At 44.4% G+C, this 57,290-nt stretch carries 58 protein-coding genes, 1 tRNA gene and 1 other RNA gene (2 of these 60 only partly in view); 46 read left to right on the top strand and 14 right to left on the bottom strand.

The window, feature by feature from the left end; genetic code table 11:
- Together AZI86_RS07555 and ssrS are read right to left on the bottom strand one after the other, a co-directional pair.
- Positions 1-259: the 5' portion of a hypothetical protein gene (locus tag AZI86_RS07555; protein WP_061834457.1), read on the bottom strand. Its footprint begins 1,727 nt before the window's first position; 259 of the gene's 1,986 nt are visible here — the first part of the coding sequence; it begins with the start codon at positions 257-259; the stop codon falls past the left edge of the window.
- A gap of 214 nt (positions 260-473) precedes the next feature.
- Positions 474-589, bottom strand: a non-coding RNA gene (gene ssrS, locus AZI86_RS07560) — 6S RNA.
- A gap of 394 nt (positions 590-983) precedes the next feature.
- Here ssrS and xseA point away from each other — a divergent pair.
- From xseA to AZI86_RS07595, 6 genes are read left to right on the top strand one after another with little or no spacing between them, the layout of a single operon-like run.
- Entirely contained in the window at positions 984-2,378 is a 1,395-nt protein-coding gene (xseA, locus tag AZI86_RS07570) for an exodeoxyribonuclease VII large subunit (protein WP_061834459.1), read from the top strand.
- 2 nt (positions 2,379-2,380) lie between these two features.
- Entirely contained in the window at positions 2,381-2,605 is a 225-nt protein-coding gene (locus AZI86_RS07575) for an exodeoxyribonuclease VII small subunit (RefSeq protein WP_061834460.1), read from the top strand.
- A 2-nt stretch (positions 2,606-2,607) separates the two neighbouring features.
- On the top strand, positions 2,608-3,477 hold the full coding sequence (locus tag AZI86_RS07580) for a polyprenyl synthetase family protein (protein WP_061834461.1): 870 nt from the start codon (positions 2,608-2,610) through the stop codon (positions 3,475-3,477).
- 3 nt (positions 3,478-3,480) lie between these two features.
- Positions 3,481-4,269, top strand: a complete 789-nt coding sequence (locus tag AZI86_RS07585; protein ID WP_061834462.1) for a TlyA family RNA methyltransferase — start codon at positions 3,481-3,483, stop codon at positions 4,267-4,269.
- Entirely contained in the window at positions 4,238-5,263 is a 1,026-nt protein-coding gene (locus AZI86_RS07590; protein ID WP_253715818.1) for a patatin-like phospholipase family protein, read from the top strand. The genes AZI86_RS07585 and AZI86_RS07590 overlap by 32 nt, the downstream gene beginning before the upstream one ends.
- Positions 5,264-5,273: 10 nt before the next feature.
- Positions 5,274-6,593, top strand: coding sequence for an aminopeptidase P family protein (locus AZI86_RS07595; RefSeq protein ID WP_061834463.1), 1,320 nt, complete (start codon positions 5,274-5,276; stop codon positions 6,591-6,593).
- 372 nt (positions 6,594-6,965) lie between these two features.
- Here AZI86_RS07595 and AZI86_RS07600 read toward each other — a convergent pair whose 3' ends face one another.
- The gene (locus tag AZI86_RS07600; protein ID WP_061834464.1) at positions 6,966-7,751 is read right to left on the bottom strand and encodes an APH(3') family aminoglycoside O-phosphotransferase; all 786 of its coding nucleotides are present in this window, start codon (positions 7,749-7,751) and stop codon (positions 6,966-6,968) included.
- 20 nt (positions 7,752-7,771) lie between these two features.
- Positions 7,772-8,515 (bottom strand): HAD family hydrolase, encoded by a 744-nt coding sequence (locus AZI86_RS07605; RefSeq protein WP_061834465.1) that lies wholly within the window; start codon positions 8,513-8,515, stop codon positions 7,772-7,774.
- 54 nt (positions 8,516-8,569) lie between these two features.
- Between AZI86_RS07605 and AZI86_RS07610 the strand changes: the two genes are divergently transcribed.
- The 10 genes from AZI86_RS07610 to AZI86_RS07655 all read left to right on the top strand — a co-directional run bounded on the left by AZI86_RS07610 (position 8,570) and on the right by AZI86_RS07655 (position 19,665).
- Positions 8,570-9,025 carry a hypothetical protein gene (locus tag AZI86_RS07610; RefSeq protein WP_061834466.1) on the top strand — a complete coding sequence of 152 codons (456 nt, stop codon included), beginning with the start codon at positions 8,570-8,572 and terminating at the stop codon, positions 9,023-9,025.
- Between the two features lie 5 nt (positions 9,026-9,030).
- A complete protein-coding gene (locus tag AZI86_RS07615) occupies positions 9,031-10,677 on the top strand; it encodes a glycerol-3-phosphate dehydrogenase/oxidase (RefSeq protein WP_061834467.1) in 1,647 nt (548 codons plus the stop codon).
- A gap of 171 nt (positions 10,678-10,848) precedes the next feature.
- Positions 10,849-11,892 carry a rod shape-determining protein gene (locus tag AZI86_RS07620; RefSeq protein WP_061834468.1) on the top strand — a complete coding sequence of 348 codons (1,044 nt, stop codon included), beginning with the start codon at positions 10,849-10,851 and terminating at the stop codon, positions 11,890-11,892.
- Positions 11,893-11,905: 13 nt separating this feature from the next.
- Complete coding sequence (locus tag AZI86_RS07625) at positions 11,906-12,376, top strand: hypothetical protein (RefSeq protein WP_061834469.1); 471 nt, start codon at positions 11,906-11,908, stop codon at positions 12,374-12,376.
- Entirely contained in the window at positions 12,357-13,331 is a 975-nt protein-coding gene (locus tag AZI86_RS07630) for a hypothetical protein (RefSeq protein ID WP_061834470.1), read from the top strand. Before AZI86_RS07625 ends, AZI86_RS07630 begins: the two co-directional genes overlap by 20 nt.
- The gene (locus AZI86_RS07635; protein WP_061834471.1) at positions 13,328-15,295 is read left to right on the top strand and encodes a HAMP domain-containing sensor histidine kinase; all 1,968 of its coding nucleotides are present in this window, start codon (positions 13,328-13,330) and stop codon (positions 15,293-15,295) included. The genes AZI86_RS07630 and AZI86_RS07635 overlap by 4 nt, the downstream gene beginning before the upstream one ends.
- Positions 15,296-15,327: 32 nt before the next feature.
- The gene (locus tag AZI86_RS07640) at positions 15,328-15,534 is read left to right on the top strand and encodes a hypothetical protein (protein WP_157684654.1); all 207 of its coding nucleotides are present in this window, start codon (positions 15,328-15,330) and stop codon (positions 15,532-15,534) included.
- A 65-nt stretch (positions 15,535-15,599) separates the two neighbouring features.
- Complete coding sequence (locus AZI86_RS07645; protein ID WP_061834473.1) at positions 15,600-16,331, top strand: fimbrial biogenesis chaperone; 732 nt, start codon at positions 15,600-15,602, stop codon at positions 16,329-16,331.
- Entirely contained in the window at positions 16,328-18,739 is a 2,412-nt protein-coding gene (locus tag AZI86_RS07650) for a fimbria/pilus outer membrane usher protein (protein ID WP_061834474.1), read from the top strand. Before AZI86_RS07645 ends, AZI86_RS07650 begins: the two co-directional genes overlap by 4 nt.
- Complete coding sequence (locus AZI86_RS07655; RefSeq protein ID WP_061834475.1) at positions 18,736-19,665, top strand: spore coat protein U domain-containing protein; 930 nt, start codon at positions 18,736-18,738, stop codon at positions 19,663-19,665. Before AZI86_RS07650 ends, AZI86_RS07655 begins: the two co-directional genes overlap by 4 nt.
- Before the next feature lie 48 nt (positions 19,666-19,713).
- Here AZI86_RS07655 and AZI86_RS07660 read toward each other — a convergent pair whose 3' ends face one another.
- Positions 19,714-20,202 (bottom strand): hypothetical protein, encoded by a 489-nt coding sequence (locus AZI86_RS07660; protein ID WP_061834476.1) that lies wholly within the window; start codon positions 20,200-20,202, stop codon positions 19,714-19,716.
- A 245-nt stretch (positions 20,203-20,447) separates the two neighbouring features.
- Between AZI86_RS07660 and AZI86_RS07665 the strand changes: the two genes are divergently transcribed.
- A complete protein-coding gene (locus tag AZI86_RS07665) occupies positions 20,448-21,053 on the top strand; it encodes a hypothetical protein (protein ID WP_253715819.1) in 606 nt (201 codons plus the stop codon).
- Here the strand turns inward: AZI86_RS07665 and AZI86_RS07670 are convergent.
- Positions 21,047-21,457 (bottom strand): JAB domain-containing protein, encoded by a 411-nt coding sequence (locus AZI86_RS07670; protein ID WP_253715820.1) that lies wholly within the window; start codon positions 21,455-21,457, stop codon positions 21,047-21,049. The two genes, AZI86_RS07665 and AZI86_RS07670, sit on opposite strands and share 7 nt — an antisense overlap.
- Before the next feature lie 143 nt (positions 21,458-21,600).
- Here AZI86_RS07670 and lpoB point away from each other — a divergent pair, with 143 nt between their 5' ends.
- Together lpoB and AZI86_RS07680 are read left to right on the top strand one after the other, a co-directional pair.
- Complete coding sequence (lpoB, locus tag AZI86_RS07675) at positions 21,601-22,200, top strand: penicillin-binding protein activator LpoB (RefSeq protein WP_061834477.1); 600 nt, start codon at positions 21,601-21,603, stop codon at positions 22,198-22,200.
- Positions 22,201-22,203: 3 nt separating this feature from the next.
- Complete coding sequence (locus tag AZI86_RS07680) at positions 22,204-23,451, top strand: COG3014 family protein (RefSeq protein ID WP_061834478.1); 1,248 nt, start codon at positions 22,204-22,206, stop codon at positions 23,449-23,451.
- Between the two features lie 66 nt (positions 23,452-23,517).
- Here the strand turns inward: AZI86_RS07680 and AZI86_RS07685 are convergent, their stop codons facing one another.
- Positions 23,518-24,066 (bottom strand): polyhydroxyalkanoate synthesis regulator DNA-binding domain-containing protein, encoded by a 549-nt coding sequence (locus AZI86_RS07685; protein ID WP_061834479.1) that lies wholly within the window; start codon positions 24,064-24,066, stop codon positions 23,518-23,520.
- A gap of 260 nt (positions 24,067-24,326) precedes the next feature.
- On the opposite strand from AZI86_RS07685, the gene AZI86_RS07690 reads away from it, so the two are divergent.
- Both AZI86_RS07690 and AZI86_RS07695 read left to right on the top strand, forming a co-directional pair.
- Positions 24,327-24,818, top strand: coding sequence for a type II secretion system protein (locus tag AZI86_RS07690; RefSeq protein WP_061834480.1), 492 nt, complete (start codon positions 24,327-24,329; stop codon positions 24,816-24,818).
- 84 nt (positions 24,819-24,902) lie between these two features.
- Positions 24,903-26,786 carry a tetratricopeptide repeat protein gene (locus tag AZI86_RS07695; protein WP_061834481.1) on the top strand — a complete coding sequence of 628 codons (1,884 nt, stop codon included), beginning with the start codon at positions 24,903-24,905 and terminating at the stop codon, positions 26,784-26,786.
- Here the strand turns inward: AZI86_RS07695 and AZI86_RS07700 are convergent.
- Positions 26,764-27,387: a hypothetical protein gene (locus AZI86_RS07700; RefSeq protein WP_157684655.1), complete on the bottom strand. Its 624-nt coding sequence runs from the start codon at positions 27,385-27,387 to the stop codon at positions 26,764-26,766. The genes AZI86_RS07695 and AZI86_RS07700 overlap by 23 nt on opposite strands.
- Before the next feature lie 17 nt (positions 27,388-27,404).
- Here AZI86_RS07700 and AZI86_RS07705 point away from each other — a divergent pair, with 17 nt between their 5' ends.
- The 7 genes from AZI86_RS07705 to AZI86_RS07735 all read left to right on the top strand — a co-directional run bounded on the left by AZI86_RS07705 (position 27,405) and on the right by AZI86_RS07735 (position 34,891).
- On the top strand, positions 27,405-28,040 hold the full coding sequence (locus tag AZI86_RS07705; RefSeq protein ID WP_061834483.1) for a hypothetical protein: 636 nt from the start codon (positions 27,405-27,407) through the stop codon (positions 28,038-28,040).
- Positions 28,041-28,117: 77 nt separating this feature from the next.
- Positions 28,118-30,193 carry a PrkA family serine protein kinase gene (locus AZI86_RS07710; protein ID WP_061834484.1) on the top strand — a complete coding sequence of 692 codons (2,076 nt, stop codon included), beginning with the start codon at positions 28,118-28,120 and terminating at the stop codon, positions 30,191-30,193.
- A gap of 9 nt (positions 30,194-30,202) precedes the next feature.
- Positions 30,203-31,300: a DUF444 family protein gene (locus AZI86_RS07715; RefSeq protein ID WP_081111809.1), complete on the top strand. Its 1,098-nt coding sequence runs from the start codon at positions 30,203-30,205 to the stop codon at positions 31,298-31,300.
- A 21-nt stretch (positions 31,301-31,321) separates the two neighbouring features.
- Positions 31,322-32,848, top strand: coding sequence for a SpoVR family protein (locus AZI86_RS07720; protein ID WP_061834486.1), 1,527 nt, complete (start codon positions 31,322-31,324; stop codon positions 32,846-32,848).
- On the top strand, positions 32,845-33,189 hold the full coding sequence (locus AZI86_RS07725) for a translation initiation factor (protein WP_061834487.1): 345 nt from the start codon (positions 32,845-32,847) through the stop codon (positions 33,187-33,189). Before AZI86_RS07720 ends, AZI86_RS07725 begins: the two co-directional genes overlap by 4 nt.
- Before the next feature lie 54 nt (positions 33,190-33,243).
- Positions 33,244-33,966: a response regulator transcription factor gene (locus AZI86_RS07730; protein WP_061835101.1), complete on the top strand. Its 723-nt coding sequence runs from the start codon at positions 33,244-33,246 to the stop codon at positions 33,964-33,966.
- Between the two features lie 106 nt (positions 33,967-34,072).
- Positions 34,073-34,891, top strand: a complete 819-nt coding sequence (locus AZI86_RS07735; protein WP_061834488.1) for a gamma-glutamyl-gamma-aminobutyrate hydrolase family protein — start codon at positions 34,073-34,075, stop codon at positions 34,889-34,891.
- A gap of 14 nt (positions 34,892-34,905) precedes the next feature.
- Here the strand turns inward: AZI86_RS07735 and AZI86_RS07740 are convergent, their stop codons facing one another.
- The 3 genes from AZI86_RS07740 to AZI86_RS07750 are packed head-to-tail and all read right to left on the bottom strand — an operon-like array spanning position 34,906 to position 38,000.
- Positions 34,906-36,294: a DEAD/DEAH box helicase gene (locus AZI86_RS07740; RefSeq protein ID WP_081111810.1), complete on the bottom strand. Its 1,389-nt coding sequence runs from the start codon at positions 36,292-36,294 to the stop codon at positions 34,906-34,908.
- Between the two features lie 30 nt (positions 36,295-36,324).
- Positions 36,325-37,254: a tRNA adenosine(34) deaminase TadA gene (gene tadA, locus AZI86_RS07745; protein ID WP_061834489.1), complete on the bottom strand. Its 930-nt coding sequence runs from the start codon at positions 37,252-37,254 to the stop codon at positions 36,325-36,327.
- Entirely contained in the window at positions 37,254-38,000 is a 747-nt protein-coding gene (locus AZI86_RS07750) for a TerC family protein (RefSeq protein WP_061835102.1), read from the bottom strand. Before AZI86_RS07750 ends, tadA begins: the two co-directional genes overlap by 1 nt.
- Before the next feature lie 197 nt (positions 38,001-38,197).
- Here AZI86_RS07750 and rpsU point away from each other — a divergent pair, with 197 nt between their 5' ends.
- The 10 genes from rpsU to AZI86_RS07805 all read left to right on the top strand — a co-directional run bounded on the left by rpsU (position 38,198) and on the right by AZI86_RS07805 (position 46,523).
- Positions 38,198-38,398 carry a 30S ribosomal protein S21 gene (rpsU, locus tag AZI86_RS07755; protein WP_096000879.1) on the top strand — a complete coding sequence of 67 codons (201 nt, stop codon included), beginning with the start codon at positions 38,198-38,200 and terminating at the stop codon, positions 38,396-38,398.
- Between the two features lie 84 nt (positions 38,399-38,482).
- Positions 38,483-38,929, top strand: a complete 447-nt coding sequence (locus AZI86_RS07760; protein ID WP_061834490.1) for a GatB/YqeY domain-containing protein — start codon at positions 38,483-38,485, stop codon at positions 38,927-38,929.
- An 84-nt stretch (positions 38,930-39,013) separates the two neighbouring features.
- The gene (dnaG, locus tag AZI86_RS07765; RefSeq protein ID WP_061834491.1) at positions 39,014-40,885 is read left to right on the top strand and encodes a DNA primase; all 1,872 of its coding nucleotides are present in this window, start codon (positions 39,014-39,016) and stop codon (positions 40,883-40,885) included.
- 13 nt (positions 40,886-40,898) lie between these two features.
- Positions 40,899-42,728, top strand: a complete 1,830-nt coding sequence (gene rpoD / locus AZI86_RS07770) for an RNA polymerase sigma factor RpoD (RefSeq protein WP_061834492.1) — start codon at positions 40,899-40,901, stop codon at positions 42,726-42,728.
- 312 nt (positions 42,729-43,040) lie between these two features.
- Positions 43,041-43,361, top strand: a complete 321-nt coding sequence (locus AZI86_RS07780) for an RNA recognition motif domain-containing protein (RefSeq protein WP_061834494.1) — start codon at positions 43,041-43,043, stop codon at positions 43,359-43,361.
- 100 nt (positions 43,362-43,461) lie between these two features.
- Complete coding sequence (locus tag AZI86_RS07785; protein ID WP_061834495.1) at positions 43,462-43,965, top strand: hypothetical protein; 504 nt, start codon at positions 43,462-43,464, stop codon at positions 43,963-43,965.
- 5 nt (positions 43,966-43,970) lie between these two features.
- The gene (locus tag AZI86_RS07790; protein WP_061834496.1) at positions 43,971-44,771 is read left to right on the top strand and encodes an alpha/beta hydrolase; all 801 of its coding nucleotides are present in this window, start codon (positions 43,971-43,973) and stop codon (positions 44,769-44,771) included.
- A 249-nt stretch (positions 44,772-45,020) separates the two neighbouring features.
- Positions 45,021-45,242 (top strand): translation initiation factor IF-1, encoded by a 222-nt coding sequence (infA, locus tag AZI86_RS07795; RefSeq protein ID WP_061834497.1) that lies wholly within the window; start codon positions 45,021-45,023, stop codon positions 45,240-45,242.
- Between the two features lie 250 nt (positions 45,243-45,492).
- Positions 45,493-45,569 (top strand) — tRNA-Met (locus tag AZI86_RS07800).
- Positions 45,570-45,626: 57 nt separating this feature from the next.
- The gene (locus tag AZI86_RS07805; protein ID WP_253715821.1) at positions 45,627-46,523 is read left to right on the top strand and encodes a polysaccharide deacetylase family protein; all 897 of its coding nucleotides are present in this window, start codon (positions 45,627-45,629) and stop codon (positions 46,521-46,523) included.
- Positions 46,524-46,531: 8 nt separating this feature from the next.
- Here AZI86_RS07805 and AZI86_RS07810 read toward each other — a convergent pair whose 3' ends face one another.
- On the bottom strand, positions 46,532-47,065 hold the full coding sequence (locus AZI86_RS07810) for a lipocalin family protein (protein ID WP_157684656.1): 534 nt from the start codon (positions 47,063-47,065) through the stop codon (positions 46,532-46,534).
- Between the two features lie 112 nt (positions 47,066-47,177).
- Between AZI86_RS07810 and AZI86_RS07815 the strand changes: the two genes are divergently transcribed.
- The 8 genes from AZI86_RS07815 to AZI86_RS07850 all read left to right on the top strand — a co-directional run bounded on the left by AZI86_RS07815 (position 47,178) and on the right by AZI86_RS07850 (position 55,854).
- Positions 47,178-47,972: a hypothetical protein gene (locus AZI86_RS07815; protein ID WP_061834500.1), complete on the top strand. Its 795-nt coding sequence runs from the start codon at positions 47,178-47,180 to the stop codon at positions 47,970-47,972.
- Positions 47,973-48,467: 495 nt separating this feature from the next.
- A complete protein-coding gene (locus AZI86_RS07820) occupies positions 48,468-49,322 on the top strand; it encodes a hypothetical protein (protein WP_157684657.1) in 855 nt (284 codons plus the stop codon).
- 13 nt (positions 49,323-49,335) lie between these two features.
- Positions 49,336-50,349 carry a hypothetical protein gene (locus tag AZI86_RS07825; RefSeq protein WP_061834502.1) on the top strand — a complete coding sequence of 338 codons (1,014 nt, stop codon included), beginning with the start codon at positions 49,336-49,338 and terminating at the stop codon, positions 50,347-50,349.
- A 58-nt stretch (positions 50,350-50,407) separates the two neighbouring features.
- Positions 50,408-51,853: a hypothetical protein gene (locus AZI86_RS07830; RefSeq protein WP_061834503.1), complete on the top strand. Its 1,446-nt coding sequence runs from the start codon at positions 50,408-50,410 to the stop codon at positions 51,851-51,853.
- Positions 51,850-53,238, top strand: coding sequence for a TAXI family TRAP transporter solute-binding subunit (locus tag AZI86_RS07835; RefSeq protein ID WP_061834504.1), 1,389 nt, complete (start codon positions 51,850-51,852; stop codon positions 53,236-53,238). Before AZI86_RS07830 ends, AZI86_RS07835 begins: the two co-directional genes overlap by 4 nt.
- A gap of 58 nt (positions 53,239-53,296) precedes the next feature.
- The gene (locus AZI86_RS07840; RefSeq protein ID WP_061834505.1) at positions 53,297-53,692 is read left to right on the top strand and encodes a DoxX family membrane protein; all 396 of its coding nucleotides are present in this window, start codon (positions 53,297-53,299) and stop codon (positions 53,690-53,692) included.
- Positions 53,692-53,877: a DUF5522 domain-containing protein gene (locus AZI86_RS07845; RefSeq protein WP_061834506.1), complete on the top strand. Its 186-nt coding sequence runs from the start codon at positions 53,692-53,694 to the stop codon at positions 53,875-53,877. The genes AZI86_RS07840 and AZI86_RS07845 overlap by 1 nt, the downstream gene beginning before the upstream one ends.
- A 177-nt stretch (positions 53,878-54,054) precedes the next feature.
- Entirely contained in the window at positions 54,055-55,854 is a 1,800-nt protein-coding gene (locus AZI86_RS07850) for a hypothetical protein (protein ID WP_061834507.1), read from the top strand.
- 40 nt (positions 55,855-55,894) lie between these two features.
- Here the strand turns inward: AZI86_RS07850 and AZI86_RS07855 are convergent, their stop codons facing one another.
- Together AZI86_RS07855 and AZI86_RS07860 are read right to left on the bottom strand one after the other, a co-directional pair.
- Complete coding sequence (locus AZI86_RS07855) at positions 55,895-56,509, bottom strand: ATP-dependent Clp protease proteolytic subunit (protein WP_061835104.1); 615 nt, start codon at positions 56,507-56,509, stop codon at positions 55,895-55,897.
- 301 nt (positions 56,510-56,810) lie between these two features.
- On the bottom strand, positions 56,811-57,290 hold the 3' portion of the coding sequence (locus tag AZI86_RS07860; protein WP_061834508.1) for an outer membrane beta-barrel protein. It continues 42 nt past the right edge of the window; the window shows 480 of its 522 coding nt (coding positions 43-522); the start codon falls outside the window, past its right edge — the gene reads right to left on this strand; its stop codon occupies positions 56,811-56,813.

Genomic DNA, 57,290 nt, shown 5'->3' on the forward strand with positions numbered 1-57,290 from the left:
CCGCGCTAACCACGGCGCCAAGACCGTTAGTGCTTGAGCCCGGTGTGAAGTCGAGCTGGCGGTAAAGGAATTTTGCTGACGCCGTTACTCTTACGGCAGAGGCATCCGCGATGTCCGTCGGTTTGCCATAGTAGGCTGGTTCAGGAGTTGCGGGTGTCGTGGATCCGTAGTCATTTCCCTGAAAGGAATTGCCACAGCCAACAGTAAATAAGAGTGTCAGGGAGCTAAAAGCACCCACCAGGATCTGGTTCAACGTCATGTTAAACTTATCGGGATCAAGGACTTACGACTGAACGAATGATCGGGAAGATTTTGACTCTATTTTCATTGAGAACTGGCGAAGTTTTAGTCAGCGTGTTTCATGCTGGGAATAGTGGATTGTCAGAGGAGAATTAAGTGCAGTTGAGGGGTCTCAAGAAGAGATTTTTTTAATGGTAGCACAATAAAAAAAGGCTCGATCAGCAACTCTGAACTAAACCTGTTTTAGCTAAGGTGGGTGACCATGGTAACGACTTTAGGCTTCTCAATACGAGTTGAGCTTGCACACCATCATCAGGGACAGTCCCCAAAAATATGCTTGTAAGGTTTAATTTCGATGAGCTTTACGCCGTCGAACCTCTGATTTCAATAATACCATGGATCCGAAATCCGTCAATCGAACCGGACTTTAACAAATCCCTATAACGCCGATAAATTCAATATGACGCCAGAAAAGCTAGATTTTATTTTTCCTTTCTTTGTTTTTTCCTATGGACTCATGATGGTTCTTGTGTTGGAGACCCCTGCCCTGGTGCGGCTTGGGGAGCAACGCTTAGGCGAGATCTATCACAATATGGCCAAACACAAATCCCTGGGTTGGATTTGTTTCTTTGTGGGGGGATTATGGTCGGCCCAGAATGTTTGGTACTCCTCTCTATAATTCTCCTGCTGAATGACTCTGGATGTATTGACTAGAATAGGCCTGGGGGCTAGCCTTCCCAGCCATGTCAGACATCCCAAATCAACCTTTTCGTAAGACTGCCTTAAGTGCTGAAACCGGCATGGAGCTCGCTCCGAAATCGAATGAGCCGTCGGTTCTTTCCGTGGAAGGATTGAATGTCTACATCAAGCAATTGCTTGAAGGCCAAGTGGGTATGGTGTGGGTGCGTGGGGAACTTTCTAATTTCAAAGCGCACACGTCGGGACATTTTTATTTCAGCCTTAAAGATTCAAAGTCTCAAATCACGGCGGTGATGTTCCGCGGGCATAATGCGCGTTTAAAATTTAAACCTACTGACGGTATGGAGGTTATCATCCGTGGTCGCATCACGGTGTATGAACCTCGTGGCAATTACCAGCTGATGTGCGAGATGATGGAGCCGGTTGGCGCCGGGGCTTTGCAAAAAGCTTTTGAGCAACTAAAAATGAAACTGAAAGGCGAAGGCCTTTTTGATTCAGCTCGGAAAAAACCGATTCCTACTTTGCCAAGACATATCGCGATTGTGACCTCCCCAACCGGGGCGGCGATCCGTGATATTTTAAATGTTCTTTCTCGTCGTGCAAAATCTGTCGAGGTCACAGTTGTTCCGACCATCGTACAAGGTGAAGCGGCGGCTCCCCAAATCCGTGAGGCTTTCAAAAAAGCCATGAAACTTCCAGGTGTGGATGTCATCATCATTGGTCGTGGTGGTGGATCGATTGAAGACATGTGGTGCTTTAATGATGAAGCCTTAGCGCGTCTTATTGCTTCAAGTCCTATCCCTGTGATTTCAGCTGTCGGCCATGAAATTGATTTTACTATTGCTGACTTTGTTGCGGATTTAAGAGCGCCAACGCCCTCCGCCGCGGCCGAGCTTGTCGCTAAAAGTTCGGCCGAACTTGCCAGCAAAGTAAAAGCGGCCGAGCGCATGTTGTATGTGAGCTTTGAAAAAAGAATGAAGCTTTTAATGGAACGTGTACGCAACCTTTCAAAACTTTTAGTAGATCCTCAGCGGCGCTTGCAAGATTTGGAATTGCGTAATGACGACCTTTTAAATCGTTTGGAATTTGCGATTCATCGCCGCTTAACAGAAAAACGTCATCGCGTAGAGCTTTTCACTCATAAACTTGGATCGCCTCAAGATCTTATCGATGAAAAGCGTAAAGAGATTGAGTTTTTAGAAACCCAAATCTCTAAGGGTATGGTGTTTTCCATGGAGCGAAGACTTGCGCGTCTTTCGCGTTTCATGGGCGTGCTTGATAGTTTGAGTCCGCTGAAAGTTGTGGAGCGCGGCTATTCCATCGTGAAAAAAAATGAAGAAGTTATTAAATCATCCCATCAAGTCTCTCAAGGAGATATGCTGGATATACGCTTGGCTCAAGGTTCGTTGACGGCAAAAGTAGAAAGCGTAAAGGAGTAAACATGGATTTCGAGAAAAAACTAAGCCGCTTAGAAGAGATCGTACAAAAAATGGAAAAAGGCGATCTGGCTTTAGAAGATTCTTTAAAACTTTTTGAAGAAGGTGTGAAGCTTTCTCGCGAGTGCCATTCGCGACTGAACGAGGCTGAATCAAAAGTAAAACTTTTGATGTCTGTCGGCGCTGACGGTAAACCGGTTGTTTCTGATTTCGCTTCAGAGGAAAACTAATTTTGGATTTAGCTCTGCAATTAGAAAAGGAAATGTCTTTGCGTGTGCAGACGGTGAATGAGGCCGTTGAAGCCTACCTGTCGGAAATATCTCTTCCGCAAGTCGAATCCATGCTTGAATTGCGCAAGTCCATGCTTTATTCCGCAACAAACGGGGGCAAGCGCTTCCGTCCGGTGCTTTCTCTTTTGGTAGCAGATCTATTTGGTGCTTCAGCAGAACGTGTTCTGCCTTTTGCTATTGCGGTGGAAATGATTCACACCTATTCCCTGATTCATGATGATCTTCCGTGCATGGATAATGATGATATCCGCCGTGGCAAGCCCACCAATCACAAAGTGTATGGGGAAGACTTTGCATTGTTAGCAGGCGATGCGCTTTTAACTGAAGCTTTTTTCTTACTCGCTGATAAATACGGCGATACTAGTCACTTGTCTGCGACTTTGATCAAACTTCTCTCGGAGGCCGCAGGCCTTCGCGGCATGGTCGGTGGTCAAGCCATTGACTTACGTGCGGGGAAAAAACGTTTTACTTTAGAAGAACTTACTCAGCTGCATTTGCTTAAAACCGGCGCTTTGATTCGAGTGGCGGCTGAAGGGGCGGCGATCATCGCAGGCGCAAGGCCCACCCAGATTGAAAGCTTAAGAAAATTTGGTGAAGGCCTGGGCTTAGCATTCCAAGTGGCCGATGATATTTTGGATCACGGTGAAAAAGATCAAGATGCGCGCAGCTTTACGGGTATCTTGGGCATGGAGCCGACGAAAGATTATTTGCGAAATCTAAGTTCGGAAATTCGGGCAGAGCTTCACAAGGTTTCTGGACAGGCTCCTCTTTTGGAATACCTGATTGATTTTAATCAAAACCGCAGTCACTAAAATATGAGCGACAAGGCAAGTTCAAAAACCCGATTAGATGTTTGGTTGATGGAAAAAGGCTTAGCCTCTTCGCGCACGCAGGCCCAAGACTTGATTGCTGCGGGTCAGGTTTTTTTACATTCAAAAAACGGCAAAAAAACTTTAAACAAATCTAGCTTTGCGGTTGAGCCTGAAATGGCAGATCTGATTTCGGTAGAATCGGGTGCGGCCAATCGTTTTGTTTCTCGCGGGGGATTAAAACTTGAAGGTGCGTTAGAACATGTGAAGTTAAACCTCCAAGGTCTTAACGCTTTAGATGTTGGGATTTCAACGGGCGGATTTACCGACTGTCTTTTGCAAAAAGGCGTTTCTTCGGTGGTTGGCGTGGACGTCGGCCATGGGCAAGTTCATAAATCTCTTTTGGGACATGCAAGGCTGCGGGTTTTTGAAGGCATCAATGCCCGAAGTCTCAGCCAAGAGCCGGGCGTTTTAGCCGCCAAACCGGAAGGTGGGTTTGATTTAGCCGTCATGGATGTCTCTTTCATCTCGATCACGCTGATCATTCCAGAAATTTACTCACTGCTTAAAAAAGAGGGTGTGCTTTTAAGTCTGGTTAAGCCCCAATTTGAAGTCGGGATTGACGGCCTCTCTAAGGGGGGTATAGTCAAAGATGTTTCTAAATACGCAGAGGTTGAAGCCAAAATCAAAGACCTATGTGCCTCTTGCGGTTTTAAAGTAATGGACTATTTTTCTTCATCGATTTTGGGAAAGGACGGGAACAATGAGTTCTTCATCTATGCTAAAAAGATCTAGCTTGGTTGTGATGTTATTATTCTTGGCAAGTTGCCAATCTATCCGGACACGCGAAGACATTCGCAAAGGCACTCACCCAGGAAAAACTTCTACACAGGGTACGATGTCACCGACCACTCCCACAGCGCCCTCAAGTCCTAACTTTGGTACACCACCTCCACCAGATGGTGACGGGGATGACGAAGACATGGCGGCAGCTCCGCCACCACCTCCTGCGCCGGTCATTCCGTCTATGCCGAAGATTGCATTTATCTTAGGTGGCGGGGGCGCAAAAACATATGCGCACGTGGGATTTTTACATGAACTTGTGCGTGCGAAAGTTCCAGTGCAAGCCATTGCCGGTGTCGAATTTGCGGCTCCTATGGCGGCTCTGTTTGCGACTCGTGAACAAGCCAACGACGTTGAATGGCAAATGTTTAAGTTAAAAGACGAAGAGGTTATTAAAAAATCTCTTTTAGGTTCGGTAAATAAAAACGGTGAAGTCACAGTTTTAAAAGAATTTTTGGGCACGGCTTTTAATCGCACGAAAGTCGAAGACTTCCGTATTCCTTTTGCCTGTCCGTCTTACAATTTAAAGAAAAACCAAGTATTCATGATGAATCGTGGTGGTTTAGACCAAATCATGTACACGTGCATGGCTTATCCGCCATTCTTTAAGCCTTACCAAAATAATATCGCCGGCATCCGTGATATTTCGGCTTTGGCGGCTTACTTACGTACCAAGGGTGCGAATTTCGTGGTCCTGGTGAACGTATTGCAAGCGCCGGGCGGCACGAAACCTTACACGATGGACGTAGCGGCAACTGACAACGTCTTATGGAGTGAGATCGGGGGCTTATATAATAAGCCTTTCACAGGAGTTGACACTGTGATCTCCCTAGATACGTCGGCTTATGGTATTATGGATTTTGAGAAACGTCGTGAGATCATGAGCAAGGGCGCAGACTCTGCCGCTAAACAGCTTAAAGTTCTAACGCGTAAATGGGGACTGTAGGAGATTCCAAATGAGAAAGCCCACTATTGATATGAATGTGTTTGCTCAACGTCGGGCAAACTTAGCCTCTAAACTTCAAGGCGCAGCTCTTGTGGTGGCTTCTCACCCGGAATACATTCGTAATGACGATGTTCACTATCCGTATCGCCAAGATTCAAACCTTTTTTATCTTACGGGCTGGGAAGAGCCAGAATCTGTTTTCATTTTCCGTCCGGGCTTAAAGCCAGAAACGGTGATGTTTGTCCGTCGTCGTGATCCAGAAAGAGAAACCTGGGATGGTTTCCGTTATGGGCCAGAAGGTTGTGAGCGCGAATTTAAAATTGAAAAATGTTATCCGATTGATGAGTTCGCTAAAGAAGCGCCAAAACTTTTAAAAGAAGTGGATAGCGTTTACTACCGCCAATTCAAAAATCAGGCGATGGACACAAAACTCAGCGAAGCGATGCAAGAAGTTGAGCGCATGAAGTCTCGTTCGGGTTACGGAATGATGCCAATGCATGATGCAGACATTCTTTTGGGTGAAGCACGTTTAGTAAAATCTGAATACGAACTTATCCAACTGCGCGAAGCTTGTGAAATCAGCGCGCAAGCTCACCTAGCAGCCATGCGTTTTACTCGTCCGGGTGTGAATGAAAGACACATTCAAGGTGTGTTGGCGCATCAGTTCTATATGCGCGGATCGGCGCGTGAAGGTTATAACTTTATTGTGGCGTCCGGGAATTCGGCGACGACTTTGCATTACAACTTTAACGATCAAGTCTGCAAAGATGGTGATCTGTTATTGATTGATGCCGGGGCGGAATACAATTACTACACCGGCGACATCACTCGCACCTTCCCGGTGAATGGAAAATTCACGGACGAACAAGGCCGGGTGTATGAAGCCGTTTTAAACGTTCAGAAACGTATTATTGATTTCATCAAGCCAGGTATTTTCTTTAAAGATTTGCATGAAATGGGAACATCCCTTTTAACCGACGCAATGTTAGAACTTGGTTTATTATCTGGTCGCAAAGATGATTTGATCCAAGCGCTTGCACAGAAAAAATACTATCCGCATGGCATTGGCCACTGGTTAGGTATGGATGTGCACGACGCGGGAATGTACGCGATCAAGGGTGAACCGCGTCCGATCGAAGCCAATATGTGCTTTACAATTGAGCCCGGGCTTTATATCCCCGCGGATGATTCCTCGGCGCCTCAAAAATATCGCGGTATTGGAATTCGTATCGAAGACAATATCCGTGTGACTTCTAATGGGTCAGAAAATATGACGTCTTCCGTGCCTAAAGAAATTACGGATATCGAGCAAGTCGTCGGTAAATCCTAAGCGTCCGAAAGTCGATCGCCGAAGTTCTTCGGCGATATCTTCAAAGCATTTAAAGATTGATACATTCTTTGCAAAAAAAGAAAGCGGCTCCAAGGCCGCTTTCTTAGGACTAGAGCATCCTTCTGAACAAGGAGAACTCTATGAAAAGTTGTCATACCACCAAGTATGAAGCTATTCGGTTTTTTAAAGAATTTCTTAAGTGGGCAGTGTTAGCGATATTTTTATTGCTAACCTCCTGCGGATAGATTGATTTGAACCTCTTAAGGGCTTAACTGTATCATTCTAACACAATCAAGCGAGTGGGCGCGCTCGGCTTAAAACCGAGGATAGAACTCATGGAAGAGGTGGCTTTGGGGTCACTACCATTTGGCGTCAGAAGAATTCATCGAGCAATTTGTAGAATTCCAACTTTTCTTCGTCTAATTTGGTGATCAATCCGTAAGATTCTAAAAACTCGGTTTGAAAGCTATCTCCTAAATTTCTTTCAAGACTATTAAAACATATAGCCAAGTCCTGATGCCTGTCGGCGACACCTGCGCGGCCCAGATCAATAAAGCCGCTGAAACTTGATCGTTCGGCAATAAGATTTGGCAGGCTGAAATCCCCATGAGTCACAACCAGGTCTTCGCTTTTAGGAATGTTTTTGTCTAACTCGACAAGCAGTCGTTCTAAACTCCAGCCTTTTCGGGAATCGTCAAAGTCTTCGAGGTCCACAAGTCCGTCGTGCAAGCGTTGCTTTGCCCAGGGTATTTTTACTTGCAGTTTTTGATCTAAGGGGCAGTTTGCATAAGGAATCATATGAAGCTGGCGCATCGCTATTGCACAAATGTTTACAATTTCCAGGTTTGAAAGCTCCGAGACCCAGGCGGAAAGGTCTTTCCCCTGCAGCGCACTAGTTAATAGATAACTAAAAGGTCCTTGAGAGCCATCAGCCAAAACTTCAGCCGCTGAAATATGTTGATTTAGCCACAAAGCTGCAGCGATTTCGTGAGTAAAATAATTATCGCTATTGTTGGCATGTGTTTTAAGAAAAGCTTTGTTTCCATTTTTAAGTGTGACCTTAAAACAAGAATCTCCGGACTCCCCGACGTTGACCTGCTCCCAAGGCATGTCGGCTTGGATTAGCTGGGTTATTTCTTCAGGAAGATGGCTTTTCATACAGTCGATAAATTCTTAACTTAAATAAACCTATGCGACTGCCAACCATGCTTAACGGCGTTGTCTTGCAGTTCCTGCTCCGTCTTAAACAACTTATCATCCCGCGAAGCCGCACTGACCGCCAGGCTTAAATGCGTGGCTGATTGCAAAAGCTGGTAATCACCCATCGTATTGCCCGAAGCAAAGAAAGGCTTTTTACCGCCGGTGTGTTCAAGGAGTGCTGAAACTTTTCCTTCACGGTAAGTGATCAGGCCTTTTTGACGATCGGTGACGATACCACCATCGACATGGGTTTCAATCCCGATCACGTTTTCCTTTTTAAGGCCTAACATTTCCGCACCGGGTTCCACCGCCCATTTTACCGATGCGGTGACCACGAAAACACGAACGCCTTTTGACAAGAAAAGATCGATCAGTCTTTTTTGTTCAATAAAAATGGGAACGGGTGCCGCTTTAGAGACGCCCTCCCGGGCCCAAGAGTGCACTTGCTCTAGTGTTTGGCCTTTGCAAATTTGTGCTAACCAAAGATAAGCTTTCTTTGGATCTACGGCTTTCATACTTTCATAATGGTTCCACGCATCCTTGGGCAGGTCGACAAGTTTGTTGTCGATCTGATAGTGGAAAAAAGTTTCGCCCAAGTCGATATCCCAAAGAGTTCCGTCAGCGTCAAAAGCGGCGATCGGTGAAGAATCCTCTTTCAAAACTTGGTCTAGTGTCGTATTTATGCGATTCCAAATGTCAGCGGAATAGTCTTTGTATTTCATAGGTGGTTAGTATGAAATAAGGACTGTCAAAAAGCCAGAGGAGATCCCGGCGCCATGAGCCTAATTTGCCGTATTGTTCAAGCGGATGATTTGCAGGATATTTTAGACCTGGAAAACAAAAAGCTTCAGGATGCATATCCGGATGAGATGGAACGAATGATGGCGGGGTGGAATTCTAAGCATCGCTTAGAGGCTCTGAACCATTATATCCCGTTAGGATGGAGCTTTTTGGCCCGCGACGAAGACACGGGCACCCTCGTTGGATATTTCATTGCACAACCTTTGCTGTTTTTGGATGGTCAAACCCAGTCTTTGTGGGTTGAGCATGTCCAATACGTGTCTTTACAAGCCCGCGATGAGCTTTGCGAGCTAGCCTACAAACTAGGTCGTGAAAAACATCTACAACGAGTCTATTTTCCGAACGATAATGGAGTTCCGAATTCGGTGAAATCTTTTAAGGCTGATACCTGGCAGCCGGGAACACTGGCCGTCAAAACGACGAAAGGTTAAAACTCATGAAAAACTTCTCCTTCGTAAATCGCATCCAAAACATCAAGAAAATGAAAACTCAAGAGTTTGATTTAGTGGTGATAGGGGGCGGGATTAACGGAGCAGGGGTGGCCAGGGACGCTTCGGCTCGTGGCATGAGTGTGGCCCTGGTTGAAGCGCGCGATTTTGCTTCAGGAACATCGTCGAAATCTTCCAAATTAATCCATGGCGGGATTCGCTATTTGGAAAACATGGAATTCAAATTGGTGTTTGAAGCGCTCAGCGAACGCACGCACTTATTTGAAATGGCACCACATCTTGTACATCCCTTGAGATTCATGATTCCCCTTTATGACGACAGTCGTGTGGGAATGTTTAAAATGGGCTTGGGAATGTGGCTTTATGATGCCCTTTCGCTTTTTCAAACACCCGAAATGCACGAGCGACTCAACAAGAAAGAATCTATGGATCGCATGCCAGCGTTGCGTCAGCAGGGACTTTTAGGCTCTTATATTTATTCAGATGCTTACATGGATGACGATCGCTTGGTGCACGAAACCATGCGTGCGGCGAATGAAAATGGCGCTTCGTGCGCGAACTATGTCAAAGCCACCGGGGCGGGTTTTAAAGACGGCAAAATAAATCAGGTGCATTGTGAAGACACGACAACAGGTGAAAAGTTCAGCATCAAAGCTCGTCACGTGATCAGCAGCACCGGCCCGTGGACGGATCAACTGGGTAGCAAAATTTTAAACAATTGGAAGAACATCCTGCGCCCAACTAAAGGAGTTCATTTAACTTTTCCTAAACACCGGCTTCCTTTATCAAGTGCCGTGGTTATGGGTGCAGAGAAAAGTGATCGCATCGTTTTTGGTATTCCAAGACATGACATGATCATCGTGGGAACTACTGATACGGATTTTAAAGAGTCTCCAGAAAATGTCAGCTGCACACCTGATGACGTTAAATATTTGCTGTCGATCACGGATCATTATTTTCCGGGTGCTGAAATAAAACACCAAGATATCATTGCGAGTTACGCGGGTGTTCGGCCGCTGGTAAATGACGGCTCTTCGACTGAGGGAAAAACCAGTCGGGAACACACGATCATCAATGATGAGCGTGGAATTACGTTTGTGGCGGGCGGAAAATATACGACGTATCGTTTGATGTGTAAGCAAACCGTGGATCATGCTTTAGAGTCCTTCACCTTCGAAGAACGTCTTAAGTTTGGTAAGTCTGACACCTTAAAGCCCTTAAATCAGTACACAGGACCTGAAATTTATCACCAAGCTCAAGGCTTAGCTTCAGCTTGGGCTAGCGACACGAGACGTCCGGTGGGTGAATTGAAGCTTTTGACTGAGCGTTATGGTCAAGAGGCCGCAGAAATTTTAAACAAATATCCTTCGCAATATACGTACTGGCAGCTTGAGGCCGCACAAGCGATTGATTCGACAATGTGCATGCACATGGCAGATTTCTATTCGCGTCGAGTGCCTTTATTTTTGGGTGATCGCAATCACGGCGTGCAATTTATTGACGAAGTTGGGCAGGTATTCCAAGAAAAGTTAGGTTGGAGTGACGAGCGCTTAAAACAAGAGGTGCGTCAGTTGACGCACTATATGGGCGATGAAGTCGAGTGGAAGAAGCACTTCTCCAACCAAGATCTTTAAAAAACGGGGACAGTGATTTTTGCAAATCTCCCGAAAAGGTCGAGGCGGATGACGGAATGCATAATTTCCGTCGAAATCTACACCTAAATATCTGCATTGACTCTGGTTTTTATCGCTCCTAGACTTATCGTAATTGATCTAATTGAAAATTTTTGTAAGTGGGATCTCAGCATGAGTTTTTTTGACAAAGTTCAAGACTATTTTTCTAACGACATCGCCATCGATCTAGGCACCGCGAACACCCTTGTGTATGTGAAGGGACGCGGAATTATTCTTGATGAACCTTCGGTGGTTGCCGTTCAAAAAAATTATCGTGGTATGCAAAATCGCGTTTTGGCAGTGGGTAAAGAAGCCAAAGACATGTTGGGAAGAACTCCTGGAAGTATCGTAGCAATTCGTCCCATCAAAGACGGCGTGATCGCGGACTTTGAAGTGACTCAGTCAATGCTTAAGTACTTCATCGGAAAATCTTTGGGCGAGAAAAAATCTTTCATCCGCCCAAGAATCATCATCTGTGTTCCTTACGGAATCACTCAAGTTGAAAAGCGCGCAGTCAAAGAAGCGGCTCAATCGGCGGGTGCGCGTGAAGTGTACTTGATCGAAGAACCAATGGCAGCTGCTATTGGCGCGGGTTTGCCGATCACCGAACCATCAGGCAACATGGTTGTCGATATGGGTGGTGGTACTACTGGTGTCGCGGTTATTTCTTTGGGTGGTATCGTTTACTGTAAATCAATCAAAGTTGCGGGCGATAAATTTGATGAGGCGATCATCAACTACGTACGTCGTCAGTTCAATCTTTTGATCGGTGAAAGAACGGCGGAGCTTATCAAAATCCAAATCGGTAATGCGTATCCATTTGAAGAAGAAAAATCAATGGAGATCAAAGGTCGCGACCTCGTTGCCGGTGCGCCGAAAACTATCGAGATCACTTCATCGCAAGTGAACGATGCTTTGATGGATCCATTATCAGAAGTTGTGGATGCGGTTCGTACGGCATTAGAAAAAACTCCACCAGAACTTGCATCTGATATCGTAGATAACGGAATCGTACTAACAGGTGGCGGAGCTTTGCTTGCGAACCTAGATGTACTTCTTCGTGAAAGAACTGGACTGCCAGTTTCTATCGCCGAAGATCCATTAAGCTGTGTTGTCATGGGTTCCGGCAAAGTTCTCGACCAGCTGGACCTTCTCAGACAGCTTACAGTAGATTAACATACAAGGATCTATGACCGAAAATGACGTAAAGTCTATCGCGCTGTTTTTCTATTTCGCCTTATTGGATGATCAAAAGGCGGTAGAAGCCGCATCGCAGGCCCTAGCCTTAGGTCGTGCTCGTAAACAAAGAAATCCAGAATTAAAAAATCCCGTGGCCCTTGTCGCGGCCACGAAAGCCGTTTGGGATAAGTTCAAAGCGCGTGTAGCACGGGGACGTCCTAATACAACAATTGAATCTGGCTGGTTGATTCCTGATGGCGTCGATTTAGGACCTTGGCGCGAGTTTCAGAAGTCTGCTTCTGAAGACGAGCTGCTCACGGTGATCTGGTCAAAAATTTTAAAGATTGAAGATGATGATATTTCCGAAGGATTGGGAATCACGCAAGGAACCATTCGCTATCGATTGGGTCGTGCGCTTCGCAAACTTGGAAGCATGACACAAGGTGTGGGCAAATTTAAGCATGGCTCAGCAGGACGATAAGATTCCTCTTTCAAAGAAAAATAAAAGGGAGATGTCTCCCTTTATTGGGCATGAGCTCCTGTATGACTATTTGTCCGGAAGCTTAGATAAAGAACGTCGTCTTGCCGTTGAAGATCACGTCAAGTTTTCCCGTGATGCGCAACTGGATCTAAGCAAAATTCAAAACGGCCAACAGTATGCAGAAAAATTATCTGAAACAGTGGTTTCTCGTCCAATCATCGATCTGATTGGAACGCCTTCAAATTATCTGACCGTTTTGATGCAAAAATCGAATTTCGATAAATGGCCTCAAGGTGTGAAGTGGGGACTTGAAGCGTTGGTAGTGGTTTTTGCTATCGTGGTTGTGCTTACGATTATGCCTTGGCAAAAAATCATGCAGCTCACAGATATCGGATCAAAAGAGGTTATCTTAGCCGAAGCGACGAAAACGGAGACCTCGGCGCCTGTTCCAGATAAGCCTGAATTCGTGGATGAAGAAGTTAAATCATCTACACCAGTGGTGAAACCAAGCGAAACTGTGGCGGCGGTGCAAACTCCGTCTCCATCAGCATCACCAACACCACAAAAATCTCCAAGTGTTGCAGCTTCTGCGACCCCTAAGCCGACAGCAACGGTGGCAGCTGTTACGGCGACAGAAACTGCAACCTCGGCAACGGCATCGGGTGGTTTCTTGTATCGTGGCGAAGTTGAAATCACGAATATTGATTCTAACGGTCCTAAGATCACTGAAAAAATGGTTGAACTTGGCGGACGTAAAGCCGGTTCGGTAGAGCTTGGGTGGAAAAAAACTCCGACGTCTATGTATTATCACTTCACAATTCCAGAAGCGAAATACCAAGACCTTCTTACGTTCATGTCGACTTACGGAACGCCTAAAATTTCTAAGGAAAAACATCCACGTGTCATGCCAGATGGAATTATCCGTTTGATTATCACGGTGGACGAAAAGAAGTGAAAACTTTAAGGCGCAGACCCAAAAGATCTTTGCGAACGATCTTGATCGTCTGGTTCGGTCTTTTTTCGATTATCCCGCTAGCATTCGTGACGGCCTATTCGATGGTGAAATACGAAAAGGCCATCGATCATGAGCTTTCGCAAAGGCTCAGTGGTAATGCGCGAGAAATCGAAGTCGTTTTATCTGATTTAAAAGCCAATATGCAACAAAAGCGTGATCGTTATATTCGCGATCCCAGTTTGATCTACCATATGACAGTGGGGGACGGCTCCACGATTCGGGGCCTGTCCACCCAATGGATCCGCAATGACAATGTTTCGAGTCTGACGTTCTTTGATCGCGAAGGACGCATGCTTTCCTCGGTCTTTAAAGATGATAAAGACAATGTGCGCAGCTTTATGCCGGTTCAAGATGCGGTCTTTCTTTCCGCGAAATACATGGCGGATGTGAAAGATAAAAAAGAGCTTTCTTTAGCTGAAACCAATGAAAATCAAAAAGTCAGTTTAATCATCATTTCAAGAGTGAACGGTTCTGGTGGTCGCACCGTAGGTTATTTAGAACAGACGATGGCTCTTGATAGAGTTTTCGTACAACGACTAAAAAATCGTCTGAAATCAGAGTTGATCTTTTTGGGTGACGGTGGACAAGTGGCCGTGGCTAGCCATCAGGATTTTTACCTTTATAAAAAAGATTTTTTCCGATCTTATTTGCGCCCGGGTGCGGATCCTTTCTTTGATTTGACAGTGCGAAATAATCCTTATGGGTTTCTGACATATCCCTTGAACTGGGGCATCACAAAATTTTATGTGGCTTTAGGAGCCTCGAAAGTTGAAGCAAAAGCTGTTTTAAAAAACGTCAACTTCGCTTTTATGACTGTCGTCGGTGCTGTCATCATTCTTTTGATTGTGACTATCTTGATTACTTCAAACTGGGTTTTGAAACCATTGTATGATCTGGTGGATGCTTTACAGTCCTTTGAATCCCAAGAACAGGCTGTCACTATTCCAGTAAAAAATGATACGGAAATTGGTTTGCTGACAGAGTCGTTTAATGAAATGAGTAAGAAGATTTCACAAGCTCGGGGTGATCTGCGTAAAAAAATAACCGAACTCGAGGCGACAAATAAAGAGTTAAAAGACACGCAAACTAAGCTTGTTCACTCCGCGAAGATGGTCAGTTTAGGTCAGCTGGTTGCGGGGGTGGCCCATGAGCTCAATAATCCGATTGGATTTATTTACAGCAACATGACTCATCTTAAAGATTACTCCGAAAAGCTGATAAAAATTGCTGAAGTTGCCGAAAACGAACCCGCTAAGCTGCACGACGTAAAAGAAGATTTCGAATTTGATTATATCGTAAAGGATTTGCCAAAACTTGTAGCCTCTTGCCAAGATGGCGCACGTCGTACGCGTGATATCGTTTTAGGCTTAAGAAACTTTTCGCGTCTTGAAGAAGCCAAGCTGCAAGAAATTGATGTTCATCAAAGTTTAGATACAACGTTAGATCTTCTTCATGGCGAAATCAAAAACCGCCTTGAAATTCATCGTCAATATGAACCTACGCCACTGATCCACTGTTATGCCAGCCAGATCAACCAGGTGTTTATGAATATTCTTTCTAATGCGGTTCAAGCGATTGAAGGAAGTGGGCACATCTGGATCTCCACGACGGCCTTAAAGGATTTTAAAGGCTCGAAAGATCGTCGGGGATGGGTGCAAATCTCAATTCAAGACAGTGGTAAGGGAATGTCGACATCGACCATTGAAAAAATCTTCGATCCTTTCTTTACAACCAAAGGCGTCGGACAGGGTACGGGATTGGGCTTAAGCATCTCTTACGGAATCATCCAAAACCATGGGGGCGAAATTCAGGTACGCTCTGAAGAGGGCGTAGGTACTGAATTTATCGTTGTAATTCCTGTTTTCCCTCCTCTGCAAGAGAAAAATCCCACACTTACGTCCTAAAGCTTTCGTCTAGGCCTCCCGAAAAGATCCGTATGAGAATGCTGATCGTTTTAATTATGATTTTCGCTGGCAGTTCAAGTCTTGCTAAGGATTCAGGGCTGGTTTTGTCGGGTGTCGTGCCGCTTGCGGCAGAAGTCGTTGTTCAAAATAATCAGATCATTCATAAATCATCTGCAGGCTTAAAAACCAGCGTTCAAAAGCGCGCTATAGCCTCGGTTATTCAAGTCACCGCTCCTTAGACCAGATATTTAGACCCACAGTTTTCGCCATTCTTTCTCGCTGCAGAGTCATCTAATCTTATTACATGTATAACAAAGTCGTCTTCGCCGCTCTTAGTGCGGTTCTTATTCCCGCGTTTGCTCATGCTTTTCGTTTAAGCCCTATGGTTGTGCAGTTTGCCCCCCATGGAAACAAAGCCACGCAAGTTTTGCTTTTAGAAAACCAAGGATCGGAAAAAGTCCCGGTACAAATCGAAGTTTTTGCGCGCAGCGCGGATGCAAAAGGTGAAGAAGTTCGCACTAAAACGGATGACTTCGTGGTTTACCCAGAGCAAGTCGTGCTGTTGCCGGGAGAAAAAAGAAATGTGCGTGTGACTTGGTCAGCGGATCTTAAAGGACCTGACGAACAAGCTTATCGTATTGTGGCTTCGCAACTTCCGGTAAAGTTCAAAGAAAAAAATTCAGCTCCGCAAAATCAAAATGTAAATTTGAACTTTCTTTTACAGTACGTGGCTTCGGCTTACGTCGTGCCAGAGGGAGCTAAAGCCCAAGTGAGAGTTAAAGAGGTAAAGCGTATTGATGCTAAGAAGGTATCTTTGCTTTTAGCCAATGAAGGCACAGCCCACAAAGTTTTAAAGGCAAAGAGCTTATCTTTTTATAGCGGTGATAAACTGTTACTAGAAATGGCGACGGTTAAAGAATTTGAGAATGTAAATCTTTTGCCTAAGTCTCAAAAGACTCTGATTGTAGCGGTCCCTAAAGATGTTTCCGGAGCGAACCTTCGCGCCGAAATTTCTTTATTGGAGACCGGCGATTGAGATTTTTGATTTTTCTATTTTCATTCTTAACAATCTTAAGTGCTCATGGGCAATCAGTGAGGCCCGCACTTGCTAAGCCGTATTTCGTGGCGCCCGTCATTTTAGATAAAAAGGCCATTGTCGAAGTTTGGATTTTTCCTCGCGACGAAAGACGTCAGTTTTCCATTGAAGCAAAACCTTTATTAGAAGCTTTAAAATCTTACGTCCCAGATTCTACGATCAGTCTTTTGAAACAAAAGACATCACCTCAAGGCGTTATTAGTTTAGTTGATTTAGAATCTGTCGGTATTTCCACGCATTTTGATGAAAGCCGCTTGGATATTACCTTGGCGATTCCGATTAAGCACCGTAAGAAATCAGATTTAGATTTAAACTATATTGAAATCGATGACCAAAAATTTCTTCGTCCCTCAGGGCACAGTGGGTATTTAAATTTACGTACCCAGCAATCATACCGCTATGGGGAAGTTGAGACGGAAAAGCTGCCCCTCAATGGACATTTGGACTTTGTCGAAAACATCCACGGCTATGTTTTAGAATCCATGGCCGACTTCACCGAAGGTGATCAGTACCCATGGCGCCGGCAGGACACGCGCTTGCGTTTTGATAATGAAGATAAAATGATTCGTTATACGCTAGGAGATTTAACCTTAGGGGCCAGGGGCTTTCAACAAGCACCTAATGTCGCGGGTCTGTCGGTTGTGCGAGAATTTTCAATTCAGCCTTATAAAACGTTAAGACCTTTAAGCAATACCGAGATCGTCATTAAAAGATCATCTCTTTTAGAAATTTACGTGAATGGTTTTTTATACAGCCAGCTTAGAATGGCGCCAGGAATCTTTAACATCCGTGACTTTCCATTGGCGACTGGTCAAAACTCCGTTAAAGTGCGTATCCGCGATGACCTAGGGCAAGAAGAGACCTATGATTTTTCCGTTCTTTTTGAAAACACACTGTTAGGTAAAGGCATCCAAGAGTTTTCATATTCCGTAGGCCTTCCGTGGACGGAGTCCGGTGCAGATCGTGCTTATAATGACAAGGCCTCTTTCTTGTCGGCGTATCATCGTTGGGGAGTTTCTGATCAAGCAACGGTGGGTCTAAATTTTCAGAATTATCTTTCAAAAACGATGGCCGGCGGGGAAGTGTCCGGAATAGTTAATTGGGGATATCTGTCTTTGGATGCCGGTTTTGCCGGGCAGGGAAATAAGACCCAAGGCTTTGCGCAAAGATTTCGCTATCGCAGTTTAGATCGCATGTACGGCGTGGATCTTCCGCTGCTATTTTCTTTGGAAGCAGAAAATCGTGATGAGGCATTCCAAGCCGTCAGCGTCTCTGATCTTATTACAAATAACTACGTACAACGCTATGACACACAAATAAGCTTACGCCATAATGACGGCTGGGTATTTGGGGTTGGTGCAGGAAGAATTATTTACGTCGGAAATGCGGAACAAGATAACTATCGCGCAAACCTCATTGTGCCCTTAACAAGACAAGCTCGCATCGAGTTTGGTTATCAGCGCTCAAACCCCGCATTGCCGGGGCAAGATCAGGATCGCGGCCTTGTCTCCTTTAACTGGTTAGAATCTCAAGGACGTTACAGTGCAAGTGCTTATTACGATAGCTTAAATCGCAACACCAACATAAATCTGAACCGCAATGCTAAATATCGTTACGATGATTTTAATGTCTTAGCGGCATTTCAAAATTCGGATTCGACAACCTCTGGCAACTTAACGGCGGAATACTTAGCTCAGCCCTTCAGTCTGCGTCTAGATCATTTTACTTCTCAGCAAAATAGCACGACGATCCATAATACCGGGCTGGGCCTGAATACAGCTTTGGTGTGGGCAGGTTCTCACGTATCATTAAGTCAACCGATCGCGGACAGCTTCGTCATCGTCAGCGCAGATCGACTTCCTGCGGGACAAGAACTGCTTATCAATCCGTTAGATGAAAAAGGTGAAGCGCAACTGGGTCCTCGTCGCACGACGGTGGTTCGAGACATGTCGGGCTATTATAAATACTTTATCAATGTTGACTCAACCAGCCTGCCAATCGGTTATCTTTTGGATCAAGAGTTTTATCCGGTTCAACCCACCTATCGCAGTGGTATCGCTATCGATCTGAATCTGCAACGTCGAATCATGGTCCGGGGTCGTTTAGTGGATAAAGATCATCAGCCAGTGGCTTACCTTGCGGGAGATATCGTGAATGCGAAGGGCGAGTTGGTGGATAACACATTCTTCACCAATAAGGATGGCGGATTCCTAATTGACGGTTTAGAGCCAGGTTCCTATAAAATGATGACCGGACAGGGATCTTGGAAGACTCTGGAATTTGAGGTGGCCGATCATCCAAAAAATATTCTGAATCTGGGAGAAATCACGTTGGAGGAAGCGCGATGATAAAATATTTTATCGTCCTCATGAGCGTCTTAATCTCGGGAACGGCGTGGGCGCAAGCCGTGTGTACGAACATGCAGTTGCAAGTGAATCAGACTGCGTTCGACTTAGTATCAAGCCAAACGGTAAATCCCACGTTGGTGGTGAAAGCAAATACCAATCCCGGAGCGTGTGATTTTTTTATCACTTTTGATTATGGCCAAGGCACTTCGTTTTCTAGTCGCGGCTTAAGATCTGGCGGAAATGTTTGGCCATTTCAATTGGCCAAGAATGCGGCGGGCACGCAAATCATTAAACGTGTCGGTGATATTTCAAGTTCCAACGACATCCTTTCAGGAACATTGACGGCGGGAAGCAACGATCGCCAAGTGAACGTGAATTATTGGGCTATCCTGGATATGTCCAATCCATGGTTGCCTCGCGGTGACTATGAGGACAACTTTACGGTGACTTTATATCGTGGCAGTCCGTTTAGTTCCTATGTTTTTATCTCTTCAAATTCAGTGCGTTTTCGTTACAGATCGGGAAGCCGGGTGGATATTTCATTGGTACCTACGGGTGGGGCCTTTAATGTTTCCGATACGACAGAGACTTTGAATTTTGGTGTTTTAACGACGGGTGCGACAAGATCTGCCGATGCGGTGATAAAATACAACGGTGGATATATCCTAAAAGCGTCCTCACAAAATAATGGAAGATTAAAGCATTCAACTCAGAATGAATACATAGATTATTCGGCGACGTTCAACGGTAGTACAGTTAGTTTGAGTGGAACCTCTTCAAATCCGGTTCAAATTATTAGGGAGTTAGGGCAAAGTCCCGCCAACGGGAAAAGAATTCCGATCGGGGTGACTATTGGAAACGTGACGGGAAAAAGAGGCGGACAGTATGCCGATACGATCACGTTGACTGTGACCTCTGCTGAATAAAAAAGCCCACTTTTTCGAGTGGGCTTTTAAGGAATTTTTTAATAAAAACTAGTTAGCTTCGATAGTTACCGTCAAAGTATCTTGATAAATACCTGCGGGAGCATTTGAAAGAGCGACCACTGATACGTTGATATCAGAAGTGTCTGTCGTTAAACCGGATAAAGCATTTACATTTTTAACTTCAACGCCCGCTACCGTCGGAGTTACTTCCGCGCCACCATCATAGCTCACTTTGTAAGTAGTTTTGTGATTTGCCGGTTGTACGGTGTGGCGAAGCTCGCCGTTTGTCGTCGAGGAAATTTTAATTTTATAACCCGTAAGGATGTTTGAAGTTTCTGTTGCCGTAGCCACTTTGGTGGAAGCTTGACCGGCCGTGATATTTAGCGTGGTAGCAGCGGGCTGCGCAGTAACAACTAAATCAAGAACTTGTTGTACTTCACCTTGAAGTAAAAGAGTTCCCGTTGTTGCCGCCAGAGCTGATGTACTTACGGCTAAAGTTGATAAAAGTGCTAGAGCGGTTTTCTTAGAGATTTTCATTTTCGGTCCTTGTGAGTTTAAAGAAAGGTTAATCTTTCACCGAATTTTTACTTCACGGGACGTGCCAGGGTTAAGACTCGGTTAGAGTTGCAAAGGCGATTTGATCACTGACTAAAGTTTCGACAGGAGAGCGTATTCCGCTGGACACCCTCTGAATAATAACAGGGGGTTCAGAGTTTTTCTCAAAATGAGAAGAAAAGGTCTCTCATATAAAGGAAACCATTGAACTTCCCGATACGAAAGTTATGGCGAACGATAAATCGCAAAAAGAAAAATCAATGCTCTTAGCCTTGCTCCTATTTTTGGCGGCGGGCGGGTTGATTTTTGCGTATTTAGGCGGAGACTCTAAGAGAAAACCAAGCGGTACGGCGGCAGTGGCTAAAACTAAAAAGTTTGAACAATCCGTCAATCGCCACCTGATGTTGACCAATGAGCGCATGGAGCTTGAAAAGCAGCGCATGGCTTTAGAAAACGCCAAGATTTTAAATAACCCCCTCAGCGCGACACGGCCCCAAAAAGCATATACCAATGATGATCGTTTAGATCTGTCATCAGATACTCGCGCGGCCGATGTGGCTAAGGATTTGGGTCGTGGTCCCCGACAAGAAGAAATTATTTCTCCGCACGATGTTGTGCAAAAAGAAATCTTCAATGAAGAGTTAGCTCGCCAGCAATCGCAAGCTTATCGTGAAGAGTACGCTCGTCAATTCGTTGAGAACGCGCGCCGCGGTGGGTACAAAGTAAAGTTGAGTGAAGACCTAAGTCGAGTGATTTCGGTCACTCCTATTCGCAATCCTTCGGCGGATTTCCAAGTCTTTGAAGGAGCAGGTTCCATTAGGGGCAGTCAGTAAATCCAATTTCCGGATTTCTTTTTTCGCCATTTTAAAAAATACCCATGATCAGCCATGCTGAAATAAGCGTCCGAGCTTAGGATAATATGATCATTCATGGGAATTTGGATGACTTGGGAAAGTCGATAAATCTTACGCGTCATTGCTAAATCTTGCTCTGAGGGAAGGCAATCATCGCTGGGATGATTGTGTGCCATAATAAATGAACTGGCATTGTTACGTACTAAGAAACGAAAAATATCTCGGGGATGAAGCAGACAGTGATCCACTGTGCCGCGAAACAACATTTCTTTTCGAATTAAACGCATCTGTGAGTTTAACGCTAAGATCCAGACCTCTTCGGAATCGGGGTTGTATTGCGCATTTAGACACTCGTAGGCCTGCAAACTTGTGGACATTTCCATAGATGGACGACAGTTGCAAAAAAGCGCCACCGTCCTCTGTCTAACAATGTGTTTCTGGGGGTCGGTTTGGGACTTGCGTGTCCGGAGTCCAGGACATATCCTTTGAAGGTCAAACCCAATTCGAATTGTAGAGGGAAGGTTTTATGAAAAAGAATTTAACATTGGCTTTGCTTTCATTGTCTTTCATTGCGACCGTAAGCTGCGGTCCAAAAGCGTTCGTGAAAGGTCAATATGATGACGTTAACCGCGAAAATTTGATGAATGACCAATGGTCCGAAACTGATATGCAAAAAGCTGTTCAGGATTTGGTAGCAAGCTTAATGAATTCTCCGATCATTACACAGTCTAAAAAAATGCCGGTGGTGATGGTTACAAATCTTCAAAATAAAACCAGCGAGCATATCGATACTCAAAGTATTATGGACATGGTTCGTGTAGAGCTTATGCAATCTGGCCGAGTGGCATTCATCGATAAAGAGGCTCGCCAAGATATCTCTGACGAATACAACTATCAAAACTCTGGCATGGTAGAAGACGCTTCTAAAAAAGGTCCCGGCGGTCAAATTGGTGCGGATTTCATCATCAACGGTCGTCTTGATTCTATCGTGCAAGAAGTCGGCAAAGATAAGTCAGTGTACTATAAACTGACTTTGAATCTGACGAACCTTAAAACCAGCATGATTCAATGGACGAACCAAAAGCAAATCCGTAAGACGTTCAAAAAGAAATCTATCGGTCTGTAATTCATGATTTTTAATCTGCAAAGACTCACGCTGGTCGTGGGTCTTTTTTTTGTGAGCGGTCTTTTGGGTTGTGCGACCTATCAGAGCAAGGTCGAAACGGCTCGCACCGCCATTGAAACAGGGAATCCGGATAAAGCCGTTAAAGAGTTAAAGCCCCTGGCAGAAAAAGAAGACGGCGATCAGTTAGTTTATTTATTAGACTATGCGACAGCCCTGCAGATCGCGGGCGATATCAAAGAAAGTAATAAAGCCTTTTTAAAAGCAGATAGACTTGCTGATCAGGTGGACTATCAATCCATTTCGCGTATCGCGGGGTCACTCGCTTTGAACGAAGAAATGGTTCAGTACAAAGGCGACACTTTTGAAAAGATCTTTATCAACGCATATCTTGCGATGAATTTTTTAGAGATCGGCCAACTGGATGATGCTTTGGTTGAAGCTCGCCGTATCAATGAAAAGTACTTGAAATACCGTGCGGATGAAAAACAAAATTTCGAGTTAAACTCTTTCAGTAAATACTTATCCGCCATGATTTGGGAAGCCAATCGTAGTTATGACGATGCTTACATCGCCTATGCGGAAACCTATAAAATCGATCCTTCAATTTCGACTCTTGGCGAAGACCTCATTCGTTCGGCAAAATTAGCGCGACGAATGGATACCTACAAAGATTGGAAAAAGAAGTTTCCAGAAGTTCAAGAAGAGGACTCTTGGTATGACCGCCGCAAAGGAGAGCTGGTTATTCTTTTTCAACAAGGATGGGGACCGCGCAAACAGGCATCCAATAACGAATATCGCTTTCCGGTACTCCGGCCGGTCTTCAGTGAAACTCAAAAAGCGCGCTTAGTGATTTCTGATTCCAATAAAGTTTTAGTCAGTCAAAAAGTGTACGATGTGCAGGAAGCCGCTATTGCCACGTTAAGGGACGACCAAGGCATTTTATTAGCCAAGCGGGTTGCGGGTCTGGCGACAAAAGCTGTTTTATCGGATCAAGTTCGACAAAAAAATGAGGCCTTAGGTGCGTTAGCATGGGTCGCGATGAATATCGCCGATCGCGCCGATGTTCGGCAGTGGTCTTTCTTACCGCAAACAATTCAAACCATCCGCATTCAGCTCCCGCCGGGAAAATATAAATTCCGTCTGGAAGGTTTAACTCATGGACTGAGCGCCACGGGCGAAAATCTGGCAGACCGCGAAATCGAAATCAAAGCTGGTCAAAAGAAATTCGCCGTTTGGCGCTCTGTAAAATAAAAAGCACAAAATAAAAAAGGCCCGGGGTGAACCGAGCCTTTTTAAGACAAACTTTTAAACCAAGAACTAGTTGTTCAAGTTAAGAGCAATACCAGGAAGGTTTGGAGTTTCGTCGTCTTGTTGAAGACCTGGAAGTACAGTTGCTTTTTCAGCAGCTACTTTAGCAGTAGTGTCTGTGCTGTAACGAGTAGCAGCAGAAGCAACACGGTTTTCAAGGTTTTGTTTAGAGCTGTCCGCAGAAGCATTTTCAACAACTGTGTTTACTTGTTGTTTAGTCATGTAATCCTGAGGGAAAGCACCAAGTTTAGCAAGGTAGCCCGAGATGCTGCCGTTGCCGTTTTGGATGATTTCGCGAAGGGTGAAAAGAGGAGCGTATTGAGATGCTTTCTTTTCAGCTTCGAAGATGATTTGCGTCAAAGTAGCCGCAGTGATGTCGTTTTTAGATTTATTGTCGATGACCATCACTTCTTCGTTAGTGCGGATCATTTTAGCGATATCATCTAAAGTCACATAGCAGCTTTGTTGTGTGTCGTAAAGTTTGCGGTTCTGATAGCGCTTGATGATTTTAACTTTAGAATTTGGCTTAGATGTCATTGTTTCGTTTTGGTTGATCAAAAGTGCCTCCCAATTTGAAATTTCCCCAAAATCTTAAGAAGATAGTGTGTGTTTTGATTCACCGTCCCCTTAGATGGGCGCAACCTATCCCCCCCGCCACCCCTTGTCAAGGGGTCCTCAGACCAAAAGAAAAGAAATTCTTAGATACTGTTTCGTCTCAAAAACCGCTCGGTAAAAGAATTCACAGACCTTTGTCTAAAGTTTTTTTCAAAGCCCGCCGAAAGGTCTAGGAGAGACGGCGAAGGCGCGGGAAAAATTTAATGAAAAATGAACAAATTCAAGAGGTTAGGTCTTCAGGAATGCTCCTAATAATGGGGCTGGTGGGTCTTTCTTTGGCCATTGTGGCCACACCCTGGAACCGCCAATTTCAGGATTCTCGGGTCGAAGTCGCACTGCAGAAAGCAGAGATCGTTGGCTACCAAGTTGTACAAATTTACCGCGAAGCGTCCAAGTCTTCACTGCCTGATGACAAGAAATCCCGCGTTCCAGCCTCTATCTCTTCGTCTGACAGCGCCTTTCCCGCCGACTTGCGCAGCACAGGAACCATGGGAACGGACCCCTGGGGAGCTCCCTTCCGTTATCGCATTTTGTCGGCAGATAAATCGGGCAATGTACGAATTCTTGTTTGGTCTACAGGACCCAATCAAAAGGCGGAAACAGCGGATTTGGACAATGAAGAGGCGGTCATCGCTGGTCAACCAAGCTATGCAGGGGACGACATAGGAGTCCTTCTCAGTATGACACACAATTAAGCACCGATTTAGGTCGTGATGAGGTCCTGGTGCCTCATGAAAGTCTCAAAATTTGCCGATCAGCCTAGTGACCAAGGAGATCTAATGTTTCCATACACTAGGGCCGCAATATTCCTTCCCTTTCTCGTAACACTCACGGCATGTGCGACGTTCACGTCGAATGAAACTGATAAAGCGCCGTATTACGAGTCTTCCTTCAACGATAGAAACAGAGCTCCTGCGTCTTTTGCTCCTCAGTCTGTTGCCTCTGGTCCGGACAACACGACGACGATTGATCCTCTCTACATGAGAACTCAAGCTGATTATTACTTCGCGATGGGTGAGGCTTATTCACTCGAAGGCAATTCAGCAAAAGCACTCGAGGCTTTCAAAAACACATTGATCTACGATCAAGAATCTCCCGCAGTGCATATGCGTTTGGCGGCGGAATACCTTAAGCAAGGTCTTTTGTCAGAATCTTTGACTCAAGGTGAAGAGGCCGCAAAGAAAGATCCAAAAAACGTGGATGCGCATTTGTTGTTGGGGGGCTTGTATTCTTCGATGAAGCTTTATCCAAAGGCGATGGATCAATACAACACCGTGATGAAGCTTGAGCCCAAAAACACGGAAGCGCCGCTTTACATTGGTGCGCTGTACTCTGAACAGAAACAACCAGACAAAGCCGTAAAATATTTTGAATCTTTGGCAAAGAATCCAGATTACACGACTCCACACTTGGCTTGGTATTACATCGGCCGTGTACGCATGGAACAGCCAGAGGCTAAATATCAAAAAGGTGCGGAAGAGGCATTTAAAAAGTCTTTAAGCATCAAGCCTGAATTCGTAGATTCACTTCTTTCATTGGGTGCGATGTACACGAAAGACAAAAAAGAAGAAAAAGCTTTGGCGATGTACCGTGAATACCAAAAAGAAAATACGCCGAACTCTCGAGTCGCAGAAATCTTGGCGCAAACTTATATTGAGCAAGGCGATTACGAAAAAGCTTATGATCAGTTGGAGATAATTGAACGGGATTCTGATGAGCCACTAAATGTTAGAATGAAAATGGCTTTGATCTTAATTGACCAAAAACGTTTTGATCAAGCGGCTGAAAAATTACAAGAAGTTCTTAAAGAGGCTCCAGATTCAGACAAAGTCAGATTCTATTTGGCGGCTGTTTATGAAGAGACTCATAAAAACGAACTTGCCGTTCGTGAATATAAAAAGGTACCAGCTTCAAGCACTTATTACGGTGAAGCGGTAGTGCATACGGCTTATATTCTAAAGGGCATGGGTAAACTTGATGAAGCAGTTCAGACTGCGGCGGAAGGCTTGAAAAACCGTCAAGACCAACCACAAATTTATGCAATGTACGCTTCATTGTTAGATGAAAAGTCAGACTATAAAACGGCGTCTGCGGTATTAGAGCAAGGCTTGGTGAAGTTTCCAGAAAATGCGCAACTTAGATTTTATTATGGCACGATCCAGGATCGTTTGGGTAATAAGTCATTGGTTGTAAGCGAAATGAAAAAAGTTTTAGAGATCGATCCAAATCACGTTCAAGGCATGAATTATCTTGCATTTACTTGGGCAGAAATGGGAACGCAGCTTCCTGAGGCTGAAAAATTAGCGCGCAAGGCTTCAGAACTAGAGCCGCAAGATGGTTATGTTTTAGATACTTTGGGGTGGGTTCTTTATAAGCAAAGCAAATACAGCGAAGCGGTGAAAGTCTTAGAAGCGGCTCACAAGTATCAAGGCACGGTGAGTGTGATTGCTGAACACTTAGGTGATGCTTACTATAAGCAGTCGATGGTGGATAAAGCGAAGAACATGTACCGTAAGGCTGCGGATTTAGAAACGGATAAACGTAAAGTGCAAGAAATCCGTAACAAAATCACTGCGATTGAAAAACAAGAGCTTTCATCGCCACGTATGCCTGCTTCGGTTGAAAAACCAACGGATAAACCTATTGCGGAGCACGCTCAGTAATCTGCGAACGTTTTTCCTGATATAAATAATGATTGGCAAAGAATATTAAAGGGAGTGCGGCGATAAGCCCCGCTCCTTTTGTCATTGCAGAAACAAAGATCAACAAGGCGGCATAAAAGCTGACGCCCAAATAGTCCTTAAAATTTTTAACTGAAGCCAAGCCCCAGATATCAATGGATTTAGCGATGCTGCTTTGTGTTTCAATATGCCATTTCAAAGATTGGCTTAAGACCAAAAAGAAGTAAGTCGCCACGATCATCAGTAGGATAGAAAAAGGCACAGTCATCAAAAGACCTTGTGGGCTTTCTAATAATCCCACCGCTGATCCAAACAGGGCACTTGTGGGGAATAAAGCCACAGCGATAATTAAATAGGATATCAATTCTTTGCTTTCAAAGCTGATTTGCCGTGGCTTCTTTTTTTCGATAATCAGGCGTACAGCCATCTCTTGAAAGATTAAAAGCACTAAAGAAACCACGATGGCCCCAACGCCGGGCGTGGCGCGGGCCAAAAAGATAAAGAGCATAGTGACGAAACCGAACATTAAACTGTTCTTTAACGTCACTTTTACTAGATTCAATGCTTGTTTAAAATAATGCATTTCAATATGCTAAGCGAATGAAATCAGGGATCAATTACTTTCTCGCATTAGGTTTCTTTCTATTAACGGCTTTTCTTTCGGGGTGTGCTACAAAAACCGTGAAAGAAGGAGCGTTTCAAAAAGCGCAGTGGGAAACCAAGGCGATGATTAAAAATCTTAAAGAAAATAAAAACCAGTCACTCACTATTGATATCTATGCCATTAAAAACGAAAGAGCCCGTTTTGAAATATCGGCTCTCTTAGGTTATCAGGTGGCAAGCTTGGTGATGAGTCCTTCAGATATCTCTTATGCCATTTATCCCCAAAAAACTTTCTTTTATGGAAAGAATTCGGATCGCGCTTTCCGCCGTATCATTGACTTGCCATTGCATCCAATGAATTTGGCCAATATCGCTTTTGATGAACCTATTCGGGGCCCAGGATGGAAATGCACCTTAGGAGCCGATGGATTTTTAACCGAATGTGAGAATATTCAACGCCAGATGAAAGCTGTTTGGAGTGATCGCAAAGAAGGTAAGAAGAAAGTCGTTTTAACGGGTCCCCAATTCGAAATGCAGTGGCATTTTGGGGTGCCCCAGACTGAAGTCCAGTTCAAGGATGACTTATTCACTTTGAGACAGCCCTCGGGGTTCAAAGCAATACAAATAAATTAAAAAACTCGTTAACCGTCTAGGTTTGAGGCATCATCTATATAGAAGGTGTGTGTCACCAAACACCAGGGGAGAGTTTTATGGCCTCTAAGATTGATCTTCATTCATTGGTAACCAACTGGCAGAACACAAGTGTCCAGGCCAAAGAACACTGGAGCGGCACATTCGAGGAATACCTCGATTTAGTGAAGCAAAATCCAAAAATCACCAGAAACGCCTACCAACGCATGTATGACATGATCATTGAGGAAGGCACCGAGCAATACATTGATTTCAAAAAAGAAGTCACACGCTTTAAATTCTTTGATGACGTTCACAATAACGGTAAAGACGCGGTTTTCGGTCTTGATGTGCAGTTGAATAAATTGGTGAACGTACTTAAAGCCGCGGCTTTAGGATACGGAACAGAAAAACGTGTCATCTTACTTCACGGTCCGGTAGGCAGTGCGAAATCTACTATCTGCCGCATGCTAAAAAAAGGCTTAGAGCGCTACTCACACTCTAAATCGGGTGCCCTTTACACGTTTGAATGGATCGATGAAAAACAAGAATTGGGTGGACTTCTTGGTAAAGAAACAAAAGTTTTTCCTTCGCCGATGAATGAAGAACCTTTGTTGCTTATCCCTGAAGAACTTCGCCCGCAAATTTTTGATGCTATTAATAAAGGCCAAGAAGGTTCTTACCGTGTTCAGCTTGACGGTGAACTAAGTCCTCCATCACGCTTTATTTTCAAAGCATTGATGGAACGATATGATGGTGACTTGATGAAAGTTCTTTCCCACGTGCGTGTGAAAAGATTTTTCATTTCTGAAGCTGATCGCGTCGGGATTGGAACATTCCAACCAAAAGATGAAAAGAATCAGGATAGTACTGAGCTTACGGGGGATATCAATTACCGTAAGATCGCGGAATATGGTTCAGACTCCGATCCTCGCGCATTTAACTTTGACGGTGAATTTAACGTCGCCAACCGTGGTTTGATTGAGTTCGTTGAGGTTCTAAAGCTTGACGTGGCATTCTTGTACGATCTTTTAGGGGCTTCTCAGGAACACCGCGTGAAACCTAAAAAGTTCGCGCAAACGCACATCGATGAAGTCATCATCGGTCACACGAATGAGCCGGAGTACCGTCGTTTGCAAGACAATGAGTTCATGGAAGCTCTTCGCGACCGTACCGTGAAAATCGACGTGCCTTACATCACTCGTTGGAGAGATGAAATCAATATTTACAAACGTGATTTTAATTCCAACAAAGTGCGTGGTATCAGTATCGCTCCGCACACGGTTGAGATGGCGGCGATGTGGGCGATTTTAACTCGTTTAGAAAAGCCAAAAAAAGCAAACCTAACTCGTTTGCAAAAACTAAAACTGTATAACGGTAAAACCTTGCCAAACTATACCGAAGACAACGTGCGTGAGCTTCGTAAAGAAACTCAGCGCGAAGGTTTAGAAGGTATTTCGGCTCGTTATATCCAAGATAAGCTTTCTAATGCGCTCGTGACCGCGCAACAGTCCAACAAGGGCTCGGTCAACCCATTCATGGTATTGAAAGAGCTTGAGTCGGGGTTAAAAAATCACTCGCTCATTTCAAACGATGAGTTGAAAGCCGAATACAAAGAACTGCTTGGCGTCGTCATGCAGGAATACGAAGAGATTATCAAAGGCGAAGTGCAACGCGCGATCAGTGCCGATGAAAGTGCGATGCAAAGGTTGACGGGTAATTATATCGATAACGTCAAAGCCTATACCCAACGTGAAAGAGTTCGTAATCAGTTCACCGGAAATGATGAAGAACCCGATGAGCGTTTAATGCGTTCGATCGAAGAAAAGATTGAAATTCCTGAATCTCGTAAAGACGACTTCCGTCGTGAGATCATGAACTACATCGGGGCGTTGGCGCTGGAAGGTCGCAAGTTCAATTACAAAATGAATGAAAGACTTCATAAGGCGATTGAGTTGAAACTGTTTGAAGATCAAAAAGACAGTATCAAGCTTACGACATTAGTTTCGAACGTGGCGGATAAAGACACTCAAGAAAAGATCGATATCGTAAAAACTCGTTTGATCAAAGACTTTGGTTATGACGAAATCTCAGCGACGGATGTACTTCACTATGTGGCAAGTATTTTTGCTCGCGGGGACGTAAAAAATAAGTAGTAAATAACTATGGCGATACGGGAAGACCAAAACAGATTTAGAGAGATCGTAAAAGGGAAGGTCAAAGAAGACCTTCGCAAATACGTCTCTCAAGGCGAAATGATCGGGAAGCGTGAAAACGAATTCGTGAAGATTCCGTTGCCACGTATTGATATCCCGAACTTTCGCTATGGACCCAAGCAACAAGGGGGCGTGGGACAAGGTGAAGGTCAGCCCGGTCAAGATGTAGGTGATCCAGGTGAAGGCGGACAAGGCCAAGCCGGCGAAGCACCGGGTGAGCACATGGTCGAAGTTGAAATGTCGATGGATGAACTTGCCGATATCTTGGGTGAAAAATTAGAGCTTCCGCGCATTCAGCCTAAAGGGGCTAAAAACATTGATTCGATGAAGACTAAATTCACAGGCCTTGCGCCGGTGGGGCCAGAAGGTCTTCGTCATTTTAAATCTTCATATAAAAGAGCTTTAAAGCGCATGGTGGGTTCGGGAACTTATAACTCCGAAGAACCCATGGTTTTACCCATACGCCGCGATATGCAGTATAAGTCCTTCAAAAAAGTCCAGCAGCCTCAAACTCAGGCCGTGGTGATTTACATGATGGACGTGTCCGGCAGTATGGGTGATGAACAAAAAGAAATTGTTCGCCTTGAAAGCTTCTGGATCAACACGTGGCTAAAAAAACATTATAAAGGCTTAGAAACCAGATTCATTATCCACGATGCCGCGGCTAAAGAGGTCGATGAAGACACCTTCTTTCGCACCAGTGAATCCGGTGGAACCTTGATTAGTTCGGCTTATAAGCTTTGCCAAGAAATCATCCTGCAAGATTACCCGGTGAATGAATGGAATATTTATCCGTTTCACTTTAGTGACGGCGACAACTGGTCAGGCGAAGATACGAAACTGTGCATGAAGCTTCTTCAAGACTTCTTCCTTCCAAACTGCAACGTCTTTGGTTACGGGCAGGTGGAAAGTAAATACGGAAGCGGTCAGTTTTTAAAAGATCTGCAAAAAGAATTTGGTGAAGACGAAAGACTCACTCTTAGCCAAATCGAAAATCGGGATAAGATCCTAGATTCTATCAAAGATTTCCTAGGTAAAGGCCGCTAGGCCGTTCAGGGTGGGGACCACATGGCTAATTTAACTCCGGAATTAGAAGCCGAACGCAAAAGAATCTGCCAGATTGCCAAAGACGCGGGGCTTGATTGTTTTGAAACAATTTTCGAACTTATTACTTATGATCAAATCAGCCAATTTGCCGCTTATGGGGGTTTTCCCGTAAGATATCCACATTGGAAATTCGGGATGGAGTATGAACATCTTTCTAAATCCTATGAATACGGTCTTTCAAAGATATATGAAATGGTGATTAACACGGATCCTTGTTACGCGTACCTGATGGAGGGAAACGCGATGATGGATCAAAAGCTGGTCATGGCGCACGTCTATGGTCACTGCGATTTCTTTAAGAACAATATCTGGTTTTCAAAAACCAATCGTAAAATGATGGATCAAATGGCGAATCATGCAACCCGCATTCGTCGTTACATGGATCGTTATGGGCAAGACACGGTGGAGAACTTTATCGACGTCTGCTTAAGCTTAGAAAACTTGATTGATCGTTACAGCCCCTATGTGGAAAAGTCTGTGACTAAGTCCCCCGAGCCCGCCCGCAACCAGGAAAACTATCTTCTGCGTGTGGATCGTTCTTACATGCGTGACTATATCAACCCCCCTTCGTTCGTAGCCGAACAACGTGAAAAGGCCGAACAAGAAGCCATGGCCAAAGCCGCGCGCTTCCCGGCAGAACCGCAAAAAGACGTTTTAAATTTCTTTATTCATCATGCGCCGTTAACTGACTGGCAGCAGGATGTGCTTTCGATCATTCGCGATGAAGCTTACTATTTTTCTCCGCAAGGAATGACGAAAACCATGAATGAAGGTTGGGCTTCTTACTGGCATTCAAAACTGATGACGACCAAAATCCTGAATGACTCAGAGATCATTGATTTTGCCGATCATCACAGCGGTACGATGGCCATGGCGCCAAACGGTTACAACCCTTATAAAGTGGGTATTGAGCTTTTCCGCGATATTGAAGAGCGTTGGAATAAAGGCCAATTTGGCCGCGAATGGGAAGAATGCGACGACGTGAACGAACGTAAGCATTGGAATAAAGACTTACGCTTGGGTCGCGAAAAAATCTTTGAAGTTCGCAAAGTTTGTAATGATGTGACTTTCATTGACCAATTCCTGACGGAAGATTTTTGCGTTCGCAATAAGCTGTTTGTCTATCGTTTTAATAAGAAAACTCAAAAATTTGAAGTCGACACGAAAGACTTTAAAGCGATCAAGGCACAGCTGTTATTTCATATGACGAACTTTGGTCAGCCGATCATTCGCATTGAAGATGCCAATTTCGAAAATCGTGGGGAATTGCTTTTAACTCATCTGCATGAAGGTATTGATATGCAGCCGGATTTCATGAGCGAAACGCTTAAAAACGTTTTCAAGATGTGGAAACGACCGGTAAATATCGCAACAGTCATGGATGAAGCTCCGCAGCTTTTTAGATTCGACGGAAAAGAGTATACCCAACATAAGTTGGGAGAAGGTCCTAGCGCGAATCCAGCCACTGCTGAGACCAAAGAATCATGAGCAATGTGCGTTTAGTTTTCAGTACCGATCCAAAAGATAAAATCGAATCCGAAAAGGATTCGAAAGTCGTGACTAACGAAACTGTCCAAGAAGGCCAGTTTACCGTAGTATTTCGCCTCGAAAAGGGCGGCAGAGGCGGGAAAACGGTCACGGTCATGGACGGATTTCCCCGTAATGAAGAGTATCTCAAAGCCTTGGCCAAGGAATTAAAGGCTAAATGCGGCGTAGGGGGAACTCACCTCATTGGCGAAAAAGGTGGTACAATTGAGATACAGGGCGACAAAAGAGACCAATTGAAGAAACTTTTAGAGTCCAAACGCATCAAGTTCAAGGGGATGTAAAACTGGACTATTTGACGCTTGTATTTTCAAGATCTTCAAGTGAAGCTCAAAAATATGAATATGTTTACTACGCCCCAACCTATTATGCGAGGTGCGGCCTTGGCAGCTAAAAAGATCGTTATCGTTGATGACTACGAAGAAAGTTGTAAGCTTTTGGCTGAAATCTTAAGCTCGACGTACGACTGTTCTTATACTTCTGATAGCCAATCCGCTTTAAACTTAATCAACCAAACTCGTCCGGATCTAATTTTATTAGATTATAAAATGCCCGGCGTGATGGGTGTCGATGTTTGTCGTATGGTTCGCGAAAGTGAAACAACGAAAAACACCCCCATCATCTTTGTTTCTGGCGCGGCTACAATCGACGAAAGAATCAAAGCTTTTGAAACGGGTGCGGATGACTTTATTTCGAAACCTTTTCACGTAAAAGAACTGATCCTTCGAATTAAGGCCCGCCTTTCTGATAAAGAACCGGAAGTTACTTCCGAAATTTCCGCGGCGAACTTAAAGATGAATTTGCTATCTCGCCAAGTTTTCGTGGATGGCGAGGAAGTGAACTTAACGCCAAAACAATTTGATATCTTGAAATTGCTAGTGGCAGCGAAAAACAACTTGGTCACACGCGAAAAGTGTTTGACTGAAATCTGGGGCGACACCGAAGTCACCTCACGCAACGTTGATTCTCAAATCAACTATCTAAAGCGCAAAATTCAAAAGTTCCACGGCCGTATCGTCGCCGTGCCTTCGCTGGGTTACCGCTTAGAATCCCAAGAATAAATAAGAAAAAGGCTCGAGAAATCGAGCCTTTGTTTTTTGATAATGTCTGCGGTCAAATTCCTTAAATCTTATCGACAGCCTTATAAACCAGGTTCATACTAATCATATGGATTCGGAAAGACCGCTTTTGATCGGGATCTCCGCCAGGATCTTATATGATCCTCCCGAAGGTTTTGAAATCAAAAAGAAAACAGTTCAATACCTTGAGGACAGCTTGGCACATCTAGTAACAAAACGGGGTGGCCTGATCTTTATGGTTCCTTCTTTAGAGATGCATTCAAGATTAGAAAAAAAGGATCTCGATGTTCATCAGTACGCTGACGTGCTGGATGGTTTAGTCTTGCAAGGGGGCGTGGATATTTCCCCCACCACTTATGGTGAAGAACCTATTGAAGTGATGAAAGATCATCGCACGGATCCCATCCGTGATCGTTACGAATTAAAACTTTTAAAAGCTTTCGTGCAAAAAAAGAAACCCGTCTTAGGGATCTGCCGTGGTTTTCAGTTAATGAATGTTTTTAAGGGCGGAACCTTGTTTCAAGATCTGCCGACCCAGCATGAACACGGTGTCGCGCATCGTTCGGACAGCTATGATGCTTTTACCCACGCGGTGAAGGTTGTTAATGGCGGCATGATGGATAAAATGTACGAACGCAAGTTCGGCGAAATCGTTTCGATTCATCACCAAGGTGTAAATAAATTAGGAACCGGCTTGCAAATTGAGGCGGTTTCCGATGACGGTTTGGTGGAAGCTTTTAGCAGCACCGAAGAAGATTTCTATTTTGGTGTGCAATGGCATCCGGAATTTCATGCTGATGAAGAAGAAAGGTTCTTATCCGCAGAACCGCTGATGAAAGCCTTCTTAAAGGCCTGCAAGAAAGCAAAAGAGGCGACCCCTATCCAGGAACCGCCTCTTAATCCGTAAGCTTAAATTAACGACTACCTTTTTCCGCCGCCCTTATTGCCGCCGCCATGGCCGGCTTTGTGCTTACCACCACCGCCACCTTTGCCGCGACGATTAGATCCCGGGCCGCCTGTGGCATTTGCGTAATCCCGCTTAGGGGCACCGCCTTGGCCACCACCGCCTCCACGGCGTCCACCGTTGCGAGAGCGATTTTGCATGCGTTGAGCTTCAAGCAAAGCTTTGGCTTTTCCTGGGCTTAATACTTCGGCTTGTTCAATCGCAACTGAATGGTACGGATGATCTTTGATCACTTCCACCGGTTGGCGGGTGGTCTTTTCAATCGCCATCATAAAGGAGCGCTCTTCGGCCGTTGCAAAAGAAATCGCTTTTCCTTCAGCACCGTTACGCGCGGTACGACCAATACGATGAACGTAATTTTCTGGGATATGCGGCATTTCAAAATTAATCACGTGCGTGATGCCGTCAATATCAATACCGCGAGCCGCGATATCTGTCGCCACAAGTACGCGTACTTTTTCATTGCGGAAATCTTCTAAAGCACGTTGGCGTGCATTTTGTGATTTATCACCGTGAATGGCAGCGGCCGTGATGCGGTTTTTTTCTAATTTTTCAACCACCCGGTTTGCTCCGTGTTTCATCGCGACGAAAACTAAAACTTTATAAAGGTTGTTGTCTTTTAAAAGATGAACTAGCAAATCAAGTTTGTCTTTCTTTTCGACGTACATGACTTTCTGTTCCACTTTTTCCGCCGTTGAAGAAACAGGTGTGACTTCGACTTTGTGGGGGCGGATCAAAATAGTCTCTGCCAATTTTTGAATTTCTGGCGGCATGGTGGCTGAGAAAAACAAGTTGTGACGTTTTTTTGGCATTAAAGGCAGAATTTTTTTAATATCCTGCATGAAGCCCATGTCCAGCATACGATCGGCTTCGTCTAAAACGAAAATATCAACGCGATCTAATTTCAAATGTTTTTGCTGCTGAAGATCTAATAAGCGACCCGGTGTTGCGACTAAAACATCCACCCCTTCACGCAAAGCCGTGACTTGGGCCCCTTGTCCAACGCCACCATAAATGACTGCGAATTTTAATTTCAAATTAGCGCCGTAAATTTTTAGATTATCGAAAATCTGAATCGCCAACTCACGTGTGGGGGTTAAAATCAAAGTGCGCGGAGCTTTAGGCTCTGGGCGAGATTGATAGCGCGAAAGATTTTGCAAGATTGGTAAAGAAAAGGCTGCGGTTTTACCAGTTCCGGTTTGGGCGATACCTAAAAGGTCCTTGCCCTCAAGTAACGGAGGAATCGCCGCCAATTGAATCGGTGTTGGCGTTTCGTATCCTGCTTCTTTTAATGCAAATTGAAGAGGGGCAATCAAAGGTAGGTCGGTAAATTTAGTAGTACTCATGAGGGGGCAAGTTGTAACAGCCCCACCAGATTAGCGCAAGGTCGATCTCTTCTGAGCGGTTTTAAGCAATTTTTGCACGGCCCACAGGATGTCTTTTTGATATCCGAAAATCTCCCTCACTTTAGAGGCTTGAATCCACTCAACCCCTTTGTGATAGTTTGTATCGTTCACAGGCTTGGGCTCCGTCCAAGGTTCCACCAATTCTGCTACGTAAAATACGGTACGGCAGGCATAGCTTTCACCATTCCAGAAAAAATCGTACTTTCGTTCAAAAGCGGTTTCGGGCAGAACTTTCACGCGATAGCCGGTTTCTTCTAAGCACTCACGTTCCGCCGCCGCGACAGGGCTTTCACCCTCTTCGAGGCCCCCGCCAGGTAAAAAGAAATACGGCACTTGTGACGTCGGATCAATTGCATGAAAACCTAGGATTGTGTTCTTGTGAACGACGATTACGGAAGTTCTTTCGCGATAAATTTTTTGCGCTTTTTCGAATTTTTTTTCGTCGCGTTTATCTTGAAAAAAACCCGATATCAGCTTCTGACATTCGTCTTCTAAAATCCCACTTGAAACTTCGACGGTGTGATTTAAGCGTGGATCTTTTAATACGGAATAAAGACTTTCAACGGCCCCCCCCTTGGGGTCTTTGGCGCCATAGACCACTCTTGCCACGCGGGACTGTTGAATGGCGCCCGCACACATCACGCAAGGTTCTAAGGTGACATACAAGGTGCAGTTATTTAAACGCCAGCTCCCTTTTTTTTGCGAAGCTTTATGAAGCGCAAAAAGTTCGGCGTGGCCTAAGGGGGTATTTTGTCGTTCGCGGGTGTTAATCGCATAAGACACAACACCTTCATCATCAACGACAATCGCGGCGATAGGAACTTCGCCTAAGACCGCCGCTTTCCGTGCTAAACGAAGAGCGGCTTTCATCCAATAGGTGTCTTTCTCTGGGCCTAACATTACTCAGAAACGCGTTCGTGAAGTTTGACGGGATTTGGTTTCGCCGTCTTCTTGCGCATACGAATGTTAAGCATCTCAACAATCAAAGAGAACGCCATGGCAAAGTACACGTATCCTTTCGGTATATGGAACTCGAAGCCTTCGACGATCAAGGTAAAACCGATCATCAATAGGAAGCTTAACGCTAGAACTTTTAATGATGGATGAGACTCCACGAAATCACTGATAGATTTCGCTGAAACGATCATCACGATCGTAGAAGCAATGACGGCGGCGACCATCACTGAGAGTTCTTTGACCATTCCGACAGCGGTGATTACGGAGTCCAAAGAAAAGACGATATCTAAAAGAAGAATCTGTAAAATCACCGCACCAAAAGAATGCGCGACGCCGGTTGATTGGCTGCCTTCAACCCCTTCAAGTTTGTGATGGATTTCGGCCGTACTTTTACCGATTAAGAATAAGCCTCCCAATACCAGGATCAGGTCACGGCCCGAGATCTCATGTCCCATCACGGCAAACAAAGGTTCGGTCAAGCCGATGATCCAAGAGAGAGAGAAAAGAAGGATAATACGAGTAATGACGGCCAAGCCCAAACCCATCATGCGGGCCTTTTGTTGCTGATCTTTTGGGAGCTTGCTCGCCAGAATCGAGATGAAAATAACGTTGTCGATCCCTAACACCAGCTCTAAAGCAAATAAAGTGGCAAAGGCGATCCAGATCTGCGGATTTGATAGTAATTCCATCATAGGGGGTGAGCTCCTTCTAAGTAGCTGGCCCTGATCATAAACTAGTTAGGGTGACTGAAAAAGGTCCATCGCAGGACGGCGGTTTGGGGGTCTTGCAATAACTTTATGCGTCACGACCACGGTACTTGCCCCTTCTGTGCCGCTTTGTTATACACTGTCCCTCTTATTCCACATGGGAAGGCAGGTGATTTGTCGTGGCAATGGTTAGAATCAAAGACGGAGAGTCTTTCGAATCTGCGTTCAGAAAATTTAAAAAATCTTGCGAAAAAGCAGGTATTCTTTCTGAAGTAAAAAAACGTGAACACTTTGAAAAGCCTTCTGTAAGACTTAAAAAGAAGTCAATTGCTGCTCGTAAACGTGCAGTAAAAAAATCCAGAAAAGGTTGGAACGACTAGTTTCCTTTTAAAAAGGTTATTGGTTAAATCTGGAGGCGACCTTTTTAGGTCGCCTTCGTTCTATTTGAACTATGGAGGTCCTTCGTGGAAGTCAGAGATAAAGTCACTGCAGATATCAAAGCAGCCATGCTTGCAAAAGATTCAGTGAAACTGGGAGCTTTACGCATGCTCCAAGCGGCCATCAAAAACCGTGAAATCGATATGCGTCCTAATCCGATCACGGCCGATGAAATCATGGGCGTCATCAAAAAACTCGTTAAACAACGTAAAGAATCTATCGACCAATTCCAACAAGCGGGTCGCCAAGATCTAGTTGATCAAGAAACTTCTGAATTAAAAATTCTTGAAGTGTACTTGCCGGCACAGATGAGCCACGAGCAAATCGAAGCTCTGGTGACAGAAGTTATTGCGTCTGTTGGTGCTAAAACCGTGAAAGACATGGGCCCGGTCATGAAAGAAGTGATCGCTCGTTCTGGTGGCACTGCCGACAACAAAATCGTCAGCGAAGTTATTAAATCTAAACTTGCTTAAGGTACCTGCTTCTTTCTGTAAAATTTCGGAACATTACCAGGTACCGAAATTTTACGAATAGAACCTGGTACCTATTGGAGTCTGATGCGTTTTTCTCAAGATTTTATTGAGAGAGTTTCTGAAGCGAATAACATCGTCGACATCATCTCTCAATACACTCAGTTAAAACCAAGTGGCAGCGGCCTTATGGGCCGTTGTCCATTTCCGGATCATGCCGAAAAAACGGCGTCGTTTTCGGTATCTGAGACCAAGCAAGTTTACCACTGCTTTGGCTGTCATAAGTCCGGAAACATGTTTTCGTTCTTGCGCGACTATCAGGGCATGAGCTTTCCGGAAGCGGTGGAATATCTTGCGGGAAGAGCCAGCATCCCGATGCCAGCACCCGAAGCGCAAGACAACCAACAAGTCGATCAAGCGGCGGAAAAAAAGAAGTCGTTGTTAAAAGTAAATAAGCTCGCAGCTAATTACTTTTCAGAGCAACTTAAACGTGTTCCGTATGATCATCCTGTTAAAAAATACATTGCCAGTCGCGGACTTTCTCAAGAAGTCATTGAGCTTTTTGGAATTGGTTACGCAATTGCGGAATGGGATGGCTTAGAAAAACATTTGGCCGCACAGAAAGTCCCGATGCCCTTGGCTGAAGAGGCGAGGTTGGTTAAAGCGCGGACAAATAAATCCGGCTACTTTGATATTTTCAGAGACCGCCTGATGTTCCCGATCTTTTCACCTATGGGTGAACCAATTGCGTTCGGCGGCCGTTATTTAGAAAAAAAAGAAACGGAGCCTAAATACTTAAACTCTCCTGAAACGCCGGTGTTTATTAAAGGCCGTGTGCTTTATGGATTGTCGCAAACAGCTCGCTATATCCGCAGCGAAGACATGGCATTGATCGTTGAAGGCTATATGGATTTGGTATCACTGTACCAATCCGGCATTAAAAACGTTGTTGCCACCATGGGAACGGCTTTAACGCCAGATCATGGAAAGATGCTAAAACGTATGACCAAGAATGTCGTAGCGCTTTTTGACGGAGACAGCGCGGGGATGGAAGCCGCCGAACGCAGCTTGCCGATCTTGCTGGCGGCCGATCTTTATCCAAAAGGGCTCACCCTTCCTAACGGAATGGACCCAGACGATTACGTGAAAAAGTATGGGGCAGACGCCCTTAAGGTAGAGCTAGAACGCGCGCCTGACTTGTTTGCCATGATATTAGCGCGATGGATGGAGAGTTACCGGGGCGAGGCCTCAGAAAAGGTGAAGCTGGCAGATAAACTTAAACCTTTGTTTGTGGTGATCCCGGACTTGCGTTTACGTGACCTTTACTTGGCTGAGGCCGCTCAAAAAATGGGTGTAACCCTGCCATGGCTTCGTCAGGCTGTGGGGATACAGGGATCTGGCCCTGTTTATTCGCAAAACAAGCCTGCGATGAGTCGAACAATTTCTTCCAGCGGAACAGGTCCAGTGGCTAACCAAAATCCTACGGAAGAAGCGTCTTCTAGTGGAGTGGACGGCAAAATTTCGCTTAAAGGAGCCTCAAAAGCGGAGCTTCTGCTATTAGGATTGGTACTCAAAAGTCGTGCCAATTTTGATCAATTTGTGAATGAAAAAGTGGATGAAAGCATTGCTCATCCCGGAGTGAAAAAGATCTTGGAAAAGGCACTGGATGTCTATAGACAAGATCTAAATAAATTTGATAAGTTGACCAGTCTCCTTGTCTCTTACGTCGATCAGCCGGAATATCTATTTGAAGCGGGACCTACGGGGCCAACCGATCCGGGATTTGATGAAGAGACAGAGATGAAGCTTTTGCGAGATTGCTTTAAGCGGGTTCGCCAGGATTTCTTGAAAGAGAAATCAAAGCAATTAGCACGAGATTTAAAAACCGAACCAAGTTCGGAAAAGTTGGAACAGATTATGAATATTCAGAGAAACCGAATCTCTCTGAATAAAGGTTAAAGGCAGGGTATTGATGAAACCGAACCTACCAAGTAAAGAAGGGAAAGAGCCCGTAAAGGTGCTTTCCCTGCAAGAACAAGAAACGTTGATTAAAGAAGAAATTCAACGGTTTCTGAAGCTTGCAAAGGAAAAGGGCGCGTTGACGATCGAAGAGATCAACGAGCTACTTCCTCCTGAAATTCTAGCACCTTCTGTGCTTGATACATTCATGCACGCCCTTGAGGGTGGTGGTGTAGTAATTTCAGACTTGTCTGAAACTTCGAAAGAGGAAGAGGGCGAAGGAACATTCCTTGAAAGCCCGGATTCTGAAGACGAAGAAGTCGATGAAGAAGAAAAAGCTGAAAGTGAAGACGTTAAGGGTAACGACCCTGTTCGCCTTTACTTACGTAAAATGGGCTCCGTATCACTTCTGACCCGCGAGGGAGAGGTTGAGATTGCTCGTCGTATTGAAAAAGGGGAGCGTGAAATCGTTCGTGCGATCCTTTTATCACCTTTAGGTACTTACGAGATCATCCAACTTGGAAAGCGTCTTGATGAAGGCCGTATCAAAGTTAAAGCGATCTTCCGTGGTCTTGAAGATGAAGACACCCAATACGATGAAAAAGAGTACATCGATAAAATTCACGAACTTATCGGTAAAGTAACCGAATATCAAACTGCCGCTGGCAAGTTGTTCGTTACTTTGCGTAAAGAAGAGACCAACACCCCTGCTCGTCAAGCTGCCATGAAAGAACTGGTAGTAATGAACGACAAGTTGATGGCGAACTTTGAATCCGTGAACTTCAATCGTAAGACGATCAATCGCATCGTGATCAAGTTCAAAAACTTGGTGAATCGTATTGCGACTCTTCGTCGTCGTATCAAAGACGGTGTGGAACGCACGTTCTCTAAAGACGTTGTTTCAATGACCGAGCGTTTGAAGCTGATTGATGCGAATGAAAAAGAATTAACTAAAATGACTCGCGACACGGGTTTGAATTACCAAAAATTCAAATCATACGTTCTTCAAGCGACAGAAGCTGAAAAACGTATCGGTCGCTTAGATTCTGAAACAGAGATGAACCACAATTGGGTGAAGGAAACTTACACCGCAATTTGGAAAGGTGAGCGCGAAGCCGATGCAGCCAAGTCTGAGTTGGTGGAAGCAAACTTACGTCTCGTGGTTTCTATCGCGAAAAAGTACACCAATCGCGGTCTTCAATTCTTGGATTTGATCCAAGAAGGTAACATCGGTTTGATGAAAGCCGTTGATAAGTTCGAATACCGTCGTGGTTACAAGTTCTCGACTTACGCTACTTGGTGGATCCGTCAAGCGATCACTCGCGCGATTGCCGACCAAGCACGTACGATCCGTATCCCGGTTCATATGATCGAAACGATCAACAAACTTGTTCGTACATCTCGTTACCTTATCCAGGAACTTGGCCGTGAGCCGACCCCGGAAGAGATCGCAGATAAAATGGACATGCCAGTTGATAAAGTTCGTAAAGTTTTGAAAATCGCTAAGGAGCCGATTTCTTTGGAAACCCCAGTGGGTGAAGAAGAAGATTCGCACTTAGGAGACTTTATCGAAGACAAAAAGGTCATCAATCCTGCAGAAGCGATTGTGAACCTGAACTTGGCAGAACAAACTCGCCGTGTGTTGTCGACGTTAACTCCACGTGAAGAAAAAGTTCTGCGTATGCGTTTCGGTATCGGTGAAGAATCAGATCATACCTTGGAAGAGGTGGGTCAGGACTTCAACGTCACTCGTGAACGTATCCGTCAGATCGAGGCGAAAGCTCTTCGTAAGCTTCGTCATCCTTCACGTTCGAACAAACTTAAAGCGTTTGTTGATTCTTAGTCGGCCCGGGGCCAGCAGAGCCGAAGCGCTGGGGCGCGTGGGCTGAAGCAGTACCTTCAAAAGGGAGCCAATGAGGCTCCCTTTTTTTATTCCTCAGCATGGCTAAGCGTATTATTTACTGTGTTTCGTGCCTCTTTTTTAACCTCAAATCCACGTAATGCGATTTGAAGTCCTTTTTTCGGATTAAAGCTTTGTACATATCTAAAAGTCGGATTTTGTGGTTTATTGCCGCCAAATTAAGTCGTTCACGTAGTTCATTAGATGTCCTTTTGTCTTCTGCGAATGGCCCCCAAGCTTTCATAGGAGGCTCTCATGGGAAAAAAACTTTACGTTGGTAACCTTTCTTACAGTGTTGATTCAGAACAATTAGGTTCTGTATTTGCTGAAGTTGGTAACGTTGATTCAGCAAACATCATCACAGATCGCGAAACGGGTCGCAGCAAAGGTTTCGGATTCGTAGAAATGGCTACTGATGCTTTGGCATTAGATGCTATCTCTAAATTGAACGGTTACGAGCTTGGCGGTCGCGCTATGAACGTATCTGAAGCTAAACCACAAGAACCTCGCACTGGTGGCGGTGGTCCTCGTCGTGGTGGTGGCGGTTTCGGTGGCGGCGGATCTCGTCGTTACTAATATCCGACTTTAAAACTCGATATATCAAGCCGACCCCTTAAAAGGTCGGCTTTTTTATTTTTGTAGTTGACCCAAGCACGGGGCTTTTTAAGCTTAACCTATGAAGAAAAATATCTTTCAAATCATTGCGGTGGCTTTGGCATTCACTTTCTTGCAAGCATGTTCTCCAGGTGGCGGACTTGTCGCAAATAAAAGAGACGCAGAATTTTATAATCAGTTCGTAAATCCAACAAGCGACTGGCCTCAGGCAGAAAGCCGCGTGGCAGAACTTAAAGTTTTACAAATCAATGACGTCTACAATATGCGCTTTGCCCTTTTTGAAAATGGCAAAGTCTATTATCAGATTGATCGTTTGGGGAATGGCAACGGTACGTGGGTATATGAAAACGGAGCGATGAGCATCACCGCAACGCGCCCGATCTTTGATATGGAACTGACTTTTTCTGCTGCCGAAAAAGTGGGTGATAAAACGGTGGTCCGCTTTGTAGATCGATATGGATTTAACTCTGCTCCCGTTATCTTTAGAAATCCTGAAGCTTTAAAAAGCAAAGGTGTGAAGCCTGAGACTTTAAAAGAGTTTAAGGCTTCAGATAAAAATATCTAAGCGCGATGATTTGGTTGTGGGCGTTACTTCGCATTTTTTTAGTAGTTATCGTTGTCGCTACCGCGGCAATTTACTTCTTTCAAGAGCGCGTGATTTTTTATCCTTATAAGTTGCCGGCAGATTTCAAATTCAATTTTAAAAATCCATCCACAGAAAAAATTCTTAAAGTCGGTAAATCTGATATTCACAGTCTGTACTTTGAAGCTAAGGATGCTCCGGGTGTGATCGTGTACTTTCATGGTAACGCGGGGTCTTTAGAAGGTTGGGGAGAACTTGCTAGCGACTTTGTCGACCAAACTGGTTGGAATATTTGGATGGTGGATTACCCGGGATATGGCAAAAGCACGGGGCACATTACTTCAGAAGCCCAGTTGCATGAAGTGGCGGATGCGGTTTTTGCAGAAGCTGTAAAACTAAACCCGGGTAAAAAGGTCGTTATTTACGGAAGATCTTTGGGATCGGGGATTGCAAGTAGTCTTGCAACAAAAACCACGATTGATGGTTTGGTGTTAGAAACGCCATTTTATAATGTTGAAGCGATGGCGAAAAATATTTTTCCGTTCGTTCCGGGTTTTTTAGTTCGTTACAAGTTGGCTTCTAATGAAAGCATGAAATCTATCAAAGTCCCAGTCTTAGTGATTCATGGAACGGCAGATGAAATTGTCCCCTTTGCTCAAGGCAAAAAGCTCTATGACGAATATCAAGGGCCAAAGACTTTCATGGAAATCCAAGGCGGGGACCACAACAACTTAGACAGCATGGATAAATTCTGGCCTGCGGTGAAGCAGTTTTTGAAATCTATTTAAGGATTTACGGATCAGGCTTTGAATAATCCCCAGACCTTCTGTTCTCTATCCAGCGACGTTCGATATGGCGACTCTTTTGGCTATATTCCGACGCTGGGGGTATCTAAATCCCCCATCCTGTGTTCTACTGGATCCATCAGCATGGAGTTTAAAGCGCACCATTCTTACTAAATTATTTGTTTTAATACTTAACGATTGCAAAAGCCGTCTTTAAAGGGCGGCTTTTTGTTTTTAAAAGAAGGAGTTCCGATGGCAAAAGACGATCTGGTCACCGTAGAGGGAAAGGTTTTTGATTTGTCGGGCGGTGGGACTTATTCAATCACTCTTGAAAATGGGGTGGCCGTGAAGGCGCGCCTGTGCGGCAAGATGAAAAAGTTCAACATTAAGGTTGTAGTTGGGGACCGAGTGAGCGTCGGGGTTTCTCCTTACGATCCGACTCATGGTCTTATTCTTCACAGGCATAAATTTTAATGTCTAATAAACGATGCCCCAACATGAATCACGGGAAAAGCAATCCCGGGGTCAAATTTTGTCCCAATTGCGGTGAGAAGTTTGCGGCTTTTACCGGTGCCAAGGTCTGCACAGTAGAACGGCACCGCGACCAGCGTAAATCCGGTGGCCATTACTGCTATGACTGCGGAAAAAACCTGCGGGCCACATAGCGTCGAAGTCCAATCTTTTGATCCCTCGGACAACTTTTGATAGTGTCTTGTTTGGTTCTGGGGGGCTAGCTTAGTTGGTTAAAGCACGGTGCTCATAACACTGGGATCGGGGGTTCAAGTCCCTCGCCCCCTACCATCATCAACCGCCTTCTGGGCGGTTTTTGTGTTTTTAGGGCTAGGATGGGTTTCTAACGTGTCGAAATGTACATTCATTATCATTTTAATCATATTTACGGCTGTAATTTCTCACGGAGCGGAAGTTGCTATCACCATAGATGATTTCAATCTTTCCAATAGCATTGGAATGGAGCCCTTAAAAAGGAACTCAGAAATACTTTCTGTACTGAAAAAGAATCAAATAAAAGCCATCGGATTTGTGACGACGAAATATTTAAATGATCCAAAAGCGTTAAATGCCGTTAAGGCATGGTCTTCTGCGGGGCATATTGTTGGAAACCACACTGAAAATCACTGGAAGTACAACGACAAGACACTTCACGAGTTCAGCGCTGATATTCTAGTTGCTGATAAAAAACTGCAACAGTTCCCCACCTTTCAAAAGATATTTCGTTTTCCCTATCTTAAAGAAGGAGACTCCGTCGAAAAGCGTGACGGGATGAGAGACTTTTTAAAAGACAATGACTACACCAATGGTCACGTCAGCATTGATGCCTCTGATTGGTATGTAAATATGCGTCTTATTGAAAAGATTAAGAAGGGTGACAAAGTCGATTATGAAAAATATCGAGACTTTTACCTGAAGCATATGTGGGATCGTTCAGATTACTACTCTAAACTTGCTCAGAAGACATTAGGCAAAGACATTAAGCATACGGTTTTGCTTCATCATAATTTGACCACCGCACTTTTCTTAGATGATTTGATCAAGATGTATAAGCAGAAGGGGTGGAAGGTTATTTATGCTGAAGAAGCCTTTAAAGATGGCGTTTATAAACGCACCCCTAAAAATATCCCAGCTGGGGAAAGTATACTGTGGGCGATCGCAAAAGAAAAAGGCGATTCCTCATTAAGGTATCCGGCGGAAGACTCTATTTACGAAAAAGATGAAATGGACCGCTTAGGTCTTTAATCTACTGCTTAATGCTGATGAGGCACGCGGACTTCGATTCTTGAGTCGTAGCCCATTTCATTTAACTTTTTGACGGCGGCTTCAATGGTGGGCTCGGGGTTTTTCCAGTCTCTGGCCATGATCCATAAGTATTTTTGGCTGGGAACGCCAACTGCGGTCCAAGAGTAATCATCGGCCAAAGCGACGATAAGGTAATCAAACTTCAAGGGCCACCAAGGGCGAACTTTCCAGTGGGCGTTGGTGTCTTTGTTAATGACCCAACCGGTTTGTGGGATGGATTTTTTTTCTCCGGTGAAGGAGCCCTTATTGTAAGTAAAACTGATATCGATATTGTCGGCGTCAGGATCTAATTTATAGCTTTCAATCCCGTTGTGAACTTCTTTTTCAAAGCTGGTGAAGCGACCGGCAAGCACGTACCAAGGACCTTCGAACTTTTTTAAATCGACCTTATCCACCGTCTTAATAGGGTGAGAAGAGCAGGCCACCGTCACTAGGGCACTAGGTAATACAATCAATTTTATTAAGGCCGATTTTAAATCCACAAGCACCTCTCTTCGGCGCCACTTTATCATAAAAATTTTAAAATTCGAGCTGCGCTTTGACATGATTCAGTCTTGCGAAGACGCCTAAGGTATTTTCAGCTAATCTAAAAAAATGAAGTTCATAAAGCTGTTTTTATCAATCGTTGTCGTTCTAAACTCATCAATTGCTATTGCTGGGAATAAAGATATCGGCCTGGATTATAATTTGGAGGCTGGCGCACAAAGCTATCCGTTAGGAGGCCTCGTAACAGCGAAGGCCGGTTACGGGATTCCTTTGTGGGAATCCAATTCTACTGATGAAGAGCTTTTTTGGAAATACGGCTATCTAAGACCGAATATAGAGATCAATACCGCAGGAGTCCTTAACCGAGGTGCTGCCTCTTTGGAATTTTATCCTGTGGCGATCCTGGGCCTTGTAGGAGGAGCGGGCTTTTCGGTGAGAAATTCTAGTTACTACAGTGATTTTAACTGCAATGATGTTTTATGTAATGAAACTCTGACCTATGAATTTCTTCGCGCCAGATTATTGGGTGGTTACAAAAGTTTTTTAGTCTCTATTATGGCAAAACATGAAAAATTCAAATCTAAGAATAAGATAAAGCCATTTTATGAAGAGATGTCTTACCTCGTGGGTGATATTGAAGGGGACGACCTGAAGACTTTAAATGTTGTTGCTGGGATTAAACTAAGTGATCGATGGAATCTCGGGGTGTTGGCGATTTTCCAGAACTTTATCCATAGTGAAAATAATAATTCTTCGATGTTTGTCGTCGGCAACTATAACGAAGGATTTTGGCAGGGCTCTTTAGGTCTGGGGCAATATAAATCAAGTCATCAGGAAAGTAATTGTGCCGCTGTAGTTTCGGTGATTTACACAGGAAAAAAAGGCCTTTCTTTGTTGGATTAGGGTTGATAGATTTGAGGCATGCAACAAAAAATTCAGGAACTTATATCGTCATTAAATACGTCGAGCGATCGCGCGGCGGATTGAGCAATTAAAAATTAAATCGTCGTCGGCAAAACTTAAAAAACTTCTTCAAATAGAGAAGCGCAAAGCAGTTGTGATGGCGGTCCAAGAGGCACTTTTAAAGCTTAACTGAACATTACCCGGTTAAAAACGGCAGTTGTGAGGGCGCAATGTCCTTAGTAGGCTAAATTTAAATAAATTTATAAAACAAAATAAAGTTTGACGAATAAGTAATGTCTTCCTAATCTTTTGAGACATCGATGTAATTAAATATAAGTTTATTATTGGCCATGAAGGCTGGAAGGATTTTTCATGCGTTGGGTAAGGTCTACGTCGGTTTTTCTGTCATTACTTATAATGACCATCGGCTCTACATTTATATATTCCTCTATTTCGGGTGCGAATCAATTCGAAGATATTTCGGAGAATCCCGAGATGCCTAAAGTTTATCGAGTCCGTAATGGAGTTCGAAAAGAGATATCATCGAATTCAAATAAGTCAGATATTATGGAAATGCTGCCAAGTTGGAAAGGGTGTTCCAGAAACTTATCAAGTACTGATACTTACCGATTCGAGTGCGCAGACTGTTCGGTGACCTTCACGCTTTCAGAAGGAGCGGAGAACGGGGGGCATAGTAATTCGACTCATACGGGAAGTAGACCTTTAGGTCAACTTCTTACACATTTAGAGGGCGTGCCTTATACAATCGTCAATGGAGCTCTAGAATTGACTTACGAGGCGGCAGACACTGCGGGTGAAGTTACTTTAAATGTTCATTGGACGCTGCCCCACCCTCCCTACTCAGTAAGCCAGGATATTACCATTTATGCTTATGTCCCCGACCTCTTGAATATGACAGGCAATTCGAGTTTGATCACGTGGAACAATATCAATAGTCACCCGGGTGATGGGTATTACATGACTGAATTGGCTGGAGAAGCGTTGCTTGATGCTTTATCTACTTATAAGTGGCATGCAGAAAATGTCCTAAGTATCCCGCCTGGAAGCATTGTTATCCCGAATTCCGAAGGTGCAAGTCTCAAATATGGTGGCTTGTTCGATATTTTTAAGAATTATACACATACTCATTGCACGCATCGTTTAGGAGATGACGTCGATATCGGCATGGCTTTGTTCAATTCGAGCTCGTATAAAGCTGATCTGTTAAATACGCTTGATGCGGCTTTGGTTGCTTTTGACTATAGCTATCCTAAAGCTTCAGAAAGTCCTGATGCTTCCCCTGCAGAGCAGGCAGTCACGGGATATCATTGGCATGCACATTTTGAGTAATTAGGAGAAATATATGAAAATCTGGATTTTTTTAACAGTCAGCTTGTTATCAGTACTTGCCGTCGCAGATCAGTGTCCACAACCGGCATCGGCAATTACTCCCGAAGTCTCATCTTCAATACAAAAAGATGAATCGGGAAATTATATCTACAAGTATTCGGTTTCAAACGGGCAAGAAGCGAAAGTTCCGATCCGTCTTTTCTGGGTCGAAACTCAAGCGTGGCCGCAAGAAGTGAAGTCGCCTTTAAAGTGGAGAACTTTCGAGGAGGCCAAAACGTCAGCAAACTATGTGAACTGGATGTCATCCGTTCGCACAAGTAAGATTTCTCCGGGACAGAAGTTGGACGGGTTTGAATTCACTACTAAGGATCGGCCGGGTTTAATCAGAGCATTTGTGTTGGGCCATAATCCTAACTATGAAGATAAGGTGGCGTATACAGATGTTCCGCGAGCAGAGAACACTTCTTGTCCCGGAATTTGGGAGGATGGTTCAAGTGTGGGTGGTAATGGAAAAGTTGCTGTCCTGATCGAGGGACCGGTTTCTAAAAATCAAGTATCACCAGTGCTCGTTCTGCGTAAAAACTCAAAAGAATCCTGGGCAGGATCCATAAGCGAAACAGAAACTCTTCATAGAGTTTCGCCTTTAGATAACGGAAAACTTGAATTATTGATCGTGCCTGATGAAAACCAGCGATGGAATTTAGCCGATATTGAGATAAGTTCTTTGGTATTTGGACGTGGGGAAGCCAAACCATCTTCTTCAAGGATTATCAAAGGATCGTACGGAAACTTTGCAAATCCTGGGCTAGGAAAGACGATAAAGTCGGCATTGTTACTTACTTTCGACATCGAAAAGGTGAATCCGCTTTGTGGTATTGATCGCGCATTGTTCTTGAAAGGGAAACTTAAAGATGGAAAAGAGCTGATTTCTGGCGTCAAGATTAAGGGAGTGCCATGCACTATAGAGACATGGGTGAAGGAAGTGCCAAAAATTTTGAAGCACCGGGAGCCTTCTAAAACAGAATAACACCTTAAATCATTGGACATTGTTGAAATTAGTACGAAAAAAAATAGAATGGCCATAAATGAAAATTTTATGGCCGTTTCTATTAATTCTAAGTTTCAATATCTCTCTTGCTCAGCAATCGAGCATAGCGACACCGCCTGCCCCCACGGGCGACGCCGACAAAGTCACCATGCGCCGAGTGGCGAGTGTGTATGTCGCGGAAACTTTTATTAACGAACAAATCAAAAAATTTGGCGGCAAGTCTGAACTTTTAAAAGACTTGCACTTAGATATGGATGCAAAAAAAGACCATCTGTATTTAACGGGACGCTTGCAGCTGCCTTTAGATCTTTTACAGACTGCAAATATCGATCGCCATCAAGGGGAGTTTAAGTTTCAGCTAGCGATTAAGCCTCGTGCTACTAAAGAAGGTCATTTAAAGCTGGAATTTCCTTTATCTGAAACATTCTTTTATCAGGCAAGCTCTAGAAATCCCAATAGGGATCGTGTCGTCGTGCCGGTGCATCTGCTGTCTTTGGCCGTGGCTTCGATGCGCGGATATATCGCCGCCCTGTCCGGAGATTTTTCCTCTTTTGATAAAAAGATGGAAAAACAGAAGATTGCGTTAAGAGAAGTGAAAAGAAACATCGGCAAAGAAACCAAAGAGGACGCACTTATAGATCTGGGCTTGCAGAAAAAATCAATCGAACTGCAAATTGAATCTTTAAAGGTAGAGCGTCTGCAAATTGAAAGAACGGCGAAAAGCCTAGCAAATATTTTAAGCTTCCTGGGTGAAGAGCAAGTGAACCTGAATGACGAAATCGAGGCCACCGAGAACTCGATCACTCTGAAAGTCCGCATCGGGCGCATCATTCCCTATCTTAAAGATATCAAAATGGCAGGCTTAAGAGTCAGCCATGATGCCAAAGACGGCGACGGAGAAGATTATCTAGTAATGGGTGTTGATTCAGCTCTTGAAGTCATTCCTCCTAAAGCCGCACGTCAACCACGTAAAGAACGTGTCGGCATGAAAATTCCTCCATCCATGCTGATTCGTATCAACCAATCCGTCTTTAACAGTAAAGCCGTGATTGCCGCGCAAAAAGAAAAGCTAGGGGATAACGTTCAGGATCTGGATGTGGCCCTGAAAGAAGATGGCGTTCACGTGACCGGTAAGGTGAAAAAGTTTTTTATGACCATCCCTTTTGATACGACGGTGGATTTTGTAACGACAGAGCCGGATGTCTTCGAAGTGCGCTTGCGTGAACTGAATGTACGGGGCTTTGATTTTAAGTTTTTAACTAAATACGTGCTCGACGCCATCAAAGAACGTTTAGATAAAGCCCTGGCGGGTATTTGTACATTTGAATATTTGGGTGAAAAAGACGAAAGCCAGGTTCTGCGGGTGAAAGTGGAACCGAAAAATCTTGTCCCGGCTTTTCCGGATTTACATCTGGTGGCTGTGGACGTGGGAAATCGTGAATTCTTATTAAAAGTTGGACGCATTGAAGGGGAAGCGAAGTGAGTGCAGAGCAAAAGCCTTTAGATCAAGAAAAAGAATACCATTATGGCTTGCGTACGGTGATGGAGCTTTTTGATATTGGTCCGACCGTTGCGATCACGGTCCTTTCCGTTTCTTTGCTAATTATTATCGCGGGGCTTGTGGCTTTCATTCGAAGTGCCCCGCCGTCAACGTTGATTATTTCAAGTGGACCTCCGGATAGTTACTTTCATAAAACGGCGCAAAGATACGCGAAACGCTTAGAAAAAAGTGGAGTCAAAGTTGAAGTCTTAACCTCTAACGGTTCTTTGGAAAATTTGGCCCGTCTTTCTGACCCTAAATCGAAAGTGGATTTGGCTATCGTTCAAGGGGGTCTGAGCGGGAAAGAATATAAGTTTGATGAAATGGTTTCGTTAGGAAGTATTACTAATCAACCGATGTTAGTTTTTTATCGGGGAAAAAATATGGAACTTTTATCCGAACTTGCTGGGAAAACCATCGCGGTGGGTATGGAAGGCTCGGGCACACGTAAGCTGGCGTTAAGGCTGCTAAGTGTGAATGGAATTAAGGAAGAATCCTTAGGCAAGACAAAGCTTTTAAATATGGATGCTGATGCGGCCGCAGCAGCGTTAGAGAAAAAAGAAATCGATGCGGCCTTTATCATGAGTGAAAATGCATCTTACGGAGATATTCGCAAAATGCTTCGTGCTGACGGTATTAAGCTTTATAGCTTTAAGCAGGCGGCGGCTTATGTGCGTAAAGTGGATTATCTCAACATCTTTGAGCTACCCCAAGGCTCTGTAGATTTAGGATTAAATATCCCTGCTCAAGATGTGACCCTGATTGGTCCCATGGTGGAATTGGTGGCATCTCACAATCTTCATCCGGCATTATCCGATTTAGTTTTGGATGCGGCCACACAAATTCATGGCCGGGCGAGTTTATTTCAAAAACGGGGAGAGTTCCCAACACCGATTGAACATTCGATCACAATAAGTGAAGATGCGACGCGATTTTATAAATCTGGCAAAAGCTTCTTGTATCGTTATCTTTCGTTTTGGTTAGCGAATTTATTAAGCCGATTTGTTATCGTGCTATTGCCGATCTTAATTTTGTTAATTCCAGCGGTGCGCATGGTGCCGGCATTCTTTAGATGGCGCGCGCGTATTAAGATTCGCAGTCGTTATCGTGAACTTCTGCAGCTTGAACAGCGCTTTCGTCACGAAAAAGATCCCGCGCGCTTGGCTTACCTTAAAAGAAGTTTTGAGCGTATTGACAGCGAAATCAGTAAAATGCGGGTGCGAGCCGCTTTTGCGGACCAGTTTTATATTTTGAGGGGCCATATCGATTACGTACGAAGTTTAATGAATAAAGACGGCAAGATCGAAAGACCCGTGACAACTTTATAAGCTTTATTTGCTTTGCCGACGAAATTAGGATGAGATCTATTTAAAGGAGATCTTATCTATGAAATCAAAAGTCACCATGGTCATTCGTCTATTGTTGGGTTTCGTGTTTTTTGCATCAGGTATTGTTGGTCTTTTTAATCTTGTCCCACCGCCGCCGAATTTGCCAGAGGCTTTGCAGACCTTCAATAATGGTTTGATGGCTTCGGTATACTTTATGCCTTTCTTAAAAGCAGTCGAAACTATCTGCGGGCTTTTGTTGTTGATAAATTTCTTTGTACCATTAGCTCTGGTAGTCCTAGCTCCAATTGTGATCAATATCTTCTTAGTCCACGCGTTCTTAGCCCCAGAAGGATTGATCTTGGCGGTAGTCCTTGGCGCATTCATGATTTATCTTTCTTTTTTTGCTGAACCCTATAAGAACGTTATCAAGCAACTTTTTAAACCCAAAACTTAATGAATAATAAAGACCGTGATCCAAAAGAAACCGACGACGGTGAAAACGTCGAACCCTTAAAGGAGGGTGAGGATTTCTATGTGGAAAACGGTCTTTACGTTTTTACCGCCAAGTATCTTTTAGAACGGGGCTATTGTTGCAACAACGGATGTCGACATTGCCCGTACAAGGGTCCCGCGAAATAGTCTAATAGGTTACTAAGCGTTTACCAAAGTCACATTTTTTTGAAGCATGATCTTAGTTGGCGTGCGTATTGAATGGTAGTTCCGAGAAATCTTCCCGGAACGTATATAAGCCGTTTTAAAGGCCAAGCTACGCCATTTTGGGACCCTATTGTCGAAACTTAGGACACTGGAGTTTAGATGAAAACTTTAAAGACTAGCCTTGCCGTCTTCTTAGCCGTCACTCAGTTATCGCAGACCGCCCAGGCGGGATTGTTCGATATTTTTAAACCCCAGCCCAAGCCCGTTCCGACGCGTCCTCAGCCTCCATTAAAAGAAACAATGGCTACGATCAACAGTAAAGGCCGCTATCAAAACCTTTCGCAATGGGGACAGTGGAATATTATTTCAACTCGCTGGACAGCCGAGGACGAGCAAGGATTTTCTGATTTCGTGCAAGCCATCGGCAGATCGGACTGTCGCACGGTTGAGGATTGCATCTTTAATCCGGCAAATCCATTTTATGGTGGCGATCCGGGCCCAGAGCTTTATAAATTTTGGTCGGACTGTGCTGATTGGCCGTATTTCTTAAGATCTTATTACGCGTGGAAAAACGGGTTGCCGTTCATGTTCTCTCAAGGCATGCGTGCGGTGCCCTTAACGCCGGAACAACAAGCAGCCGTTGATGCCGGCACGGCTAAAGCTCAGACGGACATTCGCTATTCTGCAAACGGCAACGTGCCACTGCGCCAGGTGCGTATTCCGCATCCGACGTTGGGATCTAATTTCTTTGAGATTCAAGATATCATCCAAGACTCTATCGCGACATCCACTTTACGCGTAGATCCCCGAACGGATTTTGGCGACACTTATACGCCAGCGATTCGTCACGGCGCCATCCGCCCAGGAACTATCGTGTACGATCCAAGTGGACATACCGGTGTCGTTTACGACGTGACTGACGATGGAGAGGTCATGGTCTTTGATGCCTTTTCGGATAAAAAATCCGTTTCAAAACGTCGTCCCTATAGCAGCGACCGTTATACGCGTTCACGTATCACGCACGGAGGATGGTTCCAAAACTTCCGTCCCGTCGTGATTGAAGGAGCGCAATTTGATCGTCGTACGGGAACTTATGTTGGCGGTGTTCTTAGAGCATTAAAAAATTCGGAAATTGCTGACTACTCAACAGAAATGTTTGGCAATACGACAACTGCTGATGGGAAATCGGCCTATCTTGTAGAGACCGCAAGTGGATACAAAGTCACGACGTCATTCCAAGAGTTTTTAAAACGCCGTTTGTATTTAAATGGGACGTACTCTGTTGATGTTCTGCGAGAGTTTAAAAACAAAATGACCGAAGTTTGTGACGACTTCCAAGCCAGAGCCAGTGGCGTCCAAGAGGCGACCACCCTGGGGATCGCGGCCCAACCTCACGTAGCGGTATTGCCTAACACCATTTATGGTGGTGATGGGGTGTGGGAAACTCACTCAACACCAGGCGGAGACGTTCGTCGTCGTGGCTTAGTAAGAACGGCTTTAAAATCTGCTAAAGAATTAGTCGCGATGGTAAAATCCGGAAACCCTGACTATTCATACTATAGCACCGTCGAGGATCTTAAAGAGGATCTTATTGCGATCGCAGAAAACACGGTGAAAACATGTTCGGTGACTTATACGAACACCGCGGGTCGTCCGGTGACTTTGACTTTAGAAGAAATGCTTCGTCGTGCGCCATTGATGTCATTTTCGCCATGGCATTGTATTGAGCTTCGTTGGGGTGCAAGTTCCCCTCAAGAACTTCGCAGCTGTCCCGATATTAACGATCCGGTGAAAATGCGTTGGTACAAAGCACAGCAAACAATGCGTAACCAAATGGATCGGGATACGAATATCTTTACGGGATTTACTTTAGAAGGACTTGAACAAAATGCTTCTAAAATAGGTCCAGTAGACGCGCCGAATTTAAATTTAGTAGAGATCTTTAAAAAAGAACTTTAATTGCAAAAAGGCGATCCTTGTTCAGGGATCGCCTTTTTATTTATCCTGCTTCTTTCAGTTTCTTCCTTTTTCTTTCAATCACATGATCAATCAGCCCGAAGGACTTGGCTTCTTCAGGGCTCATGTAATGATCTCGCTCGAGGGTGCGTGTTAAAAAATCGGCTCGCTTCCCGGTGTGTTCCGCGTAAATATCAATCATTCTTTTTTTTGATTTTACCAGTTCTTTAGCATGAATTTCGATATCCGTGACTTGACCGCCGATGCCTCCGTCACCTAAGTGCGGCTGATGTAGCAGAATTCGGCTATTAGGCATCGAGTGACGTTTGCCAGGTGTTCCCGCCGTTAAAAGAAGCGACCCCATGCTGGCGGCTAAGCCCAAACAGTAAGTCGCGACATCACAACGAACATGTTGCATAATATCGTAAATGGCCATGCCGGCGGAAACGGAGCCCCCGGGAGAGTTTATATACAAATGAATGTCTTTATCGGGATCATTCACCTCTAAGAAAAGCATTTGGGCTACAATCGAGGTTGCAACTTCGTCGGTGACAGCCGTCCCCAGAATGATGATGCGATCTTTTAAAAGACGGGAATAAATGTCATAGGTTCTTTCTCCGTTCGCGGTTGTTTCGGTGACGTGCGGGTGAATGGCCATGGGTTCCTCCTCTTTGATTTTTATTAAATGAATTTGCAAAAAGAGTGCAGATAGAAAAACAAAGAAAAGTGTTTCAGCTTGATTCACAAAAAAAATGTCTGCCAGTTTAATGAGAGAACAAAAAAGTACCTGCCAGCTTTCTAAAGGCATAACGACAAAAACAGGTCATCACGACGTCGTAAAACGGCCATTAGGTCTTCTTATCGAAGCCATAACCGTACACCCACACGGTAATCGGAAATAAAAAAAGGGAGCCACAAAGTGGTCTCCCTTAAGATCAGCTCAAACTCTTAAAGTTTTCCTAGAAATTGAAACTGACAGCTACATTTGAAAATTCGTATTTATAATTCACTTTATTACTGAACCAGTTGTAGATTGAGTAGTACTCAAAACCAACGGCCCATTGTGAGTTCAAAGTGTAAAGAGCACCAATGGCCATGCTTGGACCTACTAAAGTCTCATCGCTGGTTGCTGCTAATGGATCTGCTGGATTTAAAACATCATCCATGTTTGTTACAGCTAAGCCTGCACCAATATAGATATCCATATCGTTTTGGTCGTAAAGGTGAGAAGTTGCATGCACATCAAGTGTTGTGCTTTCAAACTTTCCAACAGTACTGTTTTTAGTTGATTGCAAAAGCTTACCGCCCAAACCGAAGCTGCCCGTGCGGCGCTCGTAATCCAAACCAAAAACAGAGCTTGCTTGGGCAGAGCCCACCAACAATTTTACATTGTTTGTTCCATTTTTGATGTCTTCTCTTGATTGTGCGTTAGCGCTTAA

This window comes from Bdellovibrio bacteriovorus (genome assembly GCF_001592735.1).
In the GTDB taxonomy this organism is placed as follows: Bacteria; Bdellovibrionota; Bdellovibrionia; order Bdellovibrionales; family Bdellovibrionaceae; genus Bdellovibrio; species Bdellovibrio bacteriovorus_D.

Bases quoted from the DNA above. Each gene is read 5' to 3' on its own strand.
- AZI86_RS07665 (WP_253715819.1), top strand. From the start codon at position 20,448: ATGGCGAACGATAAATCGCAAAAAGAAAAATCAATGCTCTTAGCCTTG.
- infA (WP_061834497.1), top strand. From the start codon at position 45,021: ATGGCAAAAGACGATCTGGTCACCGTAGAGGGAAAGGTTTTTGATTTG.
- AZI86_RS07695 (WP_061834481.1), top strand. From the start codon at position 24,903: ATGTTTCCATACACTAGGGCCGCAATATTCCTTCCCTTTCTCGTAACA.
- AZI86_RS07785 (WP_061834495.1), top strand. From the start codon at position 43,462: ATGAAGAAAAATATCTTTCAAATCATTGCGGTGGCTTTGGCATTCACT.
- AZI86_RS07645 (WP_061834473.1), top strand. From the start codon at position 15,600: ATGTATAACAAAGTCGTCTTCGCCGCTCTTAGTGCGGTTCTTATTCCC.
- AZI86_RS07750 (WP_061835102.1), bottom strand. From the start codon at position 38,000: ATGGAATTACTATCAAATCCGCAGATCTGGATCGCCTTTGCCACTTTA.
- lpoB (WP_061834477.1), top strand. From the start codon at position 21,601: ATGAAAAAGAATTTAACATTGGCTTTGCTTTCATTGTCTTTCATTGCG.
- AZI86_RS07705 (WP_061834483.1), top strand. From the start codon at position 27,405: ATGAAATCAGGGATCAATTACTTTCTCGCATTAGGTTTCTTTCTATTA.
- AZI86_RS07710 (WP_061834484.1), top strand. From the start codon at position 28,118: ATGGCCTCTAAGATTGATCTTCATTCATTGGTAACCAACTGGCAGAAC.
- AZI86_RS07615 (WP_061834467.1), top strand. From the start codon at position 9,031: ATGAAAAACTTCTCCTTCGTAAATCGCATCCAAAACATCAAGAAAATG.
- AZI86_RS07815 (WP_061834500.1), top strand. From the start codon at position 47,178: ATGAAGTTCATAAAGCTGTTTTTATCAATCGTTGTCGTTCTAAACTCA.
- AZI86_RS07605 (WP_061834465.1), bottom strand. From the start codon at position 8,515: ATGAAATACAAAGACTATTCCGCTGACATTTGGAATCGCATAAATACG.
- AZI86_RS07850 (WP_061834507.1), top strand. From the start codon at position 54,055: ATGAAAACTTTAAAGACTAGCCTTGCCGTCTTCTTAGCCGTCACTCAG.
- AZI86_RS07600 (WP_061834464.1), bottom strand. From the start codon at position 7,751: ATGAAAAGCCATCTTCCTGAAGAAATAACCCAGCTAATCCAAGCCGAC.
- AZI86_RS07680 (WP_061834478.1), top strand. From the start codon at position 22,204: ATGATTTTTAATCTGCAAAGACTCACGCTGGTCGTGGGTCTTTTTTTT.
- AZI86_RS07855 (WP_061835104.1), bottom strand. From the start codon at position 56,509: ATGGCCATTCACCCGCACGTCACCGAAACAACCGCGAACGGAGAAAGA.
- AZI86_RS07610 (WP_061834466.1), top strand. From the start codon at position 8,570: ATGAGCCTAATTTGCCGTATTGTTCAAGCGGATGATTTGCAGGATATT.
- AZI86_RS07655 (WP_061834475.1), top strand. From the start codon at position 18,736: ATGATAAAATATTTTATCGTCCTCATGAGCGTCTTAATCTCGGGAACG.
- AZI86_RS07780 (WP_061834494.1), top strand. From the start codon at position 43,041: ATGGGAAAAAAACTTTACGTTGGTAACCTTTCTTACAGTGTTGATTCA.
- AZI86_RS07690 (WP_061834480.1), top strand. From the start codon at position 24,327: ATGAAAAATGAACAAATTCAAGAGGTTAGGTCTTCAGGAATGCTCCTA.
- dnaG (WP_061834491.1), top strand. From the start codon at position 39,014: ATGCGTTTTTCTCAAGATTTTATTGAGAGAGTTTCTGAAGCGAATAAC.
- AZI86_RS07845 (WP_061834506.1), top strand. From the start codon at position 53,692: ATGAATAATAAAGACCGTGATCCAAAAGAAACCGACGACGGTGAAAAC.
- AZI86_RS07630 (WP_061834470.1), top strand. From the start codon at position 12,357: ATGGCTCAGCAGGACGATAAGATTCCTCTTTCAAAGAAAAATAAAAGG.
- AZI86_RS07735 (WP_061834488.1), top strand. From the start codon at position 34,073: ATGGATTCGGAAAGACCGCTTTTGATCGGGATCTCCGCCAGGATCTTA.
- AZI86_RS07590 (WP_253715818.1), top strand. From the start codon at position 4,238: ATGAGTTCTTCATCTATGCTAAAAAGATCTAGCTTGGTTGTGATGTTA.
- AZI86_RS07830 (WP_061834503.1), top strand. From the start codon at position 50,408: ATGAAAATTTTATGGCCGTTTCTATTAATTCTAAGTTTCAATATCTCT.
- AZI86_RS07595 (WP_061834463.1), top strand. From the start codon at position 5,274: ATGAGAAAGCCCACTATTGATATGAATGTGTTTGCTCAACGTCGGGCA.
- rpoD (WP_061834492.1), top strand. From the start codon at position 40,899: ATGAAACCGAACCTACCAAGTAAAGAAGGGAAAGAGCCCGTAAAGGTG.
- AZI86_RS07720 (WP_061834486.1), top strand. From the start codon at position 31,322: ATGGCTAATTTAACTCCGGAATTAGAAGCCGAACGCAAAAGAATCTGC.
- tadA (WP_061834489.1), bottom strand. From the start codon at position 37,254: ATGTTAGGCCCAGAGAAAGACACCTATTGGATGAAAGCCGCTCTTCGT.
- AZI86_RS07730 (WP_061835101.1), top strand. From the start codon at position 33,244: ATGAATATGTTTACTACGCCCCAACCTATTATGCGAGGTGCGGCCTTG.
- AZI86_RS07660 (WP_061834476.1), bottom strand. From the start codon at position 20,202: ATGAAAATCTCTAAGAAAACCGCTCTAGCACTTTTATCAACTTTAGCC.
- AZI86_RS07740 (WP_081111810.1), bottom strand. From the start codon at position 36,294: ATGAGTACTACTAAATTTACCGACCTACCTTTGATTGCCCCTCTTCAA.
- AZI86_RS07840 (WP_061834505.1), top strand. From the start codon at position 53,297: ATGAAATCAAAAGTCACCATGGTCATTCGTCTATTGTTGGGTTTCGTG.
- AZI86_RS07620 (WP_061834468.1), top strand. From the start codon at position 10,849: ATGAGTTTTTTTGACAAAGTTCAAGACTATTTTTCTAACGACATCGCC.
- AZI86_RS07575 (WP_061834460.1), top strand. From the start codon at position 2,381: ATGGATTTCGAGAAAAAACTAAGCCGCTTAGAAGAGATCGTACAAAAA.
- AZI86_RS07640 (WP_157684654.1), top strand. From the start codon at position 15,328: ATGAGAATGCTGATCGTTTTAATTATGATTTTCGCTGGCAGTTCAAGT.
- xseA (WP_061834459.1), top strand. From the start codon at position 984: ATGTCAGACATCCCAAATCAACCTTTTCGTAAGACTGCCTTAAGTGCT.
- AZI86_RS07715 (WP_081111809.1), top strand. From the start codon at position 30,203: ATGGCGATACGGGAAGACCAAAACAGATTTAGAGAGATCGTAAAAGGG.
- AZI86_RS07825 (WP_061834502.1), top strand. From the start codon at position 49,336: ATGAAAATCTGGATTTTTTTAACAGTCAGCTTGTTATCAGTACTTGCC.
- AZI86_RS07625 (WP_061834469.1), top strand. From the start codon at position 11,906: ATGACCGAAAATGACGTAAAGTCTATCGCGCTGTTTTTCTATTTCGCC.
- AZI86_RS07700 (WP_157684655.1), bottom strand. From the start codon at position 27,387: ATGCATTATTTTAAACAAGCATTGAATCTAGTAAAAGTGACGTTAAAG.
- AZI86_RS07820 (WP_157684657.1), top strand. From the start codon at position 48,468: ATGCCTAAAGTTTATCGAGTCCGTAATGGAGTTCGAAAAGAGATATCA.
- AZI86_RS07585 (WP_061834462.1), top strand. From the start codon at position 3,481: ATGAGCGACAAGGCAAGTTCAAAAACCCGATTAGATGTTTGGTTGATG.
- AZI86_RS07670 (WP_253715820.1), bottom strand. From the start codon at position 21,457: ATGGAAATGTCCACAAGTTTGCAGGCCTACGAGTGTCTAAATGCGCAA.
- AZI86_RS07725 (WP_061834487.1), top strand. From the start codon at position 32,845: ATGAGCAATGTGCGTTTAGTTTTCAGTACCGATCCAAAAGATAAAATC.
- AZI86_RS07790 (WP_061834496.1), top strand. From the start codon at position 43,971: ATGATTTGGTTGTGGGCGTTACTTCGCATTTTTTTAGTAGTTATCGTT.